The following is a 57216-nucleotide window of genomic DNA, read 5'->3' as shown; positions in this document are numbered from 1 at the left end:
AAGCCGAACGGGGTGTCGTCGTCCAGGCCGGCGCCATCGACAACGTGCAGGCCGGGTTCGGACAGATGCGTCTCTTTAGATCGGGTTCCATGTCTGTCAGTACGCCTTCGAGCAGGGAGGGGTGCTCCGCAGGCGCGGGATTCACCCGACCGAAGGAGTTGTCAGTGGCAGCGTCTACCGTCACGGCATGACCAGTTCGCCGAACTCCCGTGACAGCGCGTGGTTGTTGGAGGCCACTATCAAGGCAGCGCCGGCCGCCGAATCTCAATGGCAGGAGCAGCTGGACAGGCTCCGCCCGATCGCACAGTACGACGACAAGACGCAGACCTGGCATGCGCGCCTGGGCGCGCTCGACCTGGCGGGCTTGCAGAGGCTCCAGGCCCTCTTCGACGCCGCGCGCATCCACGGCACTGAGGTGCGCCTCGCGCCCGTGGCGGTCCCGGCGTACTGGGCCGGCCCCGTCTTCACGCGAGATCCTGAATTGGCCGCTCTCCTTGAGGAGCAAGCCGACCGAGGACGAGCGCTTGGCCAGTTGCACCTCGCCTAGCCTCACCAGGGGCAGCAGCAGGGGAATGGGAATGCCGTGGCGACGGCCCGTGGCCCAGCTCTACCCCGCACCCGAGTCAATGTCGCTGGTGTCGATGTCGAGACGATGGGTTCCTTCGGTGCTGCTCACGACTGGTGGGGTGGTGAACCGGACGTGGGTGAACCGGTTGGTGCGTTGTCGGCCGGGTCGACATCGTCGCTGGCCGTTGGCGTGGGGAAGAGGAGATCTTCGAACGCGGCCGCGGCGAACAGAAGGAGCATCATCAGGGCTGGAAGGAGCAAGGCAAGCAGGATCACAGGACCTCCCGGTGGGTCGGTCTGTGGGCTTGGTCGAAGGTCGCCGGCGTCGGCCGGGGACGAGTCTTCAAGGGACGGGTGGGATCGCATCGCCGCCGGTTCGGCATTCTGCCCGGTTGGACACACCGCCGTGTGTACAGCGGGGCTGACCACCTCGGCCGGGCTTGCGCTGCGGCTCTATCCGGGGCGTCAGGCCAGTTCCGCGCGGCGGAACAGCAGCGCGTAGCCGGGCGGCAGTCGGATGAGGATGCGCCGCAGCAGGTCCGCGTCGGTGTGGTCGGCCAGGGTGCTCAGGACCGCGCCGGTGTCCCAGCGGGCGGTCTCCGGGGTCGCTCCCTCGATCAATGTGGCGGCGGCCTCGACGAACTCCCGTGGGCTGAGCGGTTTGGTCGCCGACAGCGGATCGAACAGCAGCGGTGCGCACGGGGCGGGCAGCTGATCGGCGATTTCGGTGCGCTCATCGCCTTCGAGGTGGGCGCCCAGGGTGGCCAGCACCGCGCGGGCGACCCGTTCGGCTTCCTTGTCGGTGGCGTACTCGCCGCGTTCTTGGATCTGGGTCAGGAATACGTCCCATGTGATCGCCACAGTGGGCCTCCCAAGGCAGGTTGTCCTCCGGTGTGGCGCCGCGCCGACGGCACCCGGGCCCGGTGGGCTCAAGGGTGTGTCAGCTGCCGAGCCGGGAACGCAGGAGCTGCTTGCCGAGTTCGGCGCCCTTACGGCTGTCGGCCTGGGCCTTGCGGAACAGCTCCACGACTTCGGGGTCGTTTGCGCGTTCCGCGTCCTGGAGGTAGCTCTCCATTCGCAGCGCGTTGCTCAGGCAGGCCTCGACGAACCAGATCAGGTTGTAGTCCTTGTCCTTGGTGCCGGTGACGTCGCCGGTTTCCGTGCTGCTGACCATGGGGGATCCTTGCCCTTCTGATCGTGGGCCGGCTCCGCCCGTCCGCAGGACCGCAAGGACGGCCGGTGCCGGTTGCTGCAGTGGTGAAGCACGCGGGAAGCCCTCGTTCCCGGCGGAAACGGCCACCTAGGGGGCAGCCGCCAGGAACAGGGTCTGCCAGGGAGATGAAGATCGCCCGATGGGGGAGTACTGCTCGTCAGGCCCCTGGCGGCGCCGACCGACCCTGCGGCGCCGTGACAACGGCACTGGTCGGTCGCTGGCTGAGAGGTCTTCGACTAGCCCGTTGGGGTGACCGGGCGCACCAGTGGTGACCTCGCATCGAGGGCCGCCCTGGGCACGGAGGGCCAGCTGTCCCGGCTCATGCTGATCGCGGTGGCAGTCGCCCCGGTCTCCGGCTGCGGTCGTGCGATTCAGCGACTGCCGCGGCAGTCGTAGACCGCGAGTGACAGATCCTTCACCGCAGCTCGGGCACGTTCGGCGTCCAAGCCGTCATCAAGGGCTTCCAGCGCAGCGGCCGCCGACACCCGAACGGAACGGGGCAGGCCATCGTAGGCAGAGAGCCGGTACGCGACGGTGCGACGGGCCTCTTGTTCCTCATCGCTCACCCCACCAGGGGTGAGTGGGAAGACCGCAGCCTCGTACATCGCGATACTCATGAGGACCACGCCGGCGATCCCTTCCGCATAGCCGTCGGTCCTGGCCGCCCGGACGGAAGTCACCGCAGGCCGGGGGCGGGCCACCATTCCGAATCCCGCGCCCAGGCCGGCGGCACCCGCGCCCACCACGGCACCCGCCCAGTCGGCCACGAGGAAGCCGAAGCAGGCTCCGCTACCCACCACGCACACCAGCACTGCGATGGTGATCCCGTACATGCGGGTGCCGAGCGGGGATGTCATGGCCAGCAGTATGCCCACGCCGTCCCTGGCACCGCTGACACCAGGAGCCTTGTCAGCGGTGCCAGGGACACTGGTCGCCAGCCGCGACGCCCCTACCCCCGGAGCACAGCCCTCGCCCGGCTGGGCACACAGGCTTCACCCATCGCAAGATCGACGGGCACCGGCGCTTCCGCGTGTGCTGGCAGCCGACGCCGGCATCCCCGCTTCAGGGCCCGAGCGATCATGCGGCCGCTGGGCCGACAAGTTCGGACAGGACGTCTTCCATGGTGACGAAGCCGATCACGGTGCCCTTGTCACCGGTGACGGCGGCGAGGTGAGTGCCGTTGGCCCGCATCGCGGTGAGGGCGTCGTCGAGCGGGGTGTCGATCTGCACGCTGGTCACGGGATGCAGAGCGCTGCGGGGGAAGGGCTTGTGCCGTTCGGGTACGCCGATGGCGTCCTTGATGTGCAGGTAGCCCATGATCGTGCCGCCGGAGCCCACGACGGGCATCCGGGAGTAGCCGGCGCCGGTGGCCGCCTTCTCCAGCTGGGCGGGGGTGACGCGGTGGTCGACCGTGCTCATCCGGGCCAGCGGGACCAGGACCTCGCCGACCGGGCGGGTACCGAGTTCCAGGGCGTCGCGCAGCCGGTCGCCGTCGGCCGCATCAAGGAGGCCGGCCTGGCTGGAGTCGGCCACGAGGCGGGCGAGTTCGTCGTCGGTGTAGACGGCGGTGACTTCGTTCTTGGGCTCGACCTTGAGCAGGCGCAGCAGGGTGTTGGCGAAGGCGTTGATGCCGAAGATGACGGGCTTGAGCGCACGGGTGAGCGCGACCAGCGGCGGGCCCAGCAGCAGGGTGGTGGGTACCGGGGCGGCCAGGGCGAGGTTCTTGGGCACCATCTCGCCGAAGAGCATGTGCAGGTACGTCGCGAGCGCGAGGGCGATGACGAAGGTGATCGGATGGATCAGCCCCTCGGGCACCCCGATGGCGTGGAAGGGCGGCTCGAGCAGGTGGGCGATGGCCGGCTCGGCCACCGCACCGAGAACGAGGGAGGAGACGGTGATGCCGAGCTGGGCGGTGGCCATCACCGCCGACAGATGCTCCACCCCCCACAGAGCGGTCCTGGCGCGCCTGTTCCCGGCCTGGGCCTGGGGCTCGATCTGGCTGCGGCGTACCGAGATCAGGGCGAACTCGGCGCCGACGAAGAAGGCGTTGGTGAGCAGCGTCAGGGCGCCGATGAGCAGCTGGATGGTGGTCATCGGGCTGCCTCCTGCTCGGCGTGCTCAGCTGCGGGGGCGGTGAGGGTAAGGCGGTCGGCGCGGTGATGGTCGACATCCAGGACGGTGATGTCCCACCCGTCGAGGTGCACGGTGTCTCCAGGCTTCGGGATGCGCTCGAGGAGGGTGGCGGTCAGGCCGGCGAGGGTCTCGTACGGGCCGTCCTCGGCGCTCAGGCCGATCTCGGCGAGCTGGTCGGTACGGATACTGCCCTCCGCCTGCCAGATGCGCCGGCCGTCTTCGGTCGCGGGGCCGGGCAGCAGGTCGGGGGTCTCCAGGGGGTCGTGTTCGTCGCGGACCTCGCCGACGACCTCCTCGATGATGTCCTCCACGGTGGCGACACCGGCGGTGCCGCCGTATTCGTCGATGACCACGGCCATGGTGCGCTCGGTGCGCATCCGGGCCAGGAGGGTGTCGACGGGCAGGCTGTCGGGCACCAGCAGCGGCGCGGTCATCAGGTCGGTGACCTGCGTGCCGGCGCGCTGGTCCTCGTCCAGGGCGAGGACGTCGCGGATGTGGACGGTGCCGATGATCTCGTCCAGGCTGTCGCGGAAGACGGGGAAACGGGACAGGCCGGTGCCGTGCGTGAGGTCGACCGCGTCCGCGGCGCTGGCGTGGGCTTCGAGGGCCTTGACGTCCACCCGCGGGGTCATCACGTTCTCGGCCGTCAGCTCACCTAGGTGCAGGGTGCGCACGAACAGCTCGGCGGAGTCCTTCTCCAGCGCGCCCTGGGCGGCGGAGTGCCGGGCCAGCGCCACCAGCTCTTCCGGGCTGCGGGCGTGGGCCAGTTCTTCGGCCGGCTCCAGACCGAAGCGGCGCACGAACCGGTTCGCAGTGTTGTTCAGGTGCTCGATGAAGGGTCCGAACGCGGCGGTGAAACCGCGCTGCGGGGTGGCGACGACCTTGGCCACGGCCAGCGGCCGGGCGATCGCCCAGTTCTTCGGCACCAGCTCACCGACGACCATCAGCACCACCGTGGACACGGCGACACCGAGGATGGTGGCGACCGTGGAAGCCGCCCCCGCCAGGCCGATCGCGGTCAGCGGGCCGCGCAGCAGCGCGGCCAGGGACGGCTCGGCAATCATGCCGATCACCAGCGAGGTCACGGTGATACCCAGCTGGGCACCGGACAGCTGGAAAGTCAGCCGCTTGACCGCCTTCAGAGCGCTGTCCGCGCCCCGCTCACCAGCCTCAGCTGCACGCTCGAGATCAGCACGCTCGACCGTGGTCAGGGAGAACTCAGCCGCGACGAACACCGCACACGCGAGCGTCAGCGCCAGAGCGAGCAGGAGCAGCAGGAACTCGGTCACCGTGCCACCCCCAATTCGCAGCTCTCTGTCGGGCGGGGTATGGCACGGCTGGTACTGGGAGGCTCACCCATTGCGGGTCTGCTGCTCCTTCATCACTCAGCCGCCCCGGCAACCGGGGCGGAACGTCTTCGTCGGAAGAGAAAGTCTCCCCCGCCAATGGTAAAGGACTGGTAAAGCTTCGTCGAGGTCGCTGGGGCAGGTAGGTTTCCGGACGCTTGAGAGCCACTTTTTCCAACCTCTGTTGGCCTGTTCTGAAGAGCTGAAGGCCGGCGCGGGGACGGCGGCGGTGCACGAGGCCAGCCCCCTGCCGCCGCGGCTTCTGCCGATGGACGCGACCAGGTGGGGCGGCTTCGGGTTGCACCTGGTGCAGGACCTGTCGATCGACGTGCGGGTCCAGGTCCATCCGGCGGGCAAGACCGTGACCGCTGTCCTGCCGTGCCCCACTGGCGTCATGCGGCGGGGCTGAAGAACGGGATGGGCGCTGACGTGCGCCGTGTCCGCGGGATGCCGCACGCGTTGGTCGTGTGACACGCGTGCACTGTGTCGGCGGTCCCGCCTCCGCCCCTGACGAAGGATGCGGGACCGCACTCCGGCCGGGTTGGGCCCGGGCTGGCGGAGGCCCTGGGTAGTCGTGGCCCGATAGCAGGCTCAGGGCCTCCGCTGGGTTCATGTGGCCTGCGCGGTGGGCAGGCCGACCAGGCTCTTCTTGCTCCGGGTCAGTCGGCGGGTCATCAGCGTGATCGCCGCCCACGTGATTAGGCTCTCGGAGTGCTGGACGAGCCGTTCGTAGTCCCGGGCATGCCGGCGGGCGTGCATGATCCACGCGAGCGAGCGTTCAACGACCCAGCGGCGGGGCAGCACGACGAATCCGGATGTGTCCTTCGGGCGGCTGGCCGCCTTGAACGTGAGGTTGAGATGCCGTTGGGCCCAGGTAACGAGCTTGCCCGCGGAGGCGCGGTCTCCCCAGGCAATGGTGATCTCGGGGTGCATCAGCCGGAGGCGGAAGGGGACTTCCTTCGCCGCCTGGGAGTCGTGCAGGTCGGCCGGGGGGAGCCTCACCAGCAAGGGAAGGCCGCGGGTGTCGACCACGAGATGCCGCTTGCGGCGATTGATCTTCTTGCCCGCATCGTAACCGCGGGAGTCCTTCCCGACGGTTTCTGCGGCCTTCACGGACTGGGAGTCGATCACCGTGGCCACCGGCCGGTGGCCCTTGCCCGACTCGAGGCGGATCCGCCCCGACAGCTGGTCGCGGATCTGCCCGATCTGTAGCGGCATCGCTGGCACCTCCGGTGCCCAGCGTTGGTGGTTGCGAAGGCGTGGCGTGCTGCGCGTGGCCGCCGACCGGGATAGACAGATGACATGAGTGATCAAGGAGTCGGTCGTGGCGCGTCTGCGCAGGACTGGTTCGTGCGTGCTCGCGTCCGCATCCGTGGAGCCCATCGGTCCACCTCGGTGGAACCCCTCAATCTCAGAATCTTCCAGTTCGGTGAGGAGCTGGAGATGATGCAGTGGGGCCGCTCGGGGCAGCAGGTCGGCACGGGCACGTGGTGGACGAGTCAGGATCTCGACGCAGCGCACTCCGTCCCTGCGCAGGAGGTGCTCGAGGGAGAGCTGCCGGCGGCCGACAGATAGGTGTGAAAGCGCCGACATCTTGGCCTCACCGGACGGCGGCAGCGCCGTAGGCGCGGTGCTGCTGGTTGGTCCTACCGCAGGCGTTGCCCGGATGCGCCTCCGTACGCACTCTGGAGGAAACGAGTCGCGGGGTGTGCGTCATGGTCCGCTTGCAGAAGCTCTATCTGGAGCACTACCGGCCGCTGCTGCGTGGGCAAGGGGCCCGACCCCCTGCCCGGCCGCTCGACGGACACGTACAGGTTTGGGAGCAGAGCCCCACTGGAGTCCTCAGAAGATTCTGCATCCCTCCCCTCTTCCAGGTGCGGACTCCGGAGTACTCGGCCTTAGGAAACGGCATCCCGTGCACGCGGGAGGATTGCCGCCGCTGGGAGGAGGCCGGCGCCGCCTACGCCGCAGTCGTGGTCGACATGAACAGCGAGTTGCAGGCCGTCTGGCGCCAGCACGGACACGCCCGGTGGTGGGTGCCAGGCGAGCGCCGCCGAGCCAAGGCCGCCTTGGAAGAAATGGAGCACCGTTACGCGGCCACCATCCAGCTGGCCAGCGACGCGTACGATCCGGTCCGTCAGGAGATCGAGCGCGGGATACGGGACGAAAGGCGCAGACAAGCGGCTCGGCGAGAGGAACTGGACCGCCAGTGGCGTGAGTTCCGGAGCGACACCCAAAACAATCCCACCCGAGGCAATCCCACCGGCGGCACCGGCACCGGCGGTACGGGCGGCTTCTCGACCAGCGGCGGCTTCTAGTGCCGCATTCAGGCAACGTTCGCCCTGTCGTGACGCGCCGCTGAGACTGAGGAGTTCACGTGCCCCAAACCGCCCGCCGCGCCCCCGACACCACGGCAGCCCGCGAGGCCCTGCACCGGGCGCTGCGGCTCCTGGACGACCAGGACAACCCGAACGCGCTCGCCGAGGCCCGGGCGGCTGCCCAGACGGCGGTAGACGCAGTGCCCTACCCATGGCGGCAGCCGCACTGTGCCGAGTACCGGCGCAATGCGAGGGAAGACACCTGTCACAGCCGCACCTGCACCCGTTGTGCTGCGCTCAGGGCCGGCGACCCCATGCCGGACGACGACTACTGATCAGCAGGCCCTCCATCGACGCACTCCCCGCCTGGCCCCCCGGCTCGCAGGAGCAGGGCGGGCCTTCTGGCAGCCCATGCGGCCGCCACATGGCCCGCAGGGGTCTTGGGCCGCTGGCCCGGAGCAGCGAAAGACCCTGGGCCGCACAGCGTGCCCGGGGGTCCTGCCCACCAGCCTTTAAGCCGTGGGTTTGGCGCTGTCCGGCTGCATGTCGTGCTCGGGCTGCCGTGGAGGGATCAGGCGAACCTGTCCGCGCTTTGGCAGGGTGTTGCGGGTGCGGCGGTGGAAGGCGAGGAAGCCGACCAGCGCGGCCGCGGTGAACCACAGGAGCTGGATGGCGAGGTACTCGGGCAGGGGAGTGGTGGAGAGTGCGGCGCCGGTGCTGGCCTGCATGGCGCCGTAGGAGGGCAGGTAGCGCACGATGGAGCCGTCGGAGCTGGAGCTGTAGAGGGGGTTTTGCAGGGCGAGGTCGATGACGCTGGTCATCAGGATGGCGAACATGCCCTCGACCTCGCGGCGCAGCAGGGAGCCGAAGGCGACGCCCAGGGCGCCGTACGTCAGGCCGGCGCAGAACAGTGCGGCGGCGAAGACGACGGGCTGTTCGGGTGCTTGGAAGGCGCAGGTGAGGGCGGTCGCGTAGGCGGCGACGGCGGCGGAGGCCAGTGCGAGGCCGGTGATCTTGGCGAGGACGAGATGGGTGCGGGGGTAGCCGGCCAGGGCCAGGCGGCGGTCGAAGTGGCCGCCGGTGAAGGTGGCCGCGAACATCATGAACCCGATGATCAGGGTGACGGCGTTGAGGACTCCGGTGATCTCGGTGATCTGGTTGCCGCCGGGGGTCAGCACCTCCCCGGTCGCCCGCAGCCGGAACCGGATCTCGGTGCTGGGCACGGACAGGAATCCCAGTGCGGTCCAGGCGGGGATGAAGAGGGCGATGAGCACCATGGCGAAGCGGTTACGCAGGTGCTCGGTCAGCGCGTAGCGGGTGGCGGTCGCGAAGAGGGTGAAGTGCCGGCTCAAGGCCAGCTGGTGCTTCATGCGGCCCGTTCCGTGGTCGGGTCGTGCAGGAGGCCGCCGTCCAGGCGCCACAGCACGTCGAGGCGTTCGGTGTCGTAGGCGAGGTGGGAGACCACGAGGATGGAACGGCCCTCGTCGCGCAGCCGGGCGGCCAGGTCCCAGAAGCGTTGGTAGGTCTCCCAGTCGAAGCCCTGGTAGGGCTCGTCCAGCAGGAGGACCTGCGGGTCGTGCATGAGGGCCAGGGTGAGGTTCAGCTTCTGCCGGGTGCCGCCACTGAGTACACCGGCCCGCTCGTCGATGTACTCGCGCAACCGGAGGGTCTCCATGACCTCTTCGGCCCGCCGCAGGTCTGTGAGGCCGTAGGCGGTTTTGAAGAAGTCCAGGTGCTGACGGATGGTGAGGGCGTCGTTGAGGACGGCTGTCTGCGGGCAGTACCCGAACCTGCCGTGATGACGGACCCTGCCGCGGTCCGGGCGGAGTTCACCGGAGAGGATCTTCAGCAGCGTGCTCTTGCCCGCTCCGTTCTCCCCGACGATGCCGGCCAGCACGCCCGGCCGCAGGTCCAGGTCGATACCGCGCAGCACCACGCGCTTGCGGTAGGCGTGGTGCACATCGCTGACTTCCATCTTGGGCGGCTTCCTCCGGCATCGTGGCGCCATGGATGGGCTGGACCCCGTCCAACGCCCGGCAGGGGCGTGAAGGAACGGCATCGTCCAAGATCGGCGGAGCATGTCATCCGATGAGGTGGAGATCGGCGTGATCGTCGCCGGCCGGGTCGGCGGCGGACCTAGTTTCTGCTGATGTGACCACCCCCCTTTCTCCCTCCACAGTGCCGGTGCCTGCGCAGGCACCGCACGGATCCGTCGACGCGGCGGCCTTCGGCACTCCTCACCCCTCCGCGGGCGTCGAGATCTGGTACCTGACCGGGCACATGCGTGATGAGGACGGCCAGGAGCACACCTGGACGCTCAGCATCCTGCGCCACCATGATGCGCAGGACTTGGCCGCCGGCCCTGGCTACTGCCTGTGCGTCACCCACCACGGCCCGGCGGGCCTGGCCTACGGCACGTGGATCACACCCGCTGCCCTGCGGGTGGTCCGTCAGGCGCTCGACGGTGACCACACGATGGATCCGCGGGTCCGCACCGCACTGTCCGAGGCCCTGGCGCAGGGCCCGCTGCTGCCGGACCGGCTGCTGCAGCAGCCGGTGACCGAAGCGTCCGGGGCACTGGACATCACCGTCGGCGATCTCGCGGCGCTGCGCCGCGAGGAGGATGGAACCTTCCGCCTGTCCTTCCGGGAGCACGCCCAGTTCGACCTGGTCCTCACCCCGGCCAAGCCGGCGGTGCCGCAGTTCGCCCCCACGGGGCGCCTTCCCGGTGACCCGACCGGGCTCACCTCGCTGTTCCTGCCCCACCTCGAGGTCCAGGGCACTCTGATCGACGGGGACGGCACGCGCAAGCGGGTTCAGGGGCGGGCCTGGTTCGAGCAGGACTGGGGCGCCACCTACTACCGCAACCCGCAGACGCGCGGGCTGTCGGACCTGATCTGGGAGTGGACCGGGGCGCACCTGGACAACGGCTGGGAGATCAGCGCCACGCACGCGTGCACCGCCGATACCGCCACCGAAGGTTCCTCGCCGGTTTTGACCCGCGCCACCGCCGTCGCCCCCGGCGGCGACGTCCACTACCTCGACATGACGTGGCAGCCGACCCGCCACTGGACCTCACTGGCCACCCTCAACACCTATCCCACCAGCGTGCGGGTGAGCGTCCCCGCACTCGACCTGGAGATGGAGATCACCGCTCCCGAATCCGGGCGGGAGATCCGCACCCTCACCGTGGGCCGCGCCTTCTGGGAGAGCCCCGCCACCGTGCGCGGCACCATGAACGGCCTGCCCGTGTCAGGCACGGCGGTCCTGCAGACCCGCCCGGACAACACCGTCGGTGACATCGAGCACTACATGCGCCGCAGCCACGACATCGCCCGCGCGGAAGCCGCCGCCGTATACCCGGACCACCCGCACGACACCGCCGCTATCAGTCTCCTGGCGGGCACGCACGACGGAACGCGGCTGGACGACACCGCACCTGCCCGTCTCCACCAGGCCCTGGTCGCCCCGGTCCTGCATCTGCTGGACAATCCCGGGCGCTCCTGGCGCCCCTACATCTCAGCGACCGTCCTGGGCCTGCTGGGCACCGACCCCGAGCCCTACCGTGCTCTGACCGCGGCCACCGAACTCATGCACACCTCGGCCCTGATCGTCGACGACATCCAGGACGGCTCCCTGACCCGACGCGGCCGGCCGAGCGTCCACGAGGTCTTCGGCACCGCCGAGACCATCACCTCCGGCACTCTGGGCTACTACACCTTCGACCCTCTCTTCCAACGCGTCCCCCAAGCCGATGCGCCCACCATGCTGCGCATCTACCAGCTCTACCTGCGGGCAATGCGCGCCGGCCACGCCGGACAGGCCCTCGACCTCGCCGGTCACCACGCCGCGTTCGACGAAGCCGTCGAGAGCGGCGACCCCCGTCCCCTGCTGGAGCAGATCCGCACCACCCACCGCCTCAAAACGGGCAGGCTTGTCCGCTGCACGGCGGAGATCACCGCCATCCTCGCGGGGGCCGACGAACCGCAACTCGCGGCGATCTCCCGGTACTTCGAGGACGTCGGCATCGCCTACCAGATCAGTGACGACGTCATCGACCTGTACGGCCAGGTCAGTCCGGACGAATACCGCCAGGGCATCACCGTGCGTTCCCCCGCCGAAGACCTCGCCACCGGCACCGTCACCTACCCCGTAGCCCACGCCACCGGCCTCCTCGGCAAAGCCGACCGTAAACGCCTGCACACGGCCCTTCAGGCACGCACCGACGCTGGCGCCATCGAAGCGTCCGACCTTCTGATGCGCAGCGGCGCCCTCGACGTCTGCCTCACCGAAGCCCGCACACTGGTCGACCACGCCTGGCAGACCCTCGACCCGCTGCTCCCACCCACCCTGCACAAGGTGATGGTCCGGGCCCTGGGCTGGTACGCAGCCCAGCGCGTATCCGAATACGACCCGCACGCGCCCATCCGCCCCACCTCATCGCTCAGCCACACTGCCCCTCATTGAGGCGGGTCGGGAGCGATCACGTTCCGCAGGTCGACGATCGCGCACAAGACCCGGTGCTGCGTCAGTTCTGACAGCGCTGCCGGGTGCGTGAAGCCCTGCTCGCGCCGTCCTGGTCGGGCGACCAGGACGGCGCCACGGATCTGGCCGAGCCATGCTCACCCCCGACCACGGCTGGTCAGCACCAGCCAAGGTGTGTCGGCTGCAGCGGCCGCGCGTCATGCCCGCCGATGCGCGGGGCCGGTCCAGTGGACTCGTTGGTCGGGGTCGTGGACGGGGGTCTTCGGTCCAGGCGGGCAGCAAGTCCCGTCTACGCAAGGCGATTGTGTCCAGGCGGTGCTCGCGGGCGCTGATCAAGCGCCGAGGGGGAGGGCGGTCAGCCCAGGTCGAAGGCGTTGGGAAGGCCGAGGCGGTAGCGGGTCTCGTCGTGTTTCTTGAAGCTCTCCAGTTCGGGCGCCTCGTACATGGGGATCACAGGAGCGCGCTGGGCGCCGGACCCGGTCGCGTCCAGAAGGGCGTTGGCGGCCAGCTTCCCGGAGGTGTTGGCGCCCTCCATCGTCGCGAGATCGACGGGCACCTGCACGTAGTCTCCGGCCAGGAAGAGATTGGGGATCTTGGTGCGGGCGGTGGGGCGGTGGGGCGGTGGGGCGGTGGGGCGGTTGAACCACGTGCCCTTGGGGTGGACGAGCAACTGCTCGTCGTTGGTGGGATTCGCGGTGCCAGTGCCCTGGATGGCCGGGTCCAGGTGCCAGCGGTGCAACGTCCGGTCCTTGAGGACCGGGTGGCCAGTGTCGTTGAGTGCGGCCTTCATCTGGGCCCACACCTCGCGCGCGATCTCCTCCCGCGTGCACTCCTTGGCCGTCTTGCCATAGAGAACGCCCGGCTTGTCCCACTCCGAGACCACCGCCGACACGATCTCGACGGACCGGCCATCGCCGTACTCGGCGGGGAAGTCGATGCCGTCCCAGTACTGCGGCTCGCTGCGCGAGATCACCGACCAGGCAGAGGGGATGTAATTGACATGGCCTCGGATGATCGGCGCCGGCTCGGTCAGGAAGTACTGGATCCCGCCCATCCAGTCCGTCTCCAGGCGGTCACAGCGCCCCAGCTGGGGGTCCTCAACCAGCGGTTCCTGGGCCGACTGTCCACCTTCGGCGACGACCGGCACACGACGAACTACTGCCTGCTGACCGGCAAGGCGGTCCTGCAGGCCAACGCGGTGGCCTGGACTCTGGTTCCCGAGAACGTCAGGCACTACCTACGGCAGCAGGTGCGGTGGAACAAATCGTTCTTCCGCGAATCACTGTGGATCATTCGGGTCGGAAAGATCCTACAGGCACGTCACACCTCTACATGATCGCCGGTGACCGCCCAGCGTGCACCCGCGCATGATCAGCAGCCGAGGGCACATCCAGGGTTGCGTGCGGCATGAACCCGGCGCCCGCTTCGGCCGCCACTACCCCACCAGGCGTAACCTGCGCACCGGGCTCTGGAGACGTGCGGTCCGGCAGTCGAGGTCCACCGGCGCAGTCACCGGGGTGCTGGGTGCCGGGTGTGGGCCAGGCATTCTTCCGCGAAGGCCAGGGCCTTGAGGTGGTAGGCGCGGGCGGTCCAGCCGAGGCTGATGTTGTGGCCGGCGTGAGGCAGGCGGTCGACGACGATGCGTGGAGCGGCGGACAGCCGCCCGGTCAGGTCCGCGATCGCGTCGTCGTCGTGGCGCCACCAAGCCTCATGCTGAGCGAAGGTCAGCCGGACGGGCACCCGGATGCGCGGCAGCAGTACAGCCGAGAGCCGCGTCCAGCTTGCCACCGCGCCGACCTCATGCTCAGGCATCGGCGCCACCGCGGTCCGGCTCGCCTGGAATGTCTCCACTGGATACAGGCTCAGCGGCCCCCAGTTCAGCCGCCGCAGGCCCGGCCCCGGGCCGACCGATGCGGGATTCTGGGCGAGCCTGCGCCCGCACCCCGAGACATCCACGCCCAGCACCTCCGGCGCGCCGCTGTCCGCGGCGACGGCGAAGGCGACCTTGGCCCCGAAGGAATGCCCCAGCAGCACGGTGCCGGCACCGGGTGCGTGACGGGCCGTGAAGGCGCCCACTGCGGCCCGCACGGTCGCGGCCTGCGCGGTCAGTCTCTGTCCGCGGGGAAAGCTGCCGTATGACGCGCCGTAGCCGGGGCGGTCTAGTGCCAGCACCGTGTAGCCCAGGCGGGCACCCAACGCCAGCAAGGACATATCCGGGTTCGCCTGGCCATCGAAATAGCCGGCGTTCATTCCTCCGCCGTGCAGCGCAACGATCACCGCGCGAGCGCAACCGTCCGCGGGCTCACTCAGCAATCCGGACAGTGTGACACCGTCCGCCTCGATGCTGACAGGCCATACGCCCGGGGACGTCTGCCTGTCGCGCCCTTGCGGGACAGCGGGTGTTCGGGAAGGGGAAAGCGCGCGCACTGCCCCGCCAGCCGAATGCAGCACAACAAACTCCTCCGCGATCATCCCAAGCCGGGCAGAACCAGAGCAGCGGCCCCCGCTCCTCATCCTCCAAGCCGCGCCCGACCCCGGCCAGCCGGGCCAGCCAGGCTTTCCGCCATCCGAGGAACACGGCCCCCACGCGGCTGACGCCGCACGGGCGGCGATTGCTACCCGCGCGGCCAGGTGGCGTGAGTCGTCCCGGCCACTGGCGCGGCCGAGGTCTTGAGCGTTCACCCGCCGTGCTGCACGAGGGGGATCGCGGCGTGCGCGGTACACCGTTCGGCTCCACACTGAGGACGTACGCGGTCCTTCTCCTGGACACGACGAGACGGAAACCGCGTGGGGAACGTCCGCCTGCACGTCATCCAGCAGCCTCCAGCGAAATATGGCCCGAATCAGCCCGACACCCAATCCCTGGGAGGCGCTGTGGCCCTCATAGCCGTGTGCTTGCCCGCGCTGATGCTGGTTCTGATCCTTGCCTTGGGGATGTTCGAGGACTTCGTACTCCGTCCCCCGCCGCCGCCTCCGGAAGAGATGGAGCGTCCTGAGACCGCTGCACACGAGCGCTGAACCCCGGGTAGGTGCTCAGCCGGCCTGGCTCACGACTGATCGTGGGATCAGAGCGCGATGGCGCCGGTCGGTCCCCCCTCGTGGCGATCACGCTGGCCGTGCCAGAGCAAGGCGATCATTGCGGTGATCCCTTCCACCGACGAGGGAGCACTGTTGCTGTCGGAGATCACCATCTCGTATGTGTCCGCAGCTTGGGTCAGGTGTGCGCGTACCTTGCCCCAAAGTGGACCCTGGGTCCTGAGGAAGGAACCTGGGACAGGCCACGTCCTGACTGCTGCAACCGCGTGCCGGTAGGCCGCTCCGGGCCTGGTCGCGGCCTGACCCGGCTGGAAGGTAAGTCACCGAGACCATCTGGCGGCGTTTGCCCGATAGCGTTCCAGCACTCCAATGGACAGTGCTGAAGCGGCCATCAGACCGAACACGATCGAGCTCGAACCCCCGCCGTGCTCGCGCTCCCAGACACGGAATCCGGCCAGCAGGACAACGAGCATGAGCAGCGCGACCTGTATCCACCTGACGACCACGGCCCTCTGACCACGGTCATCACCATCGTTGCCTCTTGTGGGCACCGGGGCTCCTCTACTTCTCAGGTGCGCTGACTGTACTGGCGCGCTACCCAACTGCGGATTCCCTGGTCGAGATTTCGACCCGCCCCGAGCGCGTCTACCTCGGCTTCTGTCTGACGAAGAAGTCCCACCGGGTGCCCCCGCAGTACTTGAGTGACATCAAAGTCGCTGACATCGATCACGAGGCTCGCCGCCAGAGGACTCCCGAAGTGAAGCCGACATGGCCAGTCATGCTGCGGCAGCGGTATGCGTTGTTTGTGGTTGTTGCTCACTTTCGGGTGATGGGCGGGGTTTTGGCGGGGTGGCGGGTTGTGGCGGGGCGGGTGCCTCTGCCGTGGTCTGTGCGTCTTTCTCGGCCTGGCGGGCCGTCAAATTGGTGCATTCAGTGTGTAGATGGATGTTGCAGTCGAGAGTCACAGGAATGTGGGCAATTGGTAACAGGGTTCGTGTGTCGTGGGTCGGGTGTGTGCCGGGGGTCAGGGTGTGGGTGTGCGGCTGACCGGCCGCTCCCCGCCCTCGCACTGTCCTCGCGCGTGGCTCGTTGCTGGGCCGCGTGCGGGGTGGTGCCCGCACCCTGCAGGAGGACCTTGTGTCCGTTTCGACTGTTACTGTCCGTCGTCTGGCTGCCGTCCCGCTGGCGGCCGCTGCCGTGATCGGGGCGGTGGCGCTGCCGGCGTCCGCCGCCGACCACCCGCGTGCGGACCGCACGCGGGTGGAGATCAGCAGCGTGCAGTACGACTCCCCGGGCCGTGACAACCGCTCCAACCGCTCTCTGAACAAGGAGTGGGTGGAGCTGTCCAACACCACTCGCTACAGCGTGAACCTGGACGGGTGGACGCTCACGGACGAGGACGGCCGCACCTACACCTTCGACGGCTACCGCCTGGACGGGCGTGCCACGGTGCGTATCCACACCGGCGAAGGCCGCGACACCCGCACGGACCTCTTCCAGGACCGCCGCCACTACGTGTGGGACAACGACTCCGACACCGCCACCCTGCGCAACCACCGCGGCCGCTTCATCGACGACGCCTCCTGGGGCAGCGACCGCCACCACCACGGCGACCACCACGACCACGGCCGCAGCGACCGCAGCGACCGCAGCGAACACGGCGACCGCAGCGAGCACCACGGAGACCGCAGCGGGCACCACGGCGACCGCAGCGGGCACCACGGTGACCGCAGCGGGCACCACGGTGACCGCGGCCATCACCACGGTGACCGCTTCCACGGCTGACCCGCACACGCGCGCGTGCCGGTGACGACCGAACACGCCACCGGCCCGCTTGCAAGACGGCGGCGCGCCCGGCCCCTTGACGGCCGGGCGCGCCGCAGCCGTGCGCGTGGCGCTGCGCCCTTCATCGCCGGTCAGGCGCGGCCCGCCGGGAGAGCCGGTCATCACGCAGTGCACCCGAGCTCGGCTCGGACCGTTCATCTCGCGGCAGATGACCGACCATCGCTTACAACGTCAACGACGCCCGTCACCAGCCGTCACCACCGACTACGGAACAGAGCCGAACGTCTTACAGCCCTCCGTCTGCGGGGCATGACGAACAGGCTGGTTCGGTGTGGTCACGTCACCGCGGTCAGCGTTGCGAATACGACGACATTGCCTTGGTAGCCAGTTTCTTCGGCGTATTCACCCCCACAGGTGATCACGCGTAATGCGGGCCAGGGGGAACTGCCGTAGACCTTCTCGTCCGGAAACGCCTCCTTGTCGTAGAGCTCGACGGCGTCGACCGTGAAGACCGCTGTTCGCCGGTCTGCCCGGGTGATCTCGATGGTGTCGCCCTTGGCCAGTGCTCCGAGCCGGTAGAAAACCCCGGGTCCTTCCGGCGTGTCGACATGTCCCGTCGTGATGGCTGTCCCCACTGAGCCGGGAGTCGTGCCGTCGCCGTACCACCCGGCAAGGGCCGGCATATCTGCTGATGGTGGGCGCAGTGCTCCTGTCTCGTCGAGGGTCAGTTCCGTCATGGGGGCATTCACGCTGATGGCGGGGACCCGCAGCCGCACCGGATCAGACGGAGGCAGCGCCGACACGGAGGGGTGGTGGGCCGGTGCGGTACTGCTGGGACCGGGCCGCAGGGAGGGGGAGAAGGACTGCGCGGTCGAAGGTTGCGGAGGCTGTCCGCCCCGGAGCGCCGTGGTCATCAGCATCAAGCCCGTCAGCAGGGTGCAGACGAGGAACTTGGTGGAGGGGGTGAACGGGGAGGAAGGATCCACGGGCTCGTCGCCGGGTGCCATTGCTCTAGCGCCTTTGCTTCGCGGCCGAAATGAGTGACGGGAGCGACTCGAGCCCCCGGACCGACACAGGCCCGGGGGCTGGGCCGATGGAGCAGAGTGTCAGGTGCGGGCACCGGCCGGGCGGCGGCGCATCTTGATCGCGCCTCCGGCGGCTGCTCCGGCGAGCAGCACCGCCCCCAGGGCAAGCTGTGTGCCCTTGTCGTTGCCCGCCCCGAAACCAGCATCGACTGCACCGCTGGGGTTGCCGGTGCCGACCATGTACGTGCCCGTGACTTTGACTCGCGGCGGGCACTTCAGAGTGACGGTGTAAGCACCGGGCTCGGTTCCACTCGGCACCTGGAATTCGCCGGTCAGTACGCCCGTGCGGTCGCCTGGGAAGAGGTGGAACGTGCCTCCTGCCTCGGCCTCGCCCTTCCCATAGGTCTCCGAGCCACAGGCTGTGGTGCTGACGCGGACGGTGGAGCCTGGGGCGGCGTGTCTCGTGCTGATGTGGACATCTGAATCACTGGTGGGGCCGCTCGCGGCTGCTGCGGCTGGGCTCGACAGACCGACGGCACCGAGAACCAGACCGATGCCGGCGCCTGCACACTTGATACGCATGAAGTTCCTCCGGGGAAGCAGTGGCCGGCCGGAATGCGCGGCACCGTTGTTGTGCTCCGCTCATGAGAAAACCGACAGACCGTCAGGGCTGCAACACGGCATACGGACGGATGGGTCACTCGGCCACACCCAGCGACCGCAGTCCTTTGATCATTTACGCAGGTGAGCGGCTTCGAGGGAGAGATTGGAAGAATGCACCGCACCGGTGACGAAGGCCAGCGTGCATCCCGTCGTGGAACGCGCTGGACGCCCGGCACTGGGGCGAGGCCGGGAAGCTCCCGCCGGCGGACCTCGCCCGCGTGCTGGGCGTGTACGCGTCGCGGGTGATGACGCCGCGTGGTTCGACCGCGGTGACCGGTCTGGAGCTGATGACCGCTCTGCACCCGCCGACCCGCGCCTCCGAGCCGGACACCGACGGCAAGCGGCACTCCGAGCACAACCCCGGCTCGCTGGGCAAGGACCCGGTCGACTGCGCGCCGTGCGAGGCCCCCGACGGGCACCCGCTCCTCAAGGATCTGCCGCGCTTCCATGTCCGCGGTCCCGGGGAGAAGCTGTTCGAGGAGGCGTACGACTGGGCGCGGCCGATGACGGATGCCGAATGCACGCTGCGGCATCTGGTCGGCATCGACGTGAACATGGCCTTCGCCGCCGGCGCCAACGGCCTGATCGTCGGCGTCGGTGCGCCGAGGCACGTCAAGGCGCCGGTGTTCGATGCGAAGCTGCCCGGCTCCGGGTTGGTCGACCTGTCCCACGCCGAACTGTCGAGGGTGAAGGTCCCGGTTGCCCGCCGCGGCCCTCGAGCCAGCCGGGAACCGGCATCGCGTCACGTATGACGGCCCACTCCGCGTCGCTCCTGTCGGACGGATACTTCGGTCGCCTGTACGGCCGGTCCCTGGCGTTCCCGAACCGGTGAGCGAGACAATCACACGACAGGGACGCCGAGTTGGACGACATCGACGCCGGCACGGAAGACTGCAGCACCAGAGGCCTCCTGCTGCTCGGTTGGATTCGACACCCACGAGCTGTGCGGGAGGCCCGCTTTCATGCCCGGCCGGCCACGAGATCACCCGACCGAGGCGCCGACCTCGAACTCACGCCCACCAAGATCGATAGAGCAACAGCTTCTGACGACGTATCCGCAGCTCACCACACCCTTCAGGCTGTGGTCGGGAGCCCGACATCCCCCTCTGCACACCCCCGCGTCACCCCAGAACAGAAAGAAGGGAAGGGGAGGGACGGGCGGCGGAAGGGGCGTGCGGCCGGGGGATCGGGGCGTCTGCTCGTCCTGTTGCGCGTCGGCGGGGCCTCCGGGCTTCGCACCGGCGGGGCCGGCGCACCGCAAGGGAGCGGGGCAAGTGCGGCTGCCGTGGGGTCAGCGCGCGGCAGACTCGCCGGTCCCCTGACGCGTGTCGGGCTCGTAGAGGGCGCGGGCCTCAGTCACGGCCCGCTGCCAGCTGCGGTCACTGCCGCCGTGCTGGCGTGCCAGCTGTGCGGCGATGCCGCGCCGGTCTCCGCCGGCCTGCCGGAGTTCCTCGAGGGCGATGGGCGACGGCCTCGTCGCGATGGGCGCGGCTGGGTCCGCCTCCCTGGTTGCCCCGGCCGTCTCCTTTACGCCGTCCAGCCGCCTGCAGACGACCTGTCCCGACGTCCTCCTGCCAGGCCGCCCAGAACGCCTCCACGGCCTCCTGGTCGTAGTAGTGGACCCGTTCCAGCGTGCACGCCACCTCCGGATACCGGCGCTTCTCCGGCTGCTGCTCACGCTCCCCATATCCGGAGTCCAGAAGCGGACTCATCTCCGGCGAACAGGACGGGTCATGACAGAGGATCAGGTAGCGGTCGTACCGGTCGTCCCCCCGGCGCCGCCGGCCCGGCCCGGGGACTACGACGCCGCGACCCGGGCCGTGCTCGACCACATCGACGGCCAGGCAGTGCGCGCCATCGCCGTGGCCAAGGGGTAGACACCCGGCACCGTCGACCAGCTGGGCGGACTCATCCGCAGCATGCCGGCCGCCAGGTATCCCACGGATTGGAGCCGGGCCCTGGAGCTTCTCCTCGTCGACCCCGACCGCGGCCTGAACCTGCGCAACGACATCTGCTACGGCTTGATCGGCACACCACTCAGGCACCGCGTCGCGCTCATCCTCCAGGCCGGGCTGTACCTGCTCAGCTGCGCCCACGGACATCGAACGCTCGCACCCCTCACCCAGCCCCTTAAGTTCCAGCACGGCTGAACCTCTCGTGGCAGCCTCCCCCAGATGGGACGACGCCCCCGAGACCTCGCCGCCGGGACACGGCGGTGAGGGGCGGGGGCGTCGTAGGTGAGGGGTGGAGAGTGGCGGGTGGGTGCCGGTGGGCGGGTGTGTTACTCGGTCTGCGCGGCGGCGGTCGTCACGTCCGTCACCTTCCAGCGCTGGTTGGTGCCGGAGTTCGCCAGCCATACGCCCACGCCGGCTCCCTCGTTCGTGGACTGGCCGTTGACGTCCGCGAGTCGGCCGGTGGCGGCGTTGACGAGGGTCCAGGTGCCGTCGCCGGTGGTGGACATGATCCACTGGGCGGCGCTGTCGGGGCGGCCTTCGGAGGGCTCTGCCACCAGGGCGCCGTCCCGGACGGCGAGCCGCTTGTCCTCGGCGGCCTCGCTGAAGGTGTACCGCTTGCGGTTGTCGGTGCCGGTGATCCGCTCCAGGCGCCACTGCTGACCGCTGGGGTCGGTGGAGTCGGCGCTCTTGATGACGAGGCCGGTGCCGTTGTCGGCGATGGTGAGGTCCTTGCCGCTCTGGACGCCGGTCAGCCGGTAGGTGTGGCCCTTGCGCAGCTCGGCCGCGTCCTTGGCGACGCCGGAGACTCCCTTGACGAGGAAGGACGTCACCGACTGGGCGGGCACGGTGAGGGTCGCCTGCTGGCCGGTGACCCGGACGGGCCTCTGCTTCTCCAGCTTGCCGTCGGCGCTGGTCACCACCGGGGTGACGGTGGCGTGGGAGGAGATCCGGCCGAACTTCGACAGGTCGAGCGTGACATCGCGCGCCTCGGTGGTGCTGTTGACGTGGACGACCGTCGCCGCGTTGCCCTTCTTGGAGATGGCCGCGGTGCTGGAGGTGTCGTCCGTCTTGATCAGCCGGTCGCCGGGCTTGATGTAGTGGGTGAAGTTGCGGGCCGTGTCGAACTTCGTGTTCGTGTAGATCGGGCAGGTCTTGAGGGTGTCCGCGGACGTGCAGCTGAACGGGAGCTGGATCTCGCCCCAGTTGCCGCCCTTCGCGGACTCACCGCCGGGCTTCATGTTGTCGTAGTCCTCGACGGGCTGCCAGAACACCCAGGCGCTGGGCTCCAGTTCACGCAGGTCGTCGACCATGCGCTGGGCCAGGCCCAGGCCGGGCCGCATGTCCGTGAAGCTCTGGCCGTCGCCCCAGTCGCCCTCGACCTCGCTCATCCACAGCGGCTTGTCCGCGGCCTTGGCCAGGTCACGCACGGTGGTGCGCTGGCCGGTGCCGTAGGTGTGAACGTTCATCTGGCCGACGAGGTCGCGGACCTCCTGGGGGTAGGAGTTCCAGTTGGTGGCGAACAGGCCCGGGTTGGTCTCGTCCATCGCGGAGGTCTCCGCGTTCGTCCTGGACGCCTCCAGGGTCGGGGCCAGTGCGCGGATCACCTTCTGCTGGAGCTCGGGGCCGATGTGGGCGCCCTCCTGCCGGCCGCCGACGGGCTCGCCGTCCGCACCGAGCTTGGTGCCCCAGTAGCTGGTGTTCGGCTCGTTGAACGGGTCGAGCGTGTCGACCTTGATGCCGTGCGCCTTCTCCAGGCGCTCGGTAGCCCCCACCAGGTACTTGGCGAAGTCCTCCACGGACTCGGTCTTCAGCTGGTCCTTGCCCGCGTCGAAGTTGCCGGAGACGTACCCGCTCTCGGTCATGAACCACGGCGGCGAGTTGCTGAACGTCTCCCAGTGGGTGATGTCCTTCTTGATGCGGTCGATCCACCACCGCTGCGTCTTGTCGGCCTTGTTGTTCCAGTCGGCGGGGTCGTCGGCGTCCCACCAGTCGACGTCCTCGCGGGTGGTGCCGGCCGGAGCCTTCCACCAGCCCTCGACCGCGCCGCCGGCGCGCAGGTAGTCCTTGACGTCCGGGGCGTTGCCGCCGCCGATGTTGTAGCGGGCGATGTTGAGGGCCAGGCCGTCGTCCCCGAAGAGGAGCTGGGCCAGCTTCTCGCGTACCGCGGGCGGGTAGTCGCCGGTGGCGTTGGCGAACCAGACCAGGCTCGTGCCCCAGCCCTCGAACCTCTCCTGCTGGTAGGAGGGGTCGGGCCGGACGGTGACCGAGGCGGTGGCGGTCGGCTCCGCGGGCGCGGCCGGCACCGAGGTGGCGGCCAGGACGGTCCCGGTGGCGAGGGCTGTGATGCCGATGCCCAGGAGCCTTCTCCTACGGGTGGGGTGTGCCATCTCGAGTACTCCAGCTCTTCTGTGCGCCGCGCGTCCCGGCGGGACACAGAGATCGGGGCCTGCGTGGTGGGGGTCGGGGAGGCGGTATGTTTACGTAAACATCCAGTAGGCGTGATGTCTACACGGTGCGGATCTCGGCGGTCAAGGAGTCTGCCGGGACCGAAAGTTGCGTAGTCGAGCTGTGATTGAGAGGTTCACAGTTGGTGTGGCGTGTGGGCTGTGAGCTGGGGTGTTGTGGGTTTTATGAGAAGGGAAGGGACTTTGTTCGGGATGCTTTGGCGGTGGTGAGGGGGCGTCTGGTCTGGGGTTGTTGGCGTTGTTGATAACGGTGGTGTGGTGTTGGTGATGGTGTCTGGCATTTAAAGGGCTGGTGCGGGTTTGTGCTGGTCATCGGGTTGTTGGGTGTGCGTCGCTGCTGATTGGGCGGGTCTATGCCCTTGTTGGTGGGTGGGGGTTGGCGCCCGTCTGGTACAGGGCGGTGTCGATGTCGCGTGCACTCCAGCCGTCGGCGGGTGCTGCGCCGTGCTTGAGGAGGTCGTCGAGGAGTTGGAGGTAGCGGCCGTAGCGTCCCGGCGTGGGGGTGAGGGTGAGGCCGAGGGTGTCCAGGGCGTGTTGGACGCGGCGGTCGTAGACGGCCATCCGCTGGGGTGCTGCTGCGGTGAGGATGGCTGAGGCGAGGGCGTCGCCGGTGCGGAAGCCGGGCAGTTCCCAGATGATGCCGCGTCCTGTGCGGGCGGCTTCGCCAGGGGTGAGGGCGGTGTCGCGGACGGCGGTGACGGCCCGCTCGGTGACGGCTCGTACGTGAGTGTCGGGCAGGGACATGAGGTCTGTTGCCCAGCGGGTCTGTGCGGTCAGCCGTTTCCAGACGACGAGGGCTGCGATGTCTGTCTTGCCGAGGCTGCCGCTGTGTTCGGTGCGCTGCGCGACCTCGTGGAAGACCTCGTCGTAGTGGGGTGAGACGGCGGCGAGGTAGCCGGCGCGGGCGGGAATCAGGACGTCCCACACCCGGCCGTAGAGGGCGGTGAAGTCTTCGTCATGGGGCGTCTCAGCGCTCTTCGTCACGTCCGCATCATGCCGGTGTGGCTGGCGTGCGGGTGCGGGGGCGGCTTGCTTCTTCGGCGAGGTGGTCGAGCTGGATGGCTTCGAGTGTTTTTTTGGTGATGCGTTCGGTGCCGTCGCAGATGGCGGTGATGGCTGCTTGGCGGAGGAGGCGGGCGAGGCTTCCGATGCGGCCGGCGGTGCGTTGGTGGAGGTAGGTGGCGTGGCGGGGGAGTGTGCCGGGTGTGTGCTGCTGGAGGTCGAGGGCGTTCTCCATGTCGGTGATGAGGTCGGTGAAGGGTCGGGTGTTTCCGTGGCGGGCGGGGAGGGGGCCGCAGGTGATGAGGCTGGCGCGGCCGGCGAGTTGGGCGCCGCGGACTCCGGTGAACAGTGGGGTTGAGGCGACGTCGATGCCGGTGTAGACGAAGGTCGCTCTGATGCGTTCGGTGAGGTCTTTGAGGAGGTCGGCGGCTTCGGCGCCGGTGGTGGTGCGGGGGTTGAGGCGGTGGATCTCGTCGATGAGGATCAGACGGACGCCGGCTTGGGTGTAGGTGTGGCAGACGGCCTCGGTGATCTGGGTCTGGGTCATGCGGGTGGTGACGGGGATGCCGAGGTAGCGGGCGAATTCGGTGGCGAGGGTCTTGGCGGTGGCGCCGGGCGGCACCAGCAGGTACGCGACCGGCACCTGCTGGTGGGCGCGTCCGGGCGGGGCGGGGTGGTTGCGGGTGTGGGCGAGGTGGCAGGTGCGCCCGACTTCGAGGAGGGCGGTTGTTTTCCCGGCCGCGGCGGGGCCGGTGACGATCAGTGAAGGCCGGGCGGTGGTCTGCTGGTGGCGGCCGAGCAGCATCAGGGTGCGGACCTGGGTGGCGAGGGTGTTGATGGCGGGGGTGCGGACGGTGACGAACGCGGAGTGGTAGGCGAGGCGTTCTTCCGTGCTGCGCGGGGTGTCGCCGGGCTGGGGCGGGGTGGGGGGAGGGGTGGTGGCGAAGTCCTGCCAGCCCTGCCAGGTGGTGATCGGCCACTCGGGTTCGTTGTCATGGGCGTCCGGCCAGGGGCCGTCGGCGCGTGTGCGGGCAGGCTTGTTTGCCGGGCCGGCGGTGGTGATGTGCGGGCGGGTGGTCACCAGTTGAGGGCTTCCTGGGCTGCGTCGTAGAGGCCGAGTCCGGTGTACGGCACGGGGGCATCGCCGGGTTCGTCCTCGCCGTCGGTTTGCTCTGCGTCGTCGGGCAGGTCGTCGAGTTCGTCGAGGCTGTCGTCGTCCCGGCCGTCGGCCTGCTGCGGGATGGGAGGGTGGGGGGTGGCTGCGGTCGGGGGTGTTTTCAGCGGTGCGCTGCGGGTGATCAGGCGCTGTTCGCCGGGGGTGGCGGTGCCGGTGTGGGCGCGGCGCATGAGCTGGTCGAGGGCGTCGGCGAGGTCGGCTTCGTGGGTGTCGCGGTCGCCGTGGCGGGCGGTGACGGTTTTGACGTGCTGCCAGGTGGCGCTGTTGAAGGGCTGGTGGATGTGGTCGCGGTGGATCCACGGGATCTCGGTCAGGTGTCCGTCGGGCAGGCGGATGAAGACCTGGCGGGCGTCGTGGGGGTTGGTGTGGATCTCCCACTTGCCGCCGCGGGAGGTGATGGGGGAGGGCTGGCCGCGGTAGGGGGCCAGGACGTCCGCGTCGTAGGTGCGGTGGTCGATGCGGATGCCGCGCTGGGTGATGGCCTGCCAGCGCACCGGCAGCAGTTCGAGGTAGTCGCTGCCGCTCAACGGGAGGGGCACGTGGCCGGTGACGGCGATGAGGGCGGCCCACATCTGGTTCGGGGTCAGGGCTTTTTTGGGCAGGGTGGGGTGGCGCAGGCCTTCGTGGGGGCGGTGGTGGTAGTGGATCAGCCATTCGTCCAGCAGGTCCTGCAGCTGGGGGACGCTGAAGCATCCCTCGGTTTCGGCGTCGGGTCCGCGGCGGGTGACGTCGTAGCCGGTGTAGCCGGGCAGGTGCTGGCACAGCAGGGCGTTGATGGTGCCGAAGGTGCGTTCGACGATGCCTTTGGCGGCGGGGGCGTGGGGCGGGGTGGGCTGGACGCTGATGCCGAGGGTTTCGCAGGCGGCGGTGAACGCCGCGGACAGGTAGATCTTGCCCCGGTCGACGACGATCGTCTCGGGCACCACCACCGGCCGGGCCGCCGCGCCCTGAAGGCGTTCGTCCAGGCTCAGCAGCCGCTGGAGCTGGGGGAGCGGAGTGTGGGCGAGGCGCAAGGCGTCGGGCCAGGTGGGGCGGGCCGGGTGCGGGACGGCCATCTCGGCGAGCAGCAGGGCGGCATCCACGGCCTTGGTGCCGGCCGGGCGCAGGACGGCGGCGAGGATGGCTCGGGTGGCGACGTCGACGGCGATCGTGAGTTCGGGCCGTCCGGTGGTGCCGTCGTCGAAGACGGCCATCACGTCCAGGCGGGTGGTGTCGGCCTGTACCTGCTCGCCCGGCCGCAGCGCCACGGTCGGGGTGAAGGCCCGCCTGCCGGCCGGGGTGTTGAGGGCGCGGGCGGGGCGGTGGGGGTGTTCGGCGGGATGGGCGAGCTGGTTCACGAGCCGGTAGAAGGTGGCCTGGGAGGGCATCGGCACAGTGTCGCGGCCGTGCCGGTCGGTCAGGATCTGCGTGACCAGGGGGTTCAGGCCTTTGACGGTGCCCTTGGAGCGGCCGCGCTGGCGGCGCAGTGCTTCCTCGATCGCGGCGATGACCCTCTCGTCGGTGCGCCCGGTGGGGAGGGGGCGGCGGGTGGTGCGGTGGTCGACCAGACCCCACAGGCCCTGTTTGCGGTAGGCCAGGCGCATGCGCTGCACCGTGGTGCGCGAAACGGGCCCGAAGCCGATCGCGGTCAGCTCCGCGGCTTTGGCCTTCTCGCGCTGGGCGAGCGTGAACCGGGCAGGGTCGTACTCGGCCCGGGGCACCGAACCGCTCTCGGGCCCGCCGGGCAGACCGGACTCCACCTCGCGGATGTGCCGCTGCCAGGCCAGCGCCCTGCGGCGCGCGTCCTCGGGCGCGGTCTCGAACAGCCCCCACCGCGTCACCGCCTGGGGCATCTCGGCCCCCACGAGGCAGAAGGACGCATCGGCGAACAGGTGCCCGGCCAGCACCCGCTCCTCGTCTCCGCTCTCACCGGCCAGGTGGACCTGTTGCCCGGCCAGGGCGACCACCTGCCAGGCGCGGTCACGGAAGCGGACGTGCGCGCCGACTTCGAGGACCGGCCTGCCACCGCGCCGTCCGCTCACCGCCCGTCCCCGCGATGGCGGCCGCCGGTTCTGGGCGCCGAGCCGCCGGCGCCGTTTGCCGCGTGGCGGTCACCTGCCGCCGACGCGCTGCTGGAGGCGAGGCTCCCGGTGCCGGGCGGACATCCTTCACTGCCGGTGCCGGTGCCGGCACCGGGGCTGGGGCTGACGAGGGCCCGCTCATGCAGCGGCACGTCCAGGGGCGTGGTGAGGTGCCCGTGCCACAGGGCGTGGAAGACGGCGGGCAGGACTTCGATCGGGTCGCCGGCCGCTTCGGCGCCCTCGAGCAGCGGCCGCGGCTGTGCGAACGCCTCACGTACGGCGGCCGCGAGAGGGGGACGGCCGGCGTTGCGGGGGTGGCGGTAGCCGGCCAGCCATTTCAGATTCGCCGAACGCGTCTCATCCAGTGGCTCAAGGCGCTGGTAGCTCCAGCCGGCCTGCGCGCACGCGGCCTTAAGGACCTTCGCGGCCTTCCGGGCCCGGTCACCGCCGGCCTCCGGGCGGCTGGGACAGTCGGCCAGCACAGCGGTGCCGTCGCGGTAGCGGGCGAAGAGCTGCGGCACCCATGAACGCACCTGGCCGCTCCCGTCCCGCCACAGCAGACGCACCGGCCGCCCGGCCAGGCCGACCACCTCGGGGTCGCGGTCCAGCACCGTCAGCTGCGCCCGCATCGCGGCCGACCCGCAGGACACATGCCGGCCGGTCGTGGCCGACCACCACTGGCCGGGCCCCCACCGCCGCCCCGGCACCACCGGGAACGCCGACACCGGCTCCAGCTCCTCGAAGGCCACCGCCAGGACCGCGTCCGCCCACCGCTGCTGCACCACCTGCCCGATGGGGTCGACGAAGACCGCCTCCCACCCGGCCCCGGTATCCGTCTGCGCGTGCTGTGAGCGGCCGCCCGCTGCGGCCGCTGCGTCCTTGCTGCCCACGTACCCCAGCCAAGCCCGCCCTGCCTGGGGCGCGGGCTGCTTCACGGATATTGATCACGCAGCGACGGGCAATGAGCTGCTGTGCAAGGACGGTTCGCACATCCGTCGCCTCCTGATCACACCCACCGCTCCACGGCTGGCCATTCGTTGTGATCAGCCACGAGCACATCCGCCAGGACGTCGGCTGGCAGGCGGGCCCATTGCGCCAGATCCTCCAGTGCCATCCCGGCCGTGAGGGCTGCTGCTGCGCTCTCCCGTAGGGCCTGGTCGATCAGTGTGGCGGCGTGGCCGAGGTTGCGCAGCAACTGCTGTGCGGCGTCGGCGGTCTTGCCGTACTGAGCGCCGCGCAGCTGGATCAGCTGTTCTTCGGCGCTCTCGATCGCTCGGGTGATCAGGGCGCGCTGTTCGGCGGGCACCGCTGCCCGCCACGTTCGTGCCGAGCCGGGTGTCTTCTTCTCCTTGCCCAGCAGGCGCAGTTGTCCGGCGATGGTGGCGGGCTGGTGTTCCTGGCGCAGCCACCAGGGGTCGTTGTCGTATCCGGGAGGTCCGCCTTCGCCGCGGCGAAGGCGGATGACGGCGCCCATCCAGTTGGTCAGCGGGCTGCCGTAGTCGGTCGCGGCGAGCGGTCCCAGCCACGGGCGGTCCACGCGCTCGCCGAGCCGGCGGCAGAACATCCCGTCGGCGGGCAGCGGCCGCGGCTTGAGGGCGCCGCTGTCGATCCACGCGAGCTGAGCCATGGCCGGGTCCAGCAGCGCGTCAGCGACGGCCATCACCTCGGGGAAGATGGCCGCGTCCCGCCCCACGATCCGCCACCGCTCCAGATCCTTCCCGGCGTTGCCACCGGCGACCTGGTGCAGCCGGTGCGGCCAGATCGTCTCCTGTTGCCAGACAAGGGTCTGCTCCCACCACCGGGCCACCACCGCGTGGGCCAGCGCGAACACCCGCTCCGGCTGGGCCCCGGCGCGCAGCGCCCGCCGTGCCACCCCGGTCCACCGCCGCTGCGCCGCGGCGACTTCCGGCACGCCGCGCAGATCGAGGTGCTCCAGGGGCTGGTCGGCGTCCGCGTCCAGGAGCCACCACCCGTGCCGGACACACACCCGCTGCCAGCGCTGCGCATACCGCACCACCCGCACCGCCGTCCCGGTGCGCCGGGCGGTGCACAGGCGGCAGCCGAACGTCACCGGCCCGGCGAGTGCGCCGCCGATCCGCCACGCAGCCGCGGGCCCGGCGTCCTGTCCGGCCGGCAGTTTGGCGTCCTCCTGCCCCCAGGACGGCAGCGCCCGCGCCAGGACGTCTTCCTCGACGCCGCACAGGCCTGCCAGGAGCTGCCGTCCGGCTGCGTTCAGCAGCACCTCGGCATCGGCCCGCGCGCCCCCGCCGTCGTGCCCCGGCGGGTAGTTGCGCCAGTGCCAGCACGACCGCAACGCCTTCGCTTCCATCCCGTAGAGGCTCGCGATGCGGCAGATCAGCGACGAGGTCGTCTCCGTGGCCAAGGGGGCGACGCGAACCACTCCGCAGCGATGGCCGCTGCCATGGGCTGTGCCGGGGCCGTTCCCCACGTTTCGTCACCCTTCCTGGGCTGATGCGTTCGGCGCGTGACGTCCCTGAGCGAGCATCGGCATGCCCACGCACATGAGGGTGCGGCCGCGGCCGGCTGCCTGCTGCGGCCGGTCAGGACGCGACCCGCACGACGGTCGGGACCTGCGCCCGTGCTGCGGGGCGACCTGCGCGGCCGGACGGTCGGCGCGGCCCCTTCGTCTTCGCTGCCCCGCCGGCGCCCGACCGGCCTCCTTCGGTGTTCATCGGCGTGGACTCCCCGGCGAACACGGTCTGCATGTCGTCGTGAGCGAGCGACAGAGCCGGCAGCAGGGGCTGCTCCCGGTGTGTCCTGCCGTTGCGGGCCGCTTCGGATGCCAAGTAGCCCTTCACCCCGCCTGCGATGATCTCCTCGACCGTGGCGGACGGCAGCAGCGACAAGAAATGCTTCCACTGCTGCTCGCGGACAGCCGGACTCTGCTCGGGTGCCGGCCGGGCGGATGTCAGGCGCTGCAGGCGGCGCAGGGCGGCCTGACGGCGAAGGGCGTTCCACTCGTCCGGCACTTCCTGCGCGGCCGTGGCCGCAGCGGAGGCGCTGCTGATCCTGGTGAAGGCGGCCGTCCACGCGGTGTGCTGCTCGAGCGGGACGCCGCAGCCGGTCAGGAAGGCCTGCAGCTGCTGGACGTCGGCCGGGATGGTGTTGCGGTTAACGATGCGGGCGGCGCTGCTGACTGGCAGAGCCAGCGGGTTGCCCGAACGTTCCCTGATCTCACGCAGACTCAAGGCACCCGCCTGCTCCCACACCACCTCCAGTGCCCGGCTCAAGTCGGCAGCGTCCGCGATGAGTTCGGGCCTCGGAGCCCGCAGTTGCGCCAGCCGGCCGCGTTCTTCGACGCGGGCCTCGCGCCACAGGGCGCCCGCGGCCCGCACCGCCTCCTGGCCGCCGTCGCAGCCCTCCACATACGCCTCGGCCGTCGCACGTTTGGGAACCACGGTCCCGGAGGCAGCCCGCTTCAATGTGGCCGGCGATAGCCCCGTCCGGCGGGCCAGCGTCTCGTATGTGATGCCGGCCGTTTCCCGCCACTGGCGCAGGTGCTCGGCCAGCCGTCCGCGGGCAGGTCGGCTGTGGTCCACGGGCTTGTCTCTGCGTCCCATACGGCGGCCGCCTACTTCCCGGCCGTGGCGCGCAGGACCGCGCTGGCCAGCCCGGCAAGGCGGCGGCGGCCGCCGCCGGCGGCGATCGCCGCGACGCCCAGGGCGCCACAGCCCCCCAGCAGGATGAAGACGTCCTGCAGTGGCATCCCGGTGACGTGCAGGATGCTTCCCAGGACGGGGAAGGAGACGGCGGTGAACGCTTGCGGCGCACCGAAACGGGGGAGGGGATCCGTCTGGCTGGCCTCGGTGCGAGGCGCACGGGTGCTGTCGATCGACATGCGAAGTCCTTTCAGCAGCCCCGGGGCCAAGGCGCGGCGATTCCGGGGCGGGTGAGCTGCTACTGGCTGCAAATCCCTTTGGCGCAAGGGCGATTGGCGTCACCGCTTGCACCGGGCATGTCTCCATCATTCCAGTCCCGGGCCGTTTGCCGCAGGAAGATCGACGACCTCAATACGCCGTATTGGCGAAATGACCGTTTTTTGGTTCCCTGGTGTCCAAGGGAGCGGTTCTCACTCCCTCACCACGCCTCACCGCCGTGGCACCGCCTGAACAGCGCTGCCGCCGCGACGCCGTGCTCGCCGGTCGCGTGCCGTGCCGGGATGGTTCATCCGTGTCCATGCTCGGCTTGCCGCAACCCCCCTCTATCAGTGATGGTGGGCCGCAGAACACCACGAGGCCGGTCTTCCGGCCCGCGAACGTCCTTGACTGCTACTGGCTGCAACCGAAGCTGACAGGGACACCCGGCAGGCTTACGTTGGCGCGTGAACTGCCCGCACCAAGCCGGCGCCCGTCAACACGGCGCCGGCTTACTCGCGTCCACCGCCGTTCGCCAAAATCCCGCCGTTGGCCGCTGTTCCACCGCTGCAGGGAAGCCGCTGTCCTCTCGCGCGCTCGCCTACGGGGGCTTCACACCCGGCCCGGCAACCGCCGAGTACCGCCCGTAGGCCCGCAGCAGCACAACACGATCTGCATCACTCACATGGCGCCGGAAGAGGCCTGGCACGCCCTTCCTGCCGTGATGGCCCGTCATGGATGGGATCGGGGCCTCTGGCGACGGCCGAGCCGCCCGGTGAGGGTGTGCTGCCATGCCTGGTCGGTGGCCGGGAGGGCAGCGTGGCAGATACGGGTGAGGGTGCCGTCGGCCAGCCAGCTCAGGTAGCGGAGCCGGCAGGTCTGGAAGGGGCCCAGGGCCTGGGGGAGGCGTGGCCAGGCCTGCCGGGTGCAGGTGATGTGGATGATGGCTTCCAGGATCTGCCGTTCGCTGCGGCGGCGGCTGCCGGTTCGTGGGGGCGGGGGCAGTAGGGCGGACAGGGTGTGCCAGGCGGTGTCGCTGATCCGCGGCTGCCACACCGGTACTTTGCCGGCCAGCGCGTTCAGTTGGCCGATCAGGTCCTGCTGTTGTGGGTGCGGCAGTGGCTGCCGGTCCTGCTGCTCGGCCAGCCAGGCGGTGGCCTGCTCGGTATCCGGTGCGCCGGGCCACCAGGCGAGGCCGTCGGGGAGGCCGGCCAGGTGGTGGCGGCAGGCCCACCACATGCGCTGCCAGGCGACCGGCCACGGGGGATCCCACCAGGTGTCGATAGCGGTCAGTTGCCGGCCCAGGCGGGTGGGCCGGCCGGTGGCGTGCTGGCGGTGGCGCTGGGAGTTGAGCCAGTTGCCCAGGGCGAAGCCGTCGTCGGTGCGGGTGGGCTTGGAGACGGCGAGGTGGCCGTGGCGGGCGGCGTAGGCGCGGGCCTGGGCCAGGCCGTCGGCGGCCGGGCGCCGCCGGCCGGGCCAGGCGTTGAACCGTTCGGCCTCGGCCGCGGTCAGCCCGAGCTCGGCGAGCAGCTGCTGCTGGCCGTCGTGCAGCTGCGGGTAGTGGGTGATCTGGTGGCGCAGCCACCGCTCCAGCCAGCGCGGCAGCCCCTGCAGGTTGTCCCCGCCGTGCACCGGCCCGTGCTCTTCCACGTGGGTGCGGGCGCGGTACCAGGCGCGCTGCCAGCCGACCGGCCACGGCGGATTCCACCACGCATCCAGCGCGTCGAGCTGCGCCGCCTGCCGGCGGGTCAGCGACGCCGCGTCGGCCCGCCGGTTGGCCAGCCACCGCCCCAGATCGAAGCCCGCACCGGCCGCGGTGTGGGGGAGCGCCAGGTGTCCCACGCGTGCCGCGTGTGCCCGCGCGTGCTCGAGCCCCTCGGCGAACAGCTCCTCGTGCTGCCGGGCAAGGCCCTGACCCTGCCCGCTGCGCCGCGGCACAGCCGGCTCCGCCCGCCACCCTCCCGCCCCCGCCCCCGCGTCCGGCACTGCCGCACCGCCTGCACCCGCGCCGGTATCGAAGGCGGCTGCCGGCAGACGCAGGCCCGGGCCCACCTCCACGGGCCGGTGCGCGCTGCGCACCCACCACATCCCCCGCCCAGGCGGCGGCAGCATCCCCGCGGGCCGGCGCTGCTCGCGGGCCACCGCCTGCACCCACATCGACAACGGCCCTGCCTGATCAGGCTGTTCGACATCCCCCAGCCAGTCCCGCCCCAGCCGGGCACCCAACACGGCCACGAACCCCTCACCGCCCGGCCTGCGCACCAGAGCCGGCGCCGCGCCCCGGGCAGCCAGCTCCCGCACCGCCGGATCGCTCAACGCCGCCGCCACCGTCACCACCTCGGGAAAGACCACCACGTCCCGCACCAGCAGCCGCCACTGCCGCTCGCCCCAGCCCGCCGGCCCCGGATCCCGCCGGCAGGTGGCCGCCACTACCTGCTCCAGACGCGGCCCCCACACCCTCTCCCGCGCCCAGAACTCCTCCCGCTCCCACCACCCGCACACCACCGCCCGCGCCAGCGCGAACACCTCCCCGCCCACCACACCCACACCCGCGCCCGCCCGAGCCCGGACCAGCCGGCCAAAACGCCGCTGCGCACCGTCCAACTCCCGCCCCAGGCCCCCGACATCGGCGAACTCCCACGGATGCCCCTCACCCGCATCCAGCAGCCACCGCCCATGACGCACACACAACCGCCGCCACCGCGCCCGGTACACCCACACCCGCCCCGCCCCCGCCCCCGCCCCGCGTCTGGCCGCACACAGCCGGCAGCCGGACACCACCGGCCCCCACTCCGAGGACCCCACCCGCCACCGCGCCCACCCTTGCCCCCCACCGCCACGGCCGGCCAGCGCTGCAGGCCCCGCCGACCACGACGGCAACGCCCACGCCAGATGCCCGCCCGGCACCCGGCACCAGCCGGCCAGCTGCTCCTGCGCCGCCTCGTCGAGAAGCACCTCGCCGTCCGGGCGCACACCGCGCCCTGGATGCATGGGATTCGCCCACCGCCACCACGCCGTCAGGTCGCCGGCCTGCAGCCCGTAGGCGGCCGCGACCCGGTGCAGGAACGACCACGTCGTCTCACCGGACACCGGCACCACCCGCAACACTCCACGCACACCCTCACTCGCCTTCCGGTGCAGTTGCCCGGCCCGGGGCCCTGACGGCACAGCCAGAACTGCTGCAGCAGCCCTCTCAGCAGGCCGCGGCTCTCGTCGGGATCCAGGCTGCCCTGCTGCCATGACGTCCCACCGCTTGTTCCAGGCACAGGGCACTGGCCGCTGCTCCACGCAGACCACATCGGACAGGCCGGACTCTTTCCGGACGGTCCACACCGACACAGGCCCAGCACGCCCTGCGCACCGAGGCCGACTTCGAGATGCCGCACGAGTCGTGAGGACGGGCTGTCCAGGGGCTGCCGCTGATGTGACCGGCCTGCATGGATCCGACGCACATCCGCGTCCGTGGCGATGGTCACCGACGATTCTGCCCGCCGCCAGCCACTGACCAGGACGCGACCCCGGTTCCCTGGCCCTGGAACTCGAGGTGTTCGAGGGCGGTGAATTCCGGGCGCGGCGGCCGATGTCCCGCGCAGGTGCTGGGCTTCATCGGACACCCGCAGTGATTGAGTGATAGGTAAGGGCATCATGCGCGGCATGTTGCATCGGACTCCGCAGCTTGCCGCCGTCGACCGACACGTGCTCCACGAGGTCACTGTCATGCGCCGTGACCTGCGCCAGGTCGTCCAGCAAAGTCCCGCGAAGTGGACTGCTGATCTGCGGCGGTCACTGACCGCCTCGGCGATCGCGGCGTCCAACACCATCGAGGGCTACCGTGTCGACCCCGTCGACGTGGCCGATCTCCTCGACGGTGAGCGGGAAGGGGTGGATGCAAGCGAGGAAGACAAGGCAGAAACCCTCGCCTACCAGCAGACGTTGACGTACATCCAGTCACTGTGGGACGTGGAGGACTTCGCGTACTCCAAAGGGCTGCTCAACGCCCTGCACTGGATGCTCCAGGGCCATCACCATCCGCACCGTCCCGCCGGCCGGTGGCGGCAGAAACCCATCTTCATCACGGCGGCCGGCAACCCGCACGCGACCGAGTACGAGGGCCCCCACGAGCGGTATGTCCCACATCTGATGGGCGAGCTGGTGGCCTGGCTGAACGAGGGCGACCTCGAAGCCGATCCGCTGGTGCGCGCCGCGATGGCCCACCTGAATCTGGTGAAGATCCACCCGTGGATCGACGGCAACGGCCGCATGTCACGCAGCCTGCAGACCCTCCTGATCGCCCGGGAAGGCGTGCTGGCCCCGGAGTTCTCCTCGATCGAGGAATGGCTCGGCATGCCCGGCAACACCTGGGAGTACTACAAGATGCTGCGGGAGGCAGGGGGGCCGATGTACTCCCCCGAACGCGACACCCTGCCCTGGGTGCGCTTCAACCTGCGCGCCTACCACGAGCAGTCCCAGCGCGTGCAGCACCGCGTCAAGCGCTCCACCGACTGCTGGATCGCCCTGGCCGAGCACACCGAGCGCTTCAGCCTCGCCGAACGCCAGATCACCGCCCTGCACGAAGTCGCGATGACGGGCCGTGTGCGCCGCTCCCGCTACGAAAAGGCCGAAGTTCTCAGCAACCAGCAAGCCGTCCGCGACATCCAGGCCCTGACCCGGACCGGCCTGCTCACCGCGGTCGGCAACACCAAAGCCCGCTACTACATCGCCGGCCCCGCCTTCCCGCCCGACGTCCTGGAAACCGCACACCGGCGCCACACCATCACCGGCCCCTACCAGCCCCACTAGATCGCAGCAGTCCAAGGCCAATGATCGAAGACGGTCAGGGAACGCAGGACGGGTTGATCGGTCCGGGCGTGCTTCGGCTCAACAAGCAGGTGCCGGACCTGCGGCAGGCGTCGGGTCAGTAGTCGAGGTCGAGGTAGTCGATGTCGTTGAGGGTGACGTCGGAGAGTCCCATGGCGCGGGCTCCGCTGTCCTGGAAATAGATCTCTTTGAGTCCTTCGGCGATGATCTGGCGCATCTGCTGGTCGCTGGCTCCGGCGTCACGAGCGTTGAACAGGCGTTGTGCGTAGGCCGGGGGGAGGTGGACGGTGAGGCGGCGGAAGCGTCCGTCGTCGGTGGTGCCGACGGGTGCGGTGTACCCGAAGCGGGCCCTGGTCTCCACGGTGATCCCGGTCGTGGTGGCGGCTTGTTGCTGTCGGCGTTTGCGGACCTGGGGCTGCCACCGCTGCCGTACGGCGGCGTCGATCCGTTCGGCGATGGCTTGGGGCGGGTGCTTGCGTTCGCCCTTGCGGTAGCGCTCCACCGACCGCTGGCTGACCCCGATCTCCTGGGCAACGGCTTTGGTCGTCTTGAGCTGCTTCATCAGGAAGTTGATGCGTGCCTGGAGTGTCTTGGGCGGCTGGCGGGTGAAGGCTTCCCGGTCGGCGCGTTCGATGGCGTCGTCGATCTCTCCCACAGCGTCTACTCGCCTTCGTCCAGGACGGCGTCGCCGCCCTTGATGTGGCGGGCGGGGTTGTAGCCCTGTTCCATCAGGTCGACGGCCCAGAGCATCGACTGGACGCCCTCGAGCTTCGCCAGGCCGGGTGTGGGTCCGAGGCGGAATCCGCCGGGCTGGGGCTTGCCGGAGGCGGCGTAGGGCAGGAAGTCCAGCGGGCTCTCCCCGGGCGAGGGGTAGACGACGCAGTCGGAGAGTACGGCGAGCGGGTACAGGCCCGTCATCGCCGCCATGTTGCGCAGCTTGCGGTGCATGTTGATGCGGGCCTTGGAGATGACGGCGGCGCGGATGTCGGGGCGCCAGGTCGGCCGCTGGAGGGCCGGCCACCGCTCGCCCTCCTTGTACTTCTTGCCCTGGGGGCGTTCGCGGAGCTTGCCGATGCCGCCCTTGACGGTGGCCTTGATGGCGGCGAGGACGGCGGCCATGGCGGGGTCGGCGTCCTTGTGCTGTTCCATCGCGGTGAGGAAGGCGCGGTCGTCGAGGTCTTTGGTGACGCCGAGGTCGGCGAGGGTGTCGACGTAGGCGTTCTTCAACCGGTCGTGCCACGGGTCCAGGTAGGCGCCGGTCTCCCGTCGTAGGTACCCCTCCAGGGGCTGGACGTTGTAGCCGAGTTCCTGGGCGTAGGCGACGGTGTGCGTCTGGTACCAGGCCGGTCCTGTCGGACGGGTGCCGTCTGGCGTGAACGGTGAGGGCAGGCGCGGGTCCACCTCGACGTGGGACAGATCGACCAGCCAGCTCCCGGGGATCTTCGGGTTGAAGGCCGGGGCATGGAAGTGGTCCGGGGCGGACAGCCCGACGACCAGGCGGGCCGCGGCGGCGAGGAACGCGGTGTTGAGGTCCAGGCCGACCGCGAAGGGCAGCGTGCACTCCTCATCGGTGAGCAGGTCCACCGGCCGCGCCCACTGGTACGCCTCCTCGTTGAGGAAACCGCCGGTCCAGCCGGAGTTCACGACGACGGGGTGCTCGGGGGTTGCCTCCGGTGGCGCCGGGTCCATCGGCTCCGTCCCCAGCGAGCCCGGGTTGTGGCCAGGCACCCAGTTCCCGCTCGCTTCGTCGCGCACCGCGCGGGTGGGCGGGCGCAGCGCGGTCATCAGCTCCAGCCCGGACACGGCGGTGGAGCCGCGTGGGGTGATGACCCGAGTCGCATACACACCGAGGACGCGGGCGACGTCGGCCGGCTCCATCTGAGTCACGCCGGGCCAGGACCGCTCATCGAGTGCGTCCCAGGACAGGACAGCGAGCTGCACGCATTGCCGCTCGCGCCCCTGCGCCTTGCGGTAGATCCTTGCCCAGGGGCCGAACCCGCGCTGGGTGAGCCGCCACTTCGCCTTCACCACCTGCTTGACCACCGGATGATCCTCCGGGAGGCGCAGGGAGCGGCGCTGCTCGTGGCCTTCCAGGCGCTCGGGGAGCCCGAGCTTCACGGCGGCCGCGGCCGTGAGCACGATCAGCGGGTCGCTGTCCTTGCCGTTGCGGTGCAGGCGCGGCGCACCGAGGCCGGACTCGCGCAGCGTCCACTCCACCAGCTCCACCACGGTGGTCGCCGGGCAGTCGAGCAGGATGCCGCCCGTGCCGTACGCGCAGCCGTCGCCGTCCAGGACCGCGAGGGGGCCGTGCGGGAAGCGCGGATCGGCTGCGGGCTGAGCCGCTTTCTTCGCGGCCGGACGGCGCGATGCCGCGGCCGGCGGGGTGGCGGGACGTGCCGGTCCCGTGGCTGGAACGGCGAGAGCCCGCGGGGCGTCTGCCGTCTCCACCTCGGACGCGGCCGTCTCACTGGACGCCGCTGGCACCGGCGCGGCTGCCGAGGCGGCACCGGGGGCGGGATACTTCGCCGCCCACCCGTTCAGCAGCCGCTGGTAGGCATCCAGCCGCGGCGACTTCGGCTCGCTTCGGCCGTTCTCCCAGTTCTTCACCGACTGGGTCGTCGTCTTCAACGCGGTGGCGAGGCGGGCCTGGGTGATGCCGGCAGCCTCACGCAGCCGGGCCCGCTCCGCCGGAGGCGGGAGGTGCGGCTCCTCGTTCAACAGAGCGTCGACGGACGCGAACAGCTCTTCCTCAGATGCCATTACCTGCACCTTCACGTCAGGACTTACTTAACCAAAAACTTATCCCACTCCTTAGCCTTACTGTGCCCATTCCAATCCCACCGCGGCGAGCGCGGCGAGTTTCTCGGCGGTGAGCTTGGCGCGGCGCCCCTTCTGATTCATGATCCACACTCCAAGCTTGACGGGGTGCTCTTGGCCGTCGACCTCGACCGCCTCTACGTGAGCTCTGGGGACGGCCACCGACCCCGTGCGGGCCTTGTACTGCGCCAGGGCCGCAACACCCCGCTCAAAGGCCCCCACGGGCGTCGTGGACGGCTTCGGGAGCTCCGGGGCCGGAGGCGTGATGCCGAGCTGCTCCAGGCGCTCGCGCTGCCCGTCGTGAAGGGCCTGCCAGACCTCCGGCTTGCGCTGCCGGGCCAGCCACTTCCCGATGTCCATGCCGTGGACCGTGAGGCCGGGAAGGACGTCGGCCTGGCCCTCTTCGTCGGCCACCAACTCGCGCAGTGCGGCGTAGTGCCGCTGCCAGTCCGCCGGCCAGGACGGGTTCCAGTCCGCGTCGACGGCTTCCAGCGCGGTCTTCCACTCGGGGTGGTCATCCAGCGCACCGGGCCGCCGCAAATTCGCGAGCCACATCCCCAACGGCCTGTCCAGCATCGCTGCGGACCTGGGAGCGCAGAGTGTCCAGTGCTGGTCGTAGTAGGCCTTGGCGGCTTCCAGGTTCTCCTGGAACCGTTCATCCGCCAGGGACCAGACCATGCCGAGCTGTTCGAGTCGCCGCGCGCGCTGGCCGGTCATCTGCCCGGCTGCGTAGGCGCGTCGTTGTTCTGCGACCCATTGTCCAAGTGGTGTGGCGCCCTCGCGGTGTCCGTAGGGCACGCGGGCGTTCCCGACCCGTTCGACGTACGTCTTCAGCTTCGCCCAGCCACGGGCCCAGTCCTGGCGTTCGGTGTCGATCACGTTGAAGGAGACCCAGTCCGCGACCATCACGGGATCCCTGGGGGCGGCGAAACGGAGCAGCAGCCGTGATTCTTCCTCGCCGTCTTCTGGCGCGACGCCGATGTTCACGGACGGCTGCGCGACGTCCTTCTGAGGCTCCTGGGGGATGGCGAGCAATTCGACGGCCTCTTCATCGTGGGCCCGCAGCCCTTCCAGGACTTTCACCAGGGGCCGGTAGGAGCCGGAAGTGAACATGTCCTCGGGCTGCTCTCCGGGCTGGAGGAAGACGGGCACGATCAAAGAGGCGAGCTTGCCCTGTCCAGGCTTTTGGCGAAGTGCCCGGCCGATGGCCTGGACGATGTCGTGCGGCGCTCCCTTCGGGTCCAGTAGGGCAACTGAATCCACGCTTCGAATATCGACACCCTCGCCCAGGACCCGGCAGTTGGAGAGCACGGCGCGCTGCGCCGTGGACCCGAACGAACCCAGGACCTCTCGCCGGCGTTCGGGGACGTGCTCGCCGCACAGCCAGTCCGCCCAGATCCGCTTCGGGTAGGTCTCGGGCTGGTCGGCGTGCAGCTTCGCCGCGACGCGCTCCAGGCCCTCCGCGTAGGCCTGTGCCTCGATGGTCCGGTGGTGGAAGGCGATGCACGTCTGCAGGTCGTGCTGCGCCATGGTGTGCAGCAGCGCGGCCTGGAGGGCGCCGAGGCGCTGCCCGCGGACCTCTTCGGTGTGCCGCTCCTCGCCCATCAGCTTCTTCGGGGTGACGACCGGATCCTTCAGCTCCAGCACGATGATCTGGTACCGCGCCAACAAGCCCCGGGAGACGGCAGATGCGAGCGACAGCTTGTACAGGACGGGCCCGAAGACCTTCTCGTCATCCATGGACGCCGCCATCTCGCGCGGCAGTGGGTCCCGCACCCCCTCGGCAACCTCGCGGTTCAGCCGCTCCTCCCAGATCCGCGGCGTCGCCGTCAGGTACAGCCGCCGGTACGCCGGGATGACGGTCTGGTCATGGATGTCCGCCCACGCCTTACCCATCGAGCCACTTGTTCGGTGGGCCTCATCAACTACAGCGAGGTCTACCGGGGCCAACTTCTGGCCGTAGGTGCCCTCGAACGCCTCCGCGAGGACGCCCAGGGAGGCGTAGGTGACGTAGATGGTCACGGGCCCCGTGCCGTGCCACAGCGCCAGCTGGATCGGGTTCGTGGTGGCGCGCACCTTCATGCTCCACAGCTCCGGGTCGTCCTGGAGCGAACACACCGCCACCGCCGGCCCCTTGTGCCCGGCCTCGTGCCACGCCTTCACCGTCTGCGCCAGCAGATCCAACGTCGGCACCAGCACGAGAATGCGCCCCTTCGGCACCAGCCGCTTCGCCGAAGCCGCCGCCATAATCGTCTTCCCCGTGCCACACGCCGCGTGCAGCTGCCCGCGCAGGCCGTGGAAGGGAATCCCGCCCGTCGGAACATCGAAGCCGCGCATGATGGCATCAACGGCCTCGACCTGATGGGCACGTAGTTTCACAATTGCCCTTGCCTCTTCCCTTGGGCTTCCAGTCCTCTAGGGGTGTCGGGAAGCGCTGCAGCATCTATGTGAGGGTTCCAACCCCCGTGACAGACGAGGCCAGCCAGGCGCCTGGCTGGCCCTTCCGCCGAGGGTGCGGGGCTGCCCGAGTGAGCCCCTTCTGCTGTGTGGCAGGCCTGGTTAGGCCGCCCGGTTGTCGGGGTGGTCCTTCTTACGGTGGTTGGCGATGCTGGCGGGGGCGCCGCTGTAATCGCAGTCAGTGCACTTCTTCCACGAGCAATTCGGGTCGGTGACGGCGGCGTGGCGGACTGAGTGGTGCGATCCGTAGCCATGGGCGTGGAGCAACTGTGCTACAGACCCGTCGTACTTGAGCGCCATGAGCGCTGCTTCGGCGATTTTGTCGTGGCCGGCGGCGAAGAACTTGCCGAGGCCGACATCCTTCCCGCAGCCGCACCAACACTTGCCGGTCGGGATGAGGCGGGGCTTCTCATTGTCTGGCATGCACCCAAGGTAGCAACCCTTGGGTTAGTGTCAAGGAATGCGTCCAAGGATGGAATCCAAGGGGGCAATCCAAGGGATGCATGCGACGATGCTCCTAGGTTAGTGAGTCGCGGGAACCGTCCGTCGTCGGTCGTGCCGATCGGCGCGGTGTACACGAACCGGGCCCGGGTCTCCACGGTGATGCCGCCCGTGGCGGCGGCCTGCTGCTGCCGGCGCTTGTGGACCTGCCACCGCTGCCGTACGGCGTCGTCGATCTAGGCCCTGGCCGTCCTGGACGACCTGCCGGAGCATGCCCGGGAGATGGTGCGCGACGTCCTGGACATCGCCGGCCGCGACCCGTGGTCCTTCCCGCCCTTCAACGCCCGCGATCCCGAGGGCGAGGACGTGCGCTCCGCCTCGGTCGGACAGGTCACCGCCGTGTACTGGATCAACCGCCCCGCCGGACGCCTGTACGTCATCGACATCGTCTGGCTCGGCTGATCCAGCCTCGAACGACGCTCACATGCAATGCAGGTGAAGCCGATGCCAGGCCTTGAAGGCGTGGGCGATCGGCTTCACCTGGGCAGGTGCGCCAACACCTGCATCTTTTCCCTGTGTGCGCCGGTTGGAGCCAGTAGCAATCAGGGCGGACCGGACCTGCAGTGCAGATCGCGCTCCGTGGTTAAGAGCATGACCCAGGCCATCCGAGATCATTCGGCATCAAGCGGTGCGGTATTGAATCAACCCAGCTCAGGAGCTTGGCCCGCTACCGACACAGTGGAGTGAAGTAGCAACCCTAGAACACGCTCTGCGCGCCTCGTACGGGTCGACGATCACGGCTTTGACCTGCGGTTTCATCCCGTTCGTGCACGTCAGAACGGTTGTCAGAGGGGCATGGTAGGACCTCGTGCAGGGCGTTGACCTGCGGATTCATCGGGCTCTCGGTCTCTGCAGTCCGGTCGATGCGCGACAAGGTGTGGTTCTAGGGCGACTTCGTCGCATTGGATCGCTCGTGAATCAACGCTTTGACCGACTGTTGGTTGTGCCGTACGGGCTGAGACGCTTTGGGGCAACAAGTCCTTTCGTGTGAGTGGGAGCGCCAACTCTCGCTGTGTGTGCGGAGGGATCAACGGTTGGAGCCGAGTAGCACCGTCCGGCGACCAGAAGATCGCCGGACGGTGATTAGGGAGACTTCATGGGCGTCAAGCCCTCCACCGCGGCGACGGCGGCCGCCATGCCGAAGGCGTCCGGCCTCGACGTCATATCCGTGCCCGCGATGGCTACCGACACGGTGCCCTTCGTGCGCGAGACCACCTCCACGAGCGGGCGCTTCGGCATGCCGCACGCGCTCGTGATCATCGTGTGCATCGCCACGGCGGCGATCCTCGCCCCGCCCGACATGGGCGTCAGCGACATCCTGCTGCTCATGTCGGGCGCCGGGGCCATCGGCGCCGTGGTCGTCGTGACGGTGGTGAGCGGCGGCCGCGGCACCGGCGGCCGGATCGGCCGTTTCATGCGCGCCTACTTCACCTCGGGGAACTGAGGCCGTCATGGGACGCCCTGAGAAGCCGGTGGACCGTACGGTCCCGGCGCGCGCGAAGCTCGCGGACTTCCTGCGCGGCCTCAAGGCCGACGCCGGCATGACCTACGAGCAGATGGCCAAGAAGACGAACGGCCTGCCGTCGAAGGCGACGCTCGAGCGTGCCGCCTCCGGCACCTCCGTCCCGACCTGGGACACCGTCGTCGTATTCGTCACGGCCACCATGACGGCCAATGGATGGCTCATGAGCACCAGCGATCCCATGATCCGCGCCCGGAAACTGTGGATCTGCGCGCGCCGGGCCACCCGGGCGCCGTACTACCTCCACAAGGCGCCCGACCCCCGCCTCGTCTCCACCTCGGCGGACCTCAGCCGGGCTCTTCGCCACCAGCACATCTGGGCCGGCTACCCCACTCCTGGCGAGATGGAGCGGATGTCCGGGCCCGGCGAGCTGCCCGCCAGCACCACCCGCCGCATCATCAAGGGCGACATCCTGCCCATCGACCCCAAGCAGGCCATCGCCTTCCTGAAGGCGTGCGACGTACTCGTGCGCGCCGACCTCGAATCCTGGCTCGCTGCAGCGAGCCGAGCGCTCAAGCACGACAGCGCACCCAGCCGGACGAACATCAACCAGTGGATCAGGGCCCACAACCTGCTCCCCGAGCTCGATGACACCCGCGAGGAAGAGCTCGACGAGCTACTTGTGTACCGCGAGAAGAAGGAGCTGGAGCGGGCGGCGTAAATTCGGGCTGACGGAAAGCACCCCCCAGACGTGATCTCGTCCGGGTGGCTACGTAACTGACGTGCGACAACGCCCCGTCCCCGGCATTGCAGCGGTACTGCTGCCCGGTCTGGTTGCGGTGGTGGTCCGCCGAGGAACCGACGTGATGTGGATGGCGCAGCCGCCGATTCAGGTGTCGCCGACAGGGAACGGCGAGGTGGAGATCGCTGTCGCCGGGGCCACGGAGGAGGACCAGGTGACCGCCTTCTCCGCGGCGGACACTCGGGCTTTCCTCGACCAGCTCCGAGCCGAGTACGGCCCCAAGTAGCCGCGTTCGTGAACTGTGGGCCCACGCCGGTGACGGGATGGGCCCACAGCTTTACCTGCTACTCGTCGCCAGGAGTCGTCTGGTTGTCCCTGGTCGCAGCGCGGCTGCGGGCTTTGCGGAATGCCCAGGCGCCGATGGTGACAACGAGAGTGGCGCAGAGGCTGCCAAGGAACTCGGGCAGAGCCGCGGAGAACAGGCCGATCACGAAGACGCTCCATCAGTGTGTGCGAACTTCCGCACTGACGGGGCGGCTTTCCGCAACGGGCATCGGCCGCTCCAGCGATCTTGCGATCACCAGGCGGTTCACCCGCTCGGATTGGCTAGGGCGGGCCAGCACGTTGCGTGCCCTCCGGCGGTCACGAGCCGCCTGTCGGGCGTGATCCCGACGAGAGCTGAAGGCAGATTCCCACGACGAAGGCGCCGAGGTAGGTGACTCTCACCGAATCGAGGTGTGGTCCGCGTCACGCATCAGACGGCGTCCGGGCGGGATCAACCGCTCTGCCCGCGGAGGTGATCACGTCGGATAACTCCGCCTCCATTATCCGTCGCGACAGAAGCGGGCATAGTGGACGCGTCGAAACGGGTGCGACGAAGGGAAGGGGACCACGTGAGCAAGCACCCCGACCTGCCTGACACGCTGGTCCACTTCACCGGCCGGCCCCGCGGGCGGAAGGACCTGCCGCCCGCATTCGCGCTGGGCACTCCCGAGGAGCGCATGCTGCGCATCCTGCACAGCGGCGTGCTGCGCGGATCACTGGACTACTGGTCGGACGCCCCGGTGATCTGCTTCAGCGAGCTCACGGAGGACGCCCGCCGCGTCATGCTCCGCGACGGCTGCGGGCCGCGGGGTCCGTACGAGCCGTGGGGGCTCATGCTCGACCGACAGCAGCTCATCCAGGCAGGAGCCCGGCCCGTCCTCTACCTCTCCGCCGAGGAGATGGGCGAGACGGGCCAGCTGCCCACGCGCCTGCGTAATCGCCGGGTGCGCTACGACCCGGGCAGCTCCGACTGGCTGCACGAACGGGAGTGGCGGCTCTGCTTCGAGGGCGGGGACGACCCTGTGCTGCCCGTCACGCCGCAACTTGTCGTCGGTCTCATCGTGGGCAACCAGGGCTGGACGCCGCAGCCCCGCAGTCTGAGCCCCTCGGAGATGCTCTCCCAGTGGGAGATCTCGGTGCAGGCCGTGCGGCGGGCGATGGAGGAAAACAGAGACCTGCCCTGGCAGAGCATTCCCGTGCACGCCCCCACCATGAGCTTTGCCCGACCCGCAAACGGCCTGCCCCGCTGGTACTGGAACGGCCAGGAGCTCGTGCCGGACGGCATCATCGACATCCAGACGCAGGAATGGGAGGCGGTGACCCGCTGGGCCGGTGTCCTGCCGGGGCCCAGCGTCACCGTCCATCCCGAAGAAGTCTGGGATGAGCTGCGCGGTGACGGCCGTGTCTGAGACGTCGGATCCCGACGAGGTCCATCCCTTCGCCCCGACGCTTCCACCCGCCGGCTGCCGAGGCCGAGGACCCGGCCGCGAGGCCGCCGCCGAGATCACCCCGGACAACACCGTTAGCTAAGTCCGAGCTGAGCGGCGTTTCATAAGGTGGTCGCTCACGAAACACCCCGTCTGACGCAGGCCGAGCTGGGTCCTTTGTGTTCCACGGGTTGTTTCGAGTACTCCGGTCGAACAAATGCGGGCGCGCGTGGATGCCGGTGTCCCACCGCGGCCCTCGCCCGAGCGGCTGGGGAGGGCCGATGTCACGTCGCAGGCGCGGTCTTCGGCAGCATGACCACCATCTCGTTGAGGACCGCGTTGAGGCGGATGGGCTCGGGAAGGTCGTCCATGCTGATGCGAGGGACGGTGTGGCTGATCGGCCGGTGCATCACGTCGTCGGCGATGTCCTTGAAGGCCGCGAGCCTCTGCGCGTGGTTCTTGTCGTTGCGCTTCATGCTGAACACGTGCTGGGCCGCCACGCGCTTGAAGTCGGTGTGCCCGAAGACCGGCGGGATGTGGTCCAGGATCGAGCGAATCATGGCGGCGCAGGCATATGGGTTCTCCGCGACGTAGGCGTCGTTCAGGCCCTGGCACAGGGCGATGAGCTTGTGCACCTTCCACCGGGTCGTCGCGGCCACCGTCTCCAGGTCGGCCATGAGGTCGACGTCGACGTACGCGCCCCGGCTCGGCTCCGCAGCCACGGCCTCCTCCTGTACGACGGTCGGGGCGTACTGGGCGGCGTTCGCGGCGACGATCTCGCAGGTCTTCTCGATGTACTCCTCCACGGTGTGCATGCCGCGGAACTGCATGACGCTGCGGGTGACCTCCCGCTCCCAGGACCCGTCGCCGAGATGGACGCCCCCAGTGCTGATGGCCGGCTCGTAGGAGAGCAGGTCGGGCAGCGCCTTGACGAACCACGGTCGCAGGTCGGGGAGCGTGGTCGTCAGTTCGCCGGAGCGCAGGATGACGCTGGGGACCTCGTCGGCGACGAGCGGCCTGCTGATGTACCGGTCGATCATGTGGCGGAGGGTGCGCATGAACGGCTCACCGACTGTCATCCGCCCCTTGGGCAGCCTGGAGGCGCCGGCGACGGTCAGCCGTACCCGGTGGCCCGGGTCGATGGGCGCGCGCATGGGGACGGTGTAGCCGTAGCCGGAGGCGAACGGAGCCTCGTTGCCTACGCGCGGCAGCGAGTGGAAGACGGCGTCGGCGTCCTGGCCGCGCATGTCGAACACGTGCTGCACGTTGGCCCACAGCGGCCACTCGCCCGTCTCGTTCCACGGCTGGGCGATGGCGGAGAGCAGGCTCCGCTGGTCCGGCGTGAGCGTCACGTTGAGGAGCGTATTCAAGGAAACCCCTTGGTGCGAGGCGAGTTCCGTTTCGCCATAGACGTCGTCCAGCGAAATCCCGGCGGCACGCGCGAGTTTGTGAAGGGTGGTCACCTGCATGCGGTGCATGTCGCCGAATCGGTGCGGAGGTGCGGGACTTGATCAGGCGGGCGCCGGTCTCGGGGTGGCAGCCGGCCATCAGGAAGCGGGCGACCTGCTTGCCCTCCTCGTCGAGCTCGGCGCCTTCGACGATACCAACGGCCTCCAGACCGCTGCCCATCCAGAGCAAGGCGGTCCCGCCCTCGGAGCGCAACCGGTAGTCAACGGCTTGGTCCTCGCCACAGTCCAGGACGACGCTCTGTTCGCCGTCGAACGCGACCACGGCGCATCCGGCCTGCTCCTTGAGCCGGTACTCGACCTGCGCGTCCTCCGTGATCTTCGTGACCCAGGCCACCAGCCGCCCCTCCCCGTACTGCGCTCCCCGCGCGCTTGTGCTTCTCACCCGGCCTGCCGGGTTCTCCGCGAGGGAACCCCCTTTGTCCTTCCCCTCTATTTGATCATCACCAAGGAGCTGTCGGGCACTACCCGGCTCCGTCACCGGCGGACGGGCGGCGAGACGACCGGAGAAGAAGCCGGGGGCGTAGTCGACGGTGCCGCGGACGAAGGAGCGCCGGTCTGGTCGGCGGGAGGGGACTGCGTCGGGGCCGTGGAGACCGTCGACGGCACGGTGGTCTGGAAGACCGACGGGTCCTTATCCCAGATGAGGTACAGGACGGTGACGATGCCGAGGCCGACCAGGATGGCCGCGCCCAGCCTCGGGTTTCGGTAAGCGATGTAAACGCCGACCCCGCCAAGGGCCAGAGCAACAATGAGGGGCAGCGTCATCGATGCCACCTCAGTCCTCGACGGTAATTAATGAACGAATAATCCATGTGGTCCTCCTTGGCCTCTCAACATGAGGACGGAGCCACGAGCCCCAAACTTTCACGTGGGCCACAAACGACGAAGGGCCCGGCCCCCCTGTGTGGTCGAGCCACGCGGGGGCCGAGCCCTCCTTATGTCGGTAAGAGTGTCTGACTTGACCACACCCTCCGCTCTCCGACACCGAGCGAAGGGTGTGGTCCCCCGAATCAGACGGCTTACCGACAAGGGAACCTTCTATTGTTCAACTACGGTGTTGCGACTGTTGATTTGGTGCTTTTGCTGCTACTAGCAGCGGTCTTTGATTCCATTGTTGTTGTTGATGGGATGGTATGCGGCACTACTGAGTGTCGCTCAATCCGTGCTCTAATCTCGTTCCCGCCGAACAGTTTTGTTCAGCGATTCTCTGGATTTCGTGGATGCTCCGCAGAACGCTGGGCCGCTCCGCAGAGAGATCGAGCGCAAGGTCATCGACGATTGCGACGGCCACTTCGTCGCCAGCTTGAGCCGCGTGGAGCCACCACACATAAGCTGCTTCTTCGTCGTCTACCTGCTCTACGATCTCCGCTATTCTCCTATACAAGCCTCCCTTCTCCTGATCCTTCTCCGATGTAACCGCGAGGAGGACTCCTCGCAGCTCGTCCCAGAGATCCTGGAGGACCTCCTGGACGACTTCCTCGGCTACGGCCGACTGTGGGTAGCCACTCGAACTGGCTACACCGCAGGCTGCCCGCCCCCGAGCAATCCCTATCTTTGAGAAAAACTCATTAAGGAATTGCTCGGGGTCGGGTCGGTCGCCTGAGGAAGGTTGGGAGTAGTGCGCCACGGTGAGCCGATCAACGACATCCACTATGGCTTCCTCCCTTCTTAGTTCCCCTTGTAGGCTTCCTCAAGAGCCTTGAGAGCTCTCTTCTCGTAGCGGCGCGCAGTTGCCTCCGAGATCCGGAGAATTGCAGCCACCTCTACGATGCTGTACTCCCGCGCATAGCGCAGGTGGATGACCAGACGCCAAGTCGGATTCAAGCTATGAAGGACATCGAGCGTCCTGCCAAAGCTCTCCTCGTCATCGACGCGCAAGTAGTCGTCGCCGTTCTCGACTTCTTTCCTGGCATCTTTTTCTTCTCGCCGCGCCCGGCTTGTCTCGCTTCGGATAGCATCTATCGCGGAAGAGACAACGCACTTGCGCGAATAAGCAGGGTTACTCCATACTATGTTCCTGAAATTTTCCTCAGGCCACTTCTTCCAAAACTTCTCCAGAACGTTCTGGAGTGCATCCTGTGCATCCCAAGGGTTGCCAGTGATGCGGAAAGCGGTCCGCAGAAGGTGCGCCGAGTTCTCTTCGCAGTACTTGCCGAAATCGGCGCCGAGGTCATCCAGGGATATCTCCACTGCTGCGTGAGTGGCTTTCTCACACTCAGTGGAGGTCAGACCCGGTGTTGTGGCTGCCAGGCCTGTCGACTCGTCGGCGGTTTGGGACGCTGTGAACGTCCCACCTACCTGCGAGTCTTCAAAGCGGTCGTCGATCTGCACCGACGGCCCCCTTCCCGGTAAGACCGGCTCGGGCCCCGATGCCCAGTGGGGACCGAGTCCGATGGACCAGGGGCGGGAAACCCCTGGCCTGTCAAAGAGACGGAGCAGAGCCGACAGATCCCGTCACGCTGAACCAAGATTTTTTTCCGAGAGTCGTTCTCCCAGGTCACGTCCTCTCGCCGCCGATCGACCCGGGCCTTCGTGGAACGCGAAGCGACCCCCGGCACTTTGCCGACACTGTTGGCGAATTCAATCCGTCGCGTTGTGCGTAGCACTGCCGTGCGGCTCTTCCGGTTCCTGGACCGCGAACTGTCCGCCGGCGCCAAGCCGTTGCGCGACTCCTACCGCGCCCAGCACCGTGCCGCGCACGTCCTGCTCCCGCCGCCCGGCGTCGGCACCGAGGCCGGCACCGTCGGCACGGCGATCGACCAGCGGCTGCGCCTGGCCTTCACCGCGGCCGCGCCCGTCGACGACGCCTCCCTGATCGGGATCGAGTTGTCGGGCGGGGTCGGCGGCCGCGGCGCGGGCCTTCGGATGCGCTCGGTCGGAAACGAACTCACCGCGCGCCTGACCGAGACGGTGCGCCGCCTGGACCTCGACAACCGGGACCTCCCGGTCGACCACGGCCAGAACGAAGAGGAGCACCTGGCCCGCATGCTCATCGCCGCGGCCTGGTACCAGGTCCTCGCCCGTACGCCGATCGGCTTCGCCTTCACCCCGCTCGCCAAGGCCGCCCTTGAGGACCCCGGCGCCTTCACCTTCGCCCGGCTGCTGGAGCTCCCGGACCGAGACCTGGTGGCCGACATCACCGCCCAGCTCCACGCAGCCGCCCACGGCCCCCTGGAGGCTTTGCGCGCCCGCACCCGGCCCGAGGACTGCGTCGGTGGGCCGACGTTCGCCGGCGCCCAGATCACGGCCGACGCCGACCTCGTTGTCGACGGTCTGCTGCTCGACTTCAAGAGCGCCCGCCGCCCGCTGGCGGAGATGTCCCAGCGCACTGCCTGGCAGCTGACCGGCTACCTGCTGCTCGATGCCGCCGACCGGTACCGGGTCGACACGGTCGGTCTCTACCTGTCCCGCTCCGGGGTCCTCGCCTCCTGGCCCGTCGACGACTTCCTCGCCCTGCTGGGTGCCTGCCGCCGCGACCTCACCGAGCTGCGCGGCGTGTTCGGCGAACTGCTCGCCGGATGCCGGGGCCAGGCCGACGCCCGGTATTCCGGCACGGAGGAGGAGACCGAGCGTGTCCGGCAGCTGCTGGAGCGCCTGGCGCCGGTCGCCGGGCCCGGCTGCTGCCCGGTGTGCACCCAGGCCCTGCCCGAGTCCACCCGCCGGCCCCGGAAGTTCTGCACCACCTGGTGCCGCGACCGGGACAAGGTCCTCCGGCGCCGCGGACTGATGCCCGGCGGCCCGCGCCCGCTGTTCCCCGCACCGCGCAAGCAGCACCTGGACCTCCCCGACGACGCGGAGATTGTGAGCCTCACACCCGTCTTCCCAGGTAGACGTGTCGCCCTGTGAGGCTGTCAGAACCGGTCACCGACCGCTGAGGAGCCGCCCTCGCGAGCCCCGGACGGTCTGCCGTCCGGGGCTCGCGTTGGTTTGGAGAATATGTCGCCTTGCTGCACCCCGCTGTAGGCGCCGCGCTCCTTGTCGGTCTGGCCGTCGTCGCGCTACTCCACAGCCTGCGGTGACTTCGGCCCTGAACCGGCCGCTGCGGGTGATGTCGTCTGGCTCGCCCGTTCGTTCGGATCCTGAGTCGGTGACGCTTCGGGCACCGCGCTGTGAACCGGTGGCATGAGGGGCTGGGACTGGCTCGGGGTAGGCGTGGGCTCCGGTGCGGTGGGCGGGCTGGAGACTCCGAACAGGAAGGCGAGGGCTACCAGGGTCACCGACCCGGCCGTGAAGGCGACGCCGATGTCGCCGGTCGGCGGGACCGTGGTCGAGGTGGCACGCGTGTGCCGGTGGACGGCGTATCCGACGGCAGTCGAGACGAGGAAGATCAGGCCCGCTCCGACGTCGATGGGTACGTTCATTTCTAGGCCTTCGGGCTCAGGGGCCTGCCCGCCTCGACTCTCACATCAACCGCGGGCAGGCCCTGCTTGGCCTCTCGCGGGTGCGGAGGCCCCACCTCGTCCTGCTGCCGATATGGCTGGGTATGGCATCTGTCCGAAGCGGTGGCCGCCATGGTGCGTTGGTGATCTGATTGTCCGTCTGGCCGATACCGCTTGGGGCAGGTCAGAGGGGGAAAAGGCCGGGACAAGTACGGACAGCGTGGGAGCGAGGGGGCCCTGGGATGCCTGATAGAAGAAGGCCGGGGAGGCGGGCGGGGCCTCTGGCGGGGGATACCCCGGAGGCGGCGGAGCTGGCGAAGTGGGTCTGCGCGGTGACGGAGGCTCTCTCACTGCGTGAGCTTGAGGAGCGCTTCAAGTACGGCCGTACGCAGTGGGGGCAGTTCCGCAAGGGGAGCAAGGTCCTTCCGAGCTGGCTCGTGGATGACCTGGTGCCGGCGTTGGTGAAACCACAGGCTCAGCAGGTGCAGTTACAGCTTGGGCGCCGCTTGCAGAAGGCGGCCGAAGCGGCAGCGGTGGCCCGGGAGGCGCAGAGCGGCAGCGTCCCCATGGGCACCGAGGTGGAGCTGCAGGTACGCCTTGATGAGGCGCGGAAGGCGACGATCGAGGCGCAGAAGACGCTGCTGGGCACGACTCAGGTCATCTACATGCTGCTGCAGCTGGTGACGTCGTTGCAGGGCCGGTGTGAGGCGCTGGAAGCCGAAAGGGATCGCGCTACCGCGCCGGCTGCCTCCCTGGATCGCGTGCAGCAGGAGCTCGCCGCGACCAAGCAGAAGGTTGATCTGGCCAAGAAGAAGCTGAAGCGTGCCCGCGAGACACGCGAGGAAGCGGAGGAACTGAACGTCACGGCGGAGGTGACCGCTGCACGGCACGAACGTGCACTGGAGTGTGTGCGAGCCGCCCCGCTGGAAGCTCCTGATGGGCCAGGGGATCCCGCCGAGGAGGCACCCGCCGACGCTGCGGAGGCAAGCTCGGTGGTGGATGGACTTCGTCCGCTGTGGGAGTACGACGCGGATCTGGAGGCGGCCGACCAGCAAATGGAGGCCCACCAGGCGGACCTGGACGTCCTGCGTTCCCAGATGGGTATCGACGCCGCCGAAGAGGGCGGGAACATCCTGCAGGGAGTCGTTGTCCACGAGGACGCCGCGGACAACCGTGCCACATCAGAAGACGGCAGCGTCAGCCACAACGTGCCAAGCCCTGCCGTTGAGGAAACGGCGCTACACATGGGGAAATGGCCCGCGGATCCCTTCATCAGGCCCCCCGGTGCTCCTCGTGACGTCTCGGAGGTTGATGATCCTGAAGCCGGACGGCTGTGCCTCGGCGCCCTGTACGTCCCCGAGGTCAGCGGAGTCCGTCTCCACTTCGGCCTGCTGAACGGGAAGCCTGTCGGGCTGATCGCGGAGATCGACGACTACCAGTTCGAGATCCGGCTTCGCCTGGGTTTGCGGAACATGGGCACCTGGAGCCGCCACAACTTTGCGACCGCCCGCGATGACCTCGCGGAGAGTGGACCGGTGACCAACTGGATCGACCGCGATCAACTGCTGCCCGGCTGGGGGCCAGCAGTCGCAACGGAGTACAGCGTTGCTTCCACCGTGAGAGGGAGCAAACAGCAGTATCAAGTGATCGTTACAGGCTGCGATGGCCCCGGCTGGGTCCTCCAGCTGACCTGTTTCAGGCCGCTGAAGTTCATTGGGTCAGCCCTGGAACGAAGCACGTTCCGCTTGCTCCGCGCCGTGCTCGAGGACTCGGTGATCGCCCCCAGCGGCCGGATGGAGGCGGGCCACTACGTCCTGGAACGTCCAACCTCACACCCAGCTCCCCGGCGATCCTCGTTCACCTACAAGATCAAGTCAGCCGAACCTTCCGTACCCGCCACCGGCGGGCGCCGCAAGTCGACGTTGTCCACGGACAACGCGGACAACTCGACTACCAGGGAAAACCCTGTCCGCGCGGCGTCCACGGACAACGTAGCCAGCAAAAGGCGGCCTAGGGTGTCCGCGCCGCGCTGGGTGGTGGTGAAAGACACGGTCGCGTGCCTCACCATGCTCCTCTGGACCGGAAGCCTCGCAGCAGGACTGACATACCGGCAGGAAGCCAACCTCAAGTTCTTCTGGGACGGCGTACTCACGTACCTAATGGTCTCGTTCATGCTTGTGGCTTCCGCCGTGATCTTCGGCCTGGTCATCGCCATGAGCAACTTCACCCACACGCGAGAAGGGGCCATCCGCGAGCCGGCTGGAACGTCCTGTCTCGTGATCGGACTCACCGGAGTCCTCACGCTGGTGAGTTTGCCCATCGCCTCTGCCAATCCAGATGTCCTGCCGTGGATGGGCGAGTGGGGAAAAATCCTGAGCGACACACTTCTCGCCTAGGACCCGTCCATCCGTTCCAGGCTCCACTGCCGGGAGGACCAGATGAGCGCGCAGCCCGACCACGCACCCGTCACCCCGTACGCCCCCGCCCCGGCAGCTCCGGGCTGAACTGCTCGCGCAGTTGCGTGCCGACCGGCGTGCCGCTCAGTGGGTGCCGGCCTTCGAGCGGGAGTGGGCGGCGGCCCTGGAAGAGTCGCGCCAGACGTTCTCCCTTGCCGCCCTGTACGAGGTCGTCCAGGACTGGCAGGGCCGCCTCGCCCACGCCCCGGCGGTGGATGCGTTCGTCGCCTCCGGCCACGACGACAGCGACGCCATCGACATGGCGGAGCTACGGGGCAGGCGAAGGCGCCGGTGACCGCACAGCCGTACGCGGTCCGCTTCTCACCGCCGGCCGCGAAGGTCCTCGATGCCCTCCCCGAGGACGTCGAGGACACCGTGTGGGACGTCCTGGACGCCGCCGGCGACCCGTGGGGCTTCCAGCAGTGGAACGCTGAGGACCCCGAGGGCGAAGACGTGCGCTACGCGTCCGTCGGCCAGCTCTCCCTCACCTACTGGATCAACCGGCCGCTGCGCCGCCTGACCGTCCTGAACATCGTCTGGCTCGGGTAGCCGTACGTGACAGCGCTCTGCCCCCGGCATACACCTGCCGGGGGCAGAGCGCTTCGCGTGTGACGACTTCTCAGATCTGCTCGCAAGAAGCAGACAGGGCATACGCGCGCTGCTACTCGGGCGGTGTGACCAGGCGCGTCGCCTTCGGGTCGACGTTCGCAGCGCAGTCCAAAGTGGGCAGGTCGTGATCGGGAAGGCCGGCGAGCGCGACCGCAGCCTTGCCGGTCAAATGCGCGCCTTGGATCGACTGCCCGTCAGCGACGGCAGCATAGAACCGGGCCGCGTACGCGATCGCGTCAAGATCACCGATCGTGTCCGACATGCCGATGGCGAAGGGAACATTGTCGACCAGGTTCTTGGTCTGCGCGGCGGAGTTGCAGGAGTTGAGAAGGACCAACAGCGGCGGCTCGTCGACGGCCGCAATGGCGCTGGCGAAGGCCGCGGCCGTGACGATGGCACCCTCGTGGCGCTGGTCGAGGTCCTTCTCGAAGACGATCAAGTCTTCCGCGCTGTGGCCGGAGAAGTGCACGACGTGAGGCCGGAACCGGGTAAGCCCATCAAGGAGGACGTCTGCCGTCGCCGCTGGATGGACATCCAGTTCCACCAGGTCCCGGTGCGTGGCCCTCTCCACGGCCGCACGGATCCGCTCCTGCTCGCGGCCGACTCGCAAATCCCCGGCTGAAGCGGCGCCCAGCATCAGCACCCGCAGCTTCTCGGGCTTTGGCGCACGCAGTTCTTTCAGCACCGTGCTCACCTGCTCCTCGGCGGTCGACAAACGGTTCTCCATGCTCGCCTGCTCGGCCGCGGCACGCCGCTCCGTCGCCTGTTGCTCACGCTGGCGCGCCTTGTCGGCGGCATCCCGCTCCGCCCTCTCCGCCTTGGCCAGCTTGGCCTCCAGGGCCGCCGCCTCGGTGCCGTACTTGGCGGCTTTGCCCTCCCAGGTACTGGCCTCACGCGCGGCCGTGTTGGCCGCAGCCTCGCAGCGGGTGGCAGCGCTCAGCTTGCTCTTGATCGTGGTTGCGTTCTTCGACTTGTCGGCAGCAGCCCGGGCCTTCGCCGCCTCCGAACGCTTGCCGGCCTCCTTGACCCGCAGCGCACTCGCCTTCTTCTCAGCGTCAGTGCGCGCCTTCCTCTTCCGGTCCAGCTGGCCTCGGTACAAACTCACGCTCATGGGTGGCCCTTTCGACGGTCCCGTACCGACGGTACTTCGCGTCACTGACATCCCGGCTGCCCTGCTTGTCCCGCTGTGAGGCTCGTACCTGCCGCGGCTGCGCTCGACTACGGCCTGTCCCAGCGCGCCCTGATCGCCGTCTCCAGTCGCTCCGTGATCACCCGCCGCCCTGCTGCGCTCGCCCACAGCGGCCTCCAGGCCCTCGAACCTGGCGTCGGCAGCGCCAGGCCGCGACCACGACCGGGATCACCGTGGAGACCCGCGCCCGCTTCGGGTACACCGCGCCGATCGGCACGACCGACGACGGACGGTTTAGGCGACTGACCGTGCACCTACCCCCGACCTACGCGCAGCGCCTGTTCGACGCCCGCGACGCCGGGGCCAGCGACCAGGAGATGCGCGGGATCATCGCCGAAGGCTTCAAAGATATATATTTCCAGGACGGTGGTGTCCGCGCCACGGGACTGTCTGATGTAGCCATCAACGACATTGATTACATCGACATCGACTACTGAACTGAAAGGGACTGAAAGAGCGTTCTCTCCGCGCAGCGGTAAGTACTCGGAGACTGCTTGTCGACCTTAGACAATGAATCGAGCCACGGATTCGATAAATCGAAGAGACTCTGGCGGTGCAAATTGATTAATGATAATAGTGGCTGCGATTGCGGTCAGGACATTCAGAGAAAATGTGAGGCCTAGCAGGGATTCAGAGTCCCACTTGTAGGCCCGGTGGGGGTGGTCGACGCGCCGCACGAAAAAGTCCACGACCTGGGCCGCGCTCACGGTGGAAAAAATCAAGATAACAACGGCTGCGATGCCACGGAATGAGGGGAATCCTTCAACCGTTCTGAGTTCATTTGCCAGGAGGAACAAGAAGGTTAGAAGAGCAATCGAGGCCATGATGAGCGCGGCGTTTCCGAGCTTCCACTTCCAGTTCCTCTTCTTCTGTGGAGGCTGCGTATCCGTGAGCTGGGCTAGTAGATCAAGGGAGGGCGGAAGAGGCCGTGAGTCGGGCGCAGGTCGTCGGCGGGGCTGAGGGTTTCCTTCGCCTCGCTCAGCACGTCGAGAGTCTTGAGCTGCACGTCGAGCTTCTGCCCGGCTGACCCCTTGAGGCTGCGAGTGGTGTTGCTGGTCGGGGCCGCTGCTTCCCTGACCCGTCCCTTCACGTCGAGGGGCCTTGCGGCCGCTCTGTGGAGGCCCTGGTGGCTTCTGGCGATGTCCGCCGCTACGACGCGGTTCTGCACCTGACAGCTTTGAGAGAAAAGACCCGCCCGACGTCGGCCTCGGCGTGGAAGGCTCCTGAGGCACCGCAGCTGCTGTGCTGGCTACATCCGGGCTGGGGGCCCCCGCCTCAGGCGCCGGCTGACTGCTGAGGCCGTCAGGGGAAGAAGTGTCCGGGGCGTCCACGTGACCGTTGATCACACGCCACAGCGCCTCACGGGACGCTTGGACGGATGCTGCGGCCGCCTCATGGGCCTCTTGGACGGATGCTGCAGCCAGTGGTGCGTTTACGGGCTTGACCTGTGTTGCGGGTTCC

At 69.0% G+C, this 57216-nt stretch carries 50 protein-coding genes and 6 pseudogenes (1 of these 56 only partly in view); 21 read left to right on the top strand and 35 right to left on the bottom strand.

What is annotated here, in order from left to right; translation table 11 throughout:
- Positions 1 to 26 (bottom strand): annotated as a pseudogene (locus tag OG252_RS00280) (DUF6207 family protein); its annotated part reaches 48 nt to the left of the window's first position; the annotation flags it as partial.
- Between the two features lie 161 nt (positions 27 to 187).
- On the opposite strand from OG252_RS00280, the gene OG252_RS00275 reads away from it, so the two are divergent.
- Positions 188 to 547, top strand: a complete 360-nt coding sequence (locus OG252_RS00275; protein WP_266452971.1) for a hypothetical protein — start codon at positions 188 to 190, stop codon at positions 545 to 547.
- Positions 548 to 672: 125 nt separating this feature from the next.
- Here the strand turns inward: OG252_RS00275 and OG252_RS00270 are convergent, their stop codons facing one another.
- The 6 genes from OG252_RS00270 to OG252_RS00245 all read right to left on the bottom strand — a co-directional run bounded on the left by OG252_RS00270 (position 673) and on the right by OG252_RS00245 (position 5202).
- Complete coding sequence (locus OG252_RS00270; RefSeq protein ID WP_266452972.1) at positions 673 to 843, bottom strand: hypothetical protein; 171 nt, start codon at positions 841 to 843, stop codon at positions 673 to 675.
- A 189-nt stretch (positions 844 to 1032) separates the two neighbouring features.
- On the bottom strand, positions 1033 to 1428 hold the full coding sequence (locus OG252_RS00265) for a DUF2267 domain-containing protein (protein WP_329332745.1): 396 nt from the start codon (positions 1426 to 1428) through the stop codon (positions 1033 to 1035).
- Between the two features lie 79 nt (positions 1429 to 1507).
- Positions 1508 to 1741, bottom strand: coding sequence for a hypothetical protein (locus OG252_RS00260; RefSeq protein WP_266452975.1), 234 nt, complete (start codon positions 1739 to 1741; stop codon positions 1508 to 1510).
- A gap of 410 nt (positions 1742 to 2151) precedes the next feature.
- Positions 2152 to 2637, bottom strand: a complete 486-nt coding sequence (locus OG252_RS00255) for a hypothetical protein (RefSeq protein ID WP_266452976.1) — start codon at positions 2635 to 2637, stop codon at positions 2152 to 2154.
- A gap of 220 nt (positions 2638 to 2857) precedes the next feature.
- Positions 2858 to 3874 (bottom strand): hemolysin family protein, encoded by a 1017-nt coding sequence (locus OG252_RS00250; RefSeq protein ID WP_329332743.1) that lies wholly within the window; start codon positions 3872 to 3874, stop codon positions 2858 to 2860.
- Positions 3871 to 5202 (bottom strand): hemolysin family protein, encoded by a 1332-nt coding sequence (locus OG252_RS00245; protein WP_266452979.1) that lies wholly within the window; start codon positions 5200 to 5202, stop codon positions 3871 to 3873. The genes OG252_RS00250 and OG252_RS00245 overlap by 4 nt, the downstream gene beginning before the upstream one ends.
- A gap of 241 nt (positions 5203 to 5443) precedes the next feature.
- Here OG252_RS00245 and OG252_RS00240 point away from each other — a divergent pair, with 241 nt between their 5' ends.
- A complete protein-coding gene (locus tag OG252_RS00240) occupies positions 5444 to 5668 on the top strand; it encodes a hypothetical protein (RefSeq protein ID WP_266452980.1) in 225 nt (74 codons plus the stop codon).
- Between the two features lie 242 nt (positions 5669 to 5910).
- On the opposite strand, the pseudogene OG252_RS00235 reads toward OG252_RS00240, so the two are convergent.
- Positions 5911 to 6465 (bottom strand): annotated as a pseudogene (locus tag OG252_RS00235) (transposase); the annotation flags it as partial.
- A 509-nt stretch (positions 6466 to 6974) separates the two neighbouring features.
- On the opposite strand from OG252_RS00235, the gene OG252_RS00230 reads away from it, so the two are divergent.
- Positions 6975 to 7577, top strand: coding sequence for a hypothetical protein (locus OG252_RS00230; RefSeq protein WP_329332739.1), 603 nt, complete (start codon positions 6975 to 6977; stop codon positions 7575 to 7577).
- Positions 7578 to 7636: 59 nt separating this feature from the next.
- Entirely contained in the window at positions 7637 to 7912 is a 276-nt protein-coding gene (locus OG252_RS00225; RefSeq protein WP_266452994.1) for a hypothetical protein, read from the top strand.
- Between the two features lie 177 nt (positions 7913 to 8089).
- Here OG252_RS00225 and OG252_RS00220 read toward each other — a convergent pair whose 3' ends face one another.
- Positions 8090 to 8947 carry an ABC transporter permease gene (locus OG252_RS00220; protein ID WP_329332737.1) on the bottom strand — a complete coding sequence of 286 codons (858 nt, stop codon included), beginning with the start codon at positions 8945 to 8947 and terminating at the stop codon, positions 8090 to 8092.
- A complete protein-coding gene (locus OG252_RS00215) occupies positions 8944 to 9552 on the bottom strand; it encodes an ABC transporter ATP-binding protein (RefSeq protein WP_329332735.1) in 609 nt (202 codons plus the stop codon). Before OG252_RS00215 ends, OG252_RS00220 begins: the two co-directional genes overlap by 4 nt.
- 209 nt (positions 9553 to 9761) lie before the next feature.
- On the opposite strand from OG252_RS00215, the gene OG252_RS00210 reads away from it, so the two are divergent.
- Positions 9762 to 12044 (top strand): polyprenyl synthetase family protein, encoded by a 2283-nt coding sequence (locus OG252_RS00210; RefSeq protein ID WP_329332733.1) that lies wholly within the window; start codon positions 9762 to 9764, stop codon positions 12042 to 12044.
- A 373-nt stretch (positions 12045 to 12417) separates the two neighbouring features.
- Here the strand turns inward: OG252_RS00210 and OG252_RS00205 are convergent, their stop codons facing one another.
- On the bottom strand, positions 12418 to 13035 hold the full coding sequence (locus OG252_RS00205) for an FAD-dependent oxidoreductase (protein ID WP_329332731.1): 618 nt from the start codon (positions 13033 to 13035) through the stop codon (positions 12418 to 12420).
- A gap of 27 nt (positions 13036 to 13062) precedes the next feature.
- Here OG252_RS00205 and OG252_RS00200 point away from each other — a divergent pair, with 27 nt between their 5' ends.
- Positions 13063 to 13398, top strand: coding sequence for a hypothetical protein (locus tag OG252_RS00200; protein ID WP_266453251.1), 336 nt, complete (start codon positions 13063 to 13065; stop codon positions 13396 to 13398).
- A 173-nt stretch (positions 13399 to 13571) separates the two neighbouring features.
- On the opposite strand, the gene OG252_RS00195 is transcribed toward OG252_RS00200, so the two are convergent.
- Together OG252_RS00195 and OG252_RS00190 are read right to left on the bottom strand one after the other, a co-directional pair.
- Positions 13572 to 14339 (bottom strand): alpha/beta hydrolase family protein, encoded by a 768-nt coding sequence (locus tag OG252_RS00195; protein ID WP_329332728.1) that lies wholly within the window; start codon positions 14337 to 14339, stop codon positions 13572 to 13574.
- A 788-nt stretch (positions 14340 to 15127) separates the two neighbouring features.
- Positions 15128 to 15253 (bottom strand): hypothetical protein, encoded by a 126-nt coding sequence (locus tag OG252_RS00190; RefSeq protein WP_266452999.1) that lies wholly within the window; start codon positions 15251 to 15253, stop codon positions 15128 to 15130.
- Positions 15254 to 16235: 982 nt separating this feature from the next.
- On the opposite strand from OG252_RS00190, the gene OG252_RS00185 reads away from it, so the two are divergent.
- Entirely contained in the window at positions 16236 to 16883 is a 648-nt protein-coding gene (locus OG252_RS00185) for a lamin tail domain-containing protein (RefSeq protein ID WP_329332725.1), read from the top strand.
- A 335-nt stretch (positions 16884 to 17218) separates the two neighbouring features.
- Here the strand turns inward: OG252_RS00185 and OG252_RS00180 are convergent, their stop codons facing one another.
- Together OG252_RS00180 and OG252_RS00175 are read right to left on the bottom strand one after the other, a co-directional pair.
- Entirely contained in the window at positions 17219 to 17797 is a 579-nt protein-coding gene (locus OG252_RS00180; protein WP_406498752.1) for a class F sortase, read from the bottom strand.
- Positions 17798 to 17989: 192 nt separating this feature from the next.
- Positions 17990 to 18148, bottom strand: coding sequence for a hypothetical protein (locus OG252_RS00175; protein WP_329332723.1), 159 nt, complete (start codon positions 18146 to 18148; stop codon positions 17990 to 17992).
- A gap of 563 nt (positions 18149 to 18711) precedes the next feature.
- Here OG252_RS00175 and OG252_RS00170 point away from each other — a divergent pair.
- The 3 genes and pseudogenes from OG252_RS00170 to OG252_RS00160 all read left to right on the top strand — a co-directional run.
- Positions 18712 to 19266, top strand: a pseudogene (locus tag OG252_RS00170) (telomere-associated protein Tap); the annotation flags it as partial.
- A gap of 1038 nt (positions 19267 to 20304) precedes the next feature.
- Positions 20305 to 20448, top strand: a complete 144-nt coding sequence (locus OG252_RS00165) for a hypothetical protein (protein WP_329332721.1) — start codon at positions 20305 to 20307, stop codon at positions 20446 to 20448.
- 42 nt (positions 20449 to 20490) lie between these two features.
- Positions 20491 to 20721, top strand: a complete 231-nt coding sequence (locus OG252_RS00160) for a hypothetical protein (protein ID WP_329332719.1) — start codon at positions 20491 to 20493, stop codon at positions 20719 to 20721.
- A gap of 131 nt (positions 20722 to 20852) precedes the next feature.
- On the opposite strand, the gene OG252_RS00155 is transcribed toward OG252_RS00160, so the two are convergent.
- From OG252_RS00155 to OG252_RS00115, 9 genes are all read right to left on the bottom strand, one after another.
- A complete protein-coding gene (locus tag OG252_RS00155) occupies positions 20853 to 22913 on the bottom strand; it encodes a glycoside hydrolase (protein ID WP_329332717.1) in 2061 nt (686 codons plus the stop codon).
- A 429-nt stretch (positions 22914 to 23342) separates the two neighbouring features.
- Positions 23343 to 23975: a hypothetical protein gene (locus tag OG252_RS00150; protein ID WP_329332714.1), complete on the bottom strand. Its 633-nt coding sequence runs from the start codon at positions 23973 to 23975 to the stop codon at positions 23343 to 23345.
- A gap of 7 nt (positions 23976 to 23982) precedes the next feature.
- Positions 23983 to 24966: a TniB family NTP-binding protein gene (locus OG252_RS00145; protein ID WP_329345046.1), complete on the bottom strand. Its 984-nt coding sequence runs from the start codon at positions 24964 to 24966 to the stop codon at positions 23983 to 23985.
- Positions 24967 to 25070: 104 nt separating this feature from the next.
- Entirely contained in the window at positions 25071 to 27191 is a 2121-nt protein-coding gene (locus OG252_RS00140) for a transposase (RefSeq protein WP_329332712.1), read from the bottom strand.
- Entirely contained in the window at positions 27188 to 28120 is a 933-nt protein-coding gene (locus OG252_RS00135) for a TnsA-like heteromeric transposase endonuclease subunit (RefSeq protein WP_443068372.1), read from the bottom strand. The genes OG252_RS00140 and OG252_RS00135 overlap by 4 nt, the downstream gene beginning before the upstream one ends.
- Before the next feature lie 116 nt (positions 28121 to 28236).
- Entirely contained in the window at positions 28237 to 29613 is a 1377-nt protein-coding gene (locus tag OG252_RS00130) for a DNA-binding protein (protein ID WP_329332710.1), read from the bottom strand.
- 178 nt (positions 29614 to 29791) lie between these two features.
- Entirely contained in the window at positions 29792 to 30811 is a 1020-nt protein-coding gene (locus OG252_RS00125) for a helix-turn-helix domain-containing protein (RefSeq protein WP_329332709.1), read from the bottom strand.
- 11 nt (positions 30812 to 30822) lie between these two features.
- Complete coding sequence (locus OG252_RS00120; protein WP_329332707.1) at positions 30823 to 31089, bottom strand: hypothetical protein; 267 nt, start codon at positions 31087 to 31089, stop codon at positions 30823 to 30825.
- 748 nt (positions 31090 to 31837) lie between these two features.
- Complete coding sequence (locus OG252_RS00115) at positions 31838 to 34222, bottom strand: Helicase associated domain protein (protein WP_329332705.1); 2385 nt, start codon at positions 34220 to 34222, stop codon at positions 31838 to 31840.
- A 537-nt stretch (positions 34223 to 34759) separates the two neighbouring features.
- On the opposite strand from OG252_RS00115, the gene OG252_RS00110 reads away from it, so the two are divergent.
- Positions 34760 to 35905 (top strand): Fic family protein, encoded by a 1146-nt coding sequence (locus OG252_RS00110; protein ID WP_329332703.1) that lies wholly within the window; start codon positions 34760 to 34762, stop codon positions 35903 to 35905.
- Between the two features lie 115 nt (positions 35906 to 36020).
- On the opposite strand, the gene tpg (OG252_RS00105) is transcribed toward OG252_RS00110, so the two are convergent.
- The 5 genes and pseudogenes from tpg (OG252_RS00105) to OG252_RS00085 all read right to left on the bottom strand — a co-directional run.
- Positions 36021 to 36578 (bottom strand): telomere-protecting terminal protein Tpg, encoded by a 558-nt coding sequence (tpg, locus tag OG252_RS00105; RefSeq protein ID WP_329332701.1) that lies wholly within the window; start codon positions 36576 to 36578, stop codon positions 36021 to 36023.
- A 5-nt stretch (positions 36579 to 36583) separates the two neighbouring features.
- The gene (gene tap, locus OG252_RS00100) at positions 36584 to 38683 is read right to left on the bottom strand and encodes a telomere-associated protein Tap (RefSeq protein WP_329332700.1); all 2100 of its coding nucleotides are present in this window, start codon (positions 38681 to 38683) and stop codon (positions 36584 to 36586) included.
- 57 nt (positions 38684 to 38740) lie between these two features.
- Positions 38741 to 41119, bottom strand: coding sequence for a DEAD/DEAH box helicase (locus tag OG252_RS00095; RefSeq protein WP_329332698.1), 2379 nt, complete (start codon positions 41117 to 41119; stop codon positions 38741 to 38743).
- Between the two features lie 180 nt (positions 41120 to 41299).
- The gene (locus tag OG252_RS00090; protein WP_329332696.1) at positions 41300 to 41620 is read right to left on the bottom strand and encodes a hypothetical protein; all 321 of its coding nucleotides are present in this window, start codon (positions 41618 to 41620) and stop codon (positions 41300 to 41302) included.
- Positions 41621 to 41721: 101 nt separating this feature from the next.
- Positions 41722 to 41874 (bottom strand): annotated as a pseudogene (locus OG252_RS00085) (telomere-protecting terminal protein Tpg); the annotation flags it as partial.
- A 46-nt stretch (positions 41875 to 41920) separates the two neighbouring features.
- Here OG252_RS00085 and OG252_RS00080 point away from each other — a divergent pair.
- From OG252_RS00080 to OG252_RS00060, 5 genes are all read left to right on the top strand, one after another.
- Positions 41921 to 42100: a hypothetical protein gene (locus tag OG252_RS00080; protein ID WP_329332694.1), complete on the top strand. Its 180-nt coding sequence runs from the start codon at positions 41921 to 41923 to the stop codon at positions 42098 to 42100.
- 694 nt (positions 42101 to 42794) lie between these two features.
- Positions 42795 to 43142, top strand: a complete 348-nt coding sequence (locus OG252_RS00075; RefSeq protein WP_329332692.1) for a hypothetical protein — start codon at positions 42795 to 42797, stop codon at positions 43140 to 43142.
- Positions 43143 to 43149: 7 nt separating this feature from the next.
- The gene (locus tag OG252_RS00070; protein ID WP_329332691.1) at positions 43150 to 43881 is read left to right on the top strand and encodes a hypothetical protein; all 732 of its coding nucleotides are present in this window, start codon (positions 43150 to 43152) and stop codon (positions 43879 to 43881) included.
- Positions 43882 to 43942: 61 nt separating this feature from the next.
- Positions 43943 to 44188 carry a hypothetical protein gene (locus OG252_RS00065; protein WP_329332689.1) on the top strand — a complete coding sequence of 82 codons (246 nt, stop codon included), beginning with the start codon at positions 43943 to 43945 and terminating at the stop codon, positions 44186 to 44188.
- Between the two features lie 607 nt (positions 44189 to 44795).
- On the top strand, positions 44796 to 45635 hold the full coding sequence (locus tag OG252_RS00060; protein WP_329332687.1) for a hypothetical protein: 840 nt from the start codon (positions 44796 to 44798) through the stop codon (positions 45633 to 45635).
- 302 nt (positions 45636 to 45937) lie between these two features.
- Here the strand turns inward: OG252_RS00060 and OG252_RS00055 are convergent, their stop codons facing one another.
- The 4 genes from OG252_RS00055 to OG252_RS00040 form a co-directional block, all read right to left on the bottom strand.
- On the bottom strand, positions 45938 to 47005 hold the full coding sequence (locus tag OG252_RS00055) for a hypothetical protein (RefSeq protein ID WP_329332685.1): 1068 nt from the start codon (positions 47003 to 47005) through the stop codon (positions 45938 to 45940).
- Positions 47006 to 47596: 591 nt separating this feature from the next.
- On the bottom strand, positions 47597 to 47887 hold the full coding sequence (locus tag OG252_RS00050) for a hypothetical protein (RefSeq protein WP_329332683.1): 291 nt from the start codon (positions 47885 to 47887) through the stop codon (positions 47597 to 47599).
- A 376-nt stretch (positions 47888 to 48263) separates the two neighbouring features.
- The gene (locus OG252_RS00045) at positions 48264 to 48773 is read right to left on the bottom strand and encodes a hypothetical protein (protein ID WP_329332681.1); all 510 of its coding nucleotides are present in this window, start codon (positions 48771 to 48773) and stop codon (positions 48264 to 48266) included.
- Between the two features lie 17 nt (positions 48774 to 48790).
- On the bottom strand, positions 48791 to 49453 hold the full coding sequence (locus OG252_RS00040; RefSeq protein WP_329332679.1) for an RNA polymerase sigma factor: 663 nt from the start codon (positions 49451 to 49453) through the stop codon (positions 48791 to 48793).
- Positions 49454 to 49717: 264 nt separating this feature from the next.
- Between OG252_RS00040 and OG252_RS00035 the strand changes: the two genes are divergently transcribed.
- Entirely contained in the window at positions 49718 to 50968 is a 1251-nt protein-coding gene (locus OG252_RS00035) for a hypothetical protein (RefSeq protein ID WP_329332677.1), read from the top strand.
- A 152-nt stretch (positions 50969 to 51120) separates the two neighbouring features.
- On the opposite strand, the gene OG252_RS00030 is transcribed toward OG252_RS00035, so the two are convergent.
- Positions 51121 to 51483: a hypothetical protein gene (locus tag OG252_RS00030; RefSeq protein WP_329332675.1), complete on the bottom strand. Its 363-nt coding sequence runs from the start codon at positions 51481 to 51483 to the stop codon at positions 51121 to 51123.
- Between the two features lie 350 nt (positions 51484 to 51833).
- On the opposite strand from OG252_RS00030, the gene OG252_RS00025 reads away from it, so the two are divergent.
- The 3 genes and pseudogenes from OG252_RS00025 to OG252_RS00015 all read left to right on the top strand — a co-directional run bounded on the left by OG252_RS00025 (position 51834) and on the right by OG252_RS00015 (position 54506).
- Positions 51834 to 53897 carry a DUF3710 domain-containing protein gene (locus OG252_RS00025; RefSeq protein ID WP_329332673.1) on the top strand — a complete coding sequence of 688 codons (2064 nt, stop codon included), beginning with the start codon at positions 51834 to 51836 and terminating at the stop codon, positions 53895 to 53897.
- Positions 53898 to 53939: 42 nt separating this feature from the next.
- A pseudogene (locus tag OG252_RS00020) lies at positions 53940 to 54252 on the top strand (DUF6247 family protein).
- Positions 54249 to 54506 carry a hypothetical protein gene (locus OG252_RS00015; RefSeq protein ID WP_329332671.1) on the top strand — a complete coding sequence of 86 codons (258 nt, stop codon included), beginning with the start codon at positions 54249 to 54251 and terminating at the stop codon, positions 54504 to 54506. Before OG252_RS00020 ends, OG252_RS00015 begins: the two are co-directional and overlap by 4 nt.
- A 112-nt stretch (positions 54507 to 54618) precedes the next feature.
- On the opposite strand, the gene OG252_RS00010 is transcribed toward OG252_RS00015, so the two are convergent.
- Positions 54619 to 55677 (bottom strand): hypothetical protein, encoded by a 1059-nt coding sequence (locus OG252_RS00010; protein ID WP_329332669.1) that lies wholly within the window; start codon positions 55675 to 55677, stop codon positions 54619 to 54621.
- Between the two features lie 212 nt (positions 55678 to 55889).
- On the opposite strand from OG252_RS00010, the pseudogene tpg (OG252_RS00005) reads away from it, so the two are divergent.
- A pseudogene (gene tpg, locus OG252_RS00005) lies at positions 55890 to 56192 on the top strand (telomere-protecting terminal protein Tpg); the annotation flags it as partial.
- Between the last annotated feature and the right edge of the window lie 1024 nt (positions 56193 to 57216).

Origin of the sequence: Streptomyces sp. NBC_01352 (assembly GCF_036237295.1) — a bacterium.
Classification (GTDB): Bacteria; Actinomycetota; Actinomycetes; order Streptomycetales; family Streptomycetaceae; genus Streptomyces; species Streptomyces plumbiresistens.
Note: the sequence above shows the minus strand (reverse complement) of the source record. Positions and strands in the feature narration are given on the sequence as shown.

Excerpts from the sequence above, each read along its gene's own strand:
- OG252_RS00200 (WP_266453251.1), top strand. The coding sequence starts at position 13,063 with ATGGCCTCGGATGATCGGCGCCGGCTCGGTCAGGAAGTACTGGATCCC.
- OG252_RS00110 (WP_329332703.1), top strand. The coding sequence starts at position 34,760 with ATGTTGCATCGGACTCCGCAGCTTGCCGCCGTCGACCGACACGTGCTC.
- OG252_RS00220 (WP_329332737.1), bottom strand. The coding sequence starts at position 8,947 with ATGAAGCACCAGCTGGCCTTGAGCCGGCACTTCACCCTCTTCGCGACC.
- OG252_RS00090 (WP_329332696.1), bottom strand. The coding sequence starts at position 41,620 with ATGCCAGACAATGAGAAGCCCCGCCTCATCCCGACCGGCAAGTGTTGG.
- tap (WP_329332700.1), bottom strand. The coding sequence starts at position 38,683 with ATGGCATCTGAGGAAGAGCTGTTCGCGTCCGTCGACGCTCTGTTGAAC.
- OG252_RS00255 (WP_266452976.1), bottom strand. The coding sequence starts at position 2,637 with ATGACATCCCCGCTCGGCACCCGCATGTACGGGATCACCATCGCAGTG.
- OG252_RS00080 (WP_329332694.1), top strand. The coding sequence starts at position 41,921 with ATGGTGCGCGACGTCCTGGACATCGCCGGCCGCGACCCGTGGTCCTTC.
- OG252_RS00250 (WP_329332743.1), bottom strand. The coding sequence starts at position 3,874 with ATGACCACCATCCAGCTGCTCATCGGCGCCCTGACGCTGCTCACCAAC.
- OG252_RS00215 (WP_329332735.1), bottom strand. The coding sequence starts at position 9,552 with ATGGAAGTCAGCGATGTGCACCACGCCTACCGCAAGCGCGTGGTGCTG.
- OG252_RS00180 (WP_406498752.1), bottom strand. The coding sequence starts at position 17,797 with ATGACCACGGCGCTCCGGGGCGGACAGCCTCCGCAACCTTCGACCGCG.
- OG252_RS00050 (WP_329332683.1), bottom strand. The coding sequence starts at position 47,887 with ATGACGCTGCCCCTCATTGTTGCTCTGGCCCTTGGCGGGGTCGGCGTT.
- OG252_RS00175 (WP_329332723.1), bottom strand. The coding sequence starts at position 18,148 with ATGGTCGGCACCGGCAACCCCAGCGGTGCAGTCGATGCTGGTTTCGGG.
- OG252_RS00165 (WP_329332721.1), top strand. The coding sequence starts at position 20,305 with ATGACAGAGGATCAGGTAGCGGTCGTACCGGTCGTCCCCCCGGCGCCG.
- OG252_RS00155 (WP_329332717.1), bottom strand. The coding sequence starts at position 22,913 with ATGGCACACCCCACCCGTAGGAGAAGGCTCCTGGGCATCGGCATCACA.
- OG252_RS00190 (WP_266452999.1), bottom strand. The coding sequence starts at position 15,253 with ATGGTGATCTCCGACAGCAACAGTGCTCCCTCGTCGGTGGAAGGGATC.
- OG252_RS00075 (WP_329332692.1), top strand. The coding sequence starts at position 42,795 with ATGGGCGTCAAGCCCTCCACCGCGGCGACGGCGGCCGCCATGCCGAAG.
- OG252_RS00260 (WP_266452975.1), bottom strand. The coding sequence starts at position 1,741 with ATGGTCAGCAGCACGGAAACCGGCGACGTCACCGGCACCAAGGACAAG.
- OG252_RS00275 (WP_266452971.1), top strand. The coding sequence starts at position 188 with ATGACCAGTTCGCCGAACTCCCGTGACAGCGCGTGGTTGTTGGAGGCC.
- OG252_RS00010 (WP_329332669.1), bottom strand. The coding sequence starts at position 55,677 with ATGAGCGTGAGTTTGTACCGAGGCCAGCTGGACCGGAAGAGGAAGGCG.
- OG252_RS00030 (WP_329332675.1), bottom strand. The coding sequence starts at position 51,483 with ATGAACGTACCCATCGACGTCGGAGCGGGCCTGATCTTCCTCGTCTCG.
- OG252_RS00070 (WP_329332691.1), top strand. The coding sequence starts at position 43,150 with ATGGGACGCCCTGAGAAGCCGGTGGACCGTACGGTCCCGGCGCGCGCG.
- OG252_RS00125 (WP_329332709.1), bottom strand. The coding sequence starts at position 30,811 with ATGGGACGCAGAGACAAGCCCGTGGACCACAGCCGACCTGCCCGCGGA.
- OG252_RS00160 (WP_329332719.1), top strand. The coding sequence starts at position 20,491 with ATGCCGGCCGCCAGGTATCCCACGGATTGGAGCCGGGCCCTGGAGCTT.
- OG252_RS00230 (WP_329332739.1), top strand. The coding sequence starts at position 6,975 with ATGGTCCGCTTGCAGAAGCTCTATCTGGAGCACTACCGGCCGCTGCTG.
- OG252_RS00120 (WP_329332707.1), bottom strand. The coding sequence starts at position 31,089 with ATGTCGATCGACAGCACCCGTGCGCCTCGCACCGAGGCCAGCCAGACG.